The sequence below is a fragment of the Stenotrophomonas sp. STM01 genome, from assembly GCF_014852135.1.
Taxonomy (GTDB): Bacteria; Pseudomonadota; Gammaproteobacteria; order Xanthomonadales; family Xanthomonadaceae; genus Stenotrophomonas; species Stenotrophomonas capsici.
Window position 1 is genome coordinate 801,509 of record NZ_JACVBA010000001.1, and the last position, 55,998, is coordinate 857,506.

Genomic DNA, 55,998 nt, shown 5'->3' on the forward strand with positions numbered 1-55,998 from the left:
CCTGCATCCCGGTGGATGCGTACAAGGAAGACGTGGAAGCCTGATCGGCTTCTGCGGTGGCCTGATGTGACAAAGCCAGCCGGTGCAAACCGGCTGGCTTTTTGTTTGGGTGCTTGGGGCTGGAAGCTAGAAGCTAGAAGCTGCCCTCACCCCAACCCCTCTCCCGCACGCGGGAGAGGGGCTCAGTTCTCTGCAGGTTGAAGTACTGCTGGCAATTGCTGCTTTAAAGCCCCTCTCCCGCCTGCGGGAGAGGGGCTGGGGTGAGGGCAGCCTCTCCGAAGCGCCTCAGTACCCGTTCTTCCGCAACCAGGCATCCACCTGCGGCTTGCGCTCGGCGCGCAGCTTCACCCGCGTCTGGATACCGGCGATCACCGTCTCCGCATCGCGGCGCGAGGTGGCGGCGATGTACTTGTCGGCGAAGGCGTTGATCTTGTCGACCATCTGCAGGTTGTCGGCCGAGGCCCCCAGCTGCGGGAAGTAGCCTGCCCGCGAGGTACCGTCCACCAGCGTCTCCACCTTCTCGCGGTTGGCCACCGCGAAGTCGAAGGCCAGGTCCGGGTGCTCGCGCGACACGCCGCCGATCATGCCGGCACCGTTGGTCGCGCCCGGCTCTTCGGTCAAGGCCATGTCCAGCGCACGCTGCGCCAGCGTAACGTCCTTGCTCTGCGCCAGCAGGTGGTAGTACTGGTCGCGCACCATCGAGGACGTCTCCTTCTTCGCCAGGGCATGCAACTGCTCCCAGGTCGCGGCATCGGCGTGTCGTGCGACCACGCCCAGCACGGTGCGGCGCAACTCCGGCGACAGCGATTCGGGCTTGGCCAGGAAGGCGGCGAAGCGGCGGCGCGCTTCGGCGATCACCTGCGGGTCGTCCATCGCGCCGAGCATGGCGATCAGGCCGCCGCGCAGCTGGCGCGTCTGCGCCGATTCGCCGTCCCGGTCATCCCAGCCCAGCGAGGCCAGCACCGGCTCCAGACGGGCGTAGGCGTACTTGCGGAATGCCGCCTGGCGCGTGGCATCACCTTCGAACAGGTCGTCCAGCCCACCCAGCGTGCGCGACACGCGCTGCCACAGGTCCGGCGGCGCATCGCCGGCCACCTTGGCGGTGAGGTCCAGCGTATCGGCCTCCGGCTGCAGGCCGACGGCTGCCAGCGCGCTGGCATCCATCATCACCCCGAGCTGGTCGACCACCGGCAGGCGCTCGAAGCCGTCGCTCAATGCCTTGAACTGCTCCGGCGAGTACAGCGTGCGGTAGTAGCCCTTCTGCCCGGCGTTGACCAGTACCGGCCCGGCGCAGCCCGGCAGGTCGACGGTGGCGCTGCCGTCGACCAGGGTACGCACGTCCTTGCCGTCGGCGCCGCGCACGGTCACCGGCACGCGCCAGCGCAACGGCTGCTTGTCCTTGCGGTCGATGGTGTATTCGCCCTGCTGCAGCGTCACCCGGGTCTTGCCGTCGATGCAGGCGCTGGCGCTGCGGATCAGCGGGATGCCCGGCTGCAGGGTGAAATCGTGTGCCACTTCGATGAACTGCTTGTCCGGCGCCGCCTTGGCGATCTCGCGCCAGAGGTCATCGGTGACCGCATTGCCGTAGGCATGCGCGCGCACGTAGCTGCGCACGCCATCGCGCCATGCGTCGCTGCCCACGTAGTCCTCGAACATGCTGATCACCGCCGCGCCCTTGCCGTAGGTGATGCCGTCGAAGGCCTGGCTGGCCTGCTCCACGGTGGCCACGTGCTGCACGATCGGATGCGTGGTCGCCATCGCGTCGCGCCCCATCGCACCACGGCTGGTCATGGCCGCGTCGACGTTGTTCAGGTCCCACTCCGGGTGCAGCTTGCGGGTGGTGCGGCCTTCCATCCAGGTGGCGAAGCCTTCGTTGAGCCACAGGTCGTCCCACCACGCCATGGTCACCAGGTTGCCGAACCACTGGTGCGCGATCTCGTGCGCGGCGATGCTGAAGACCGCCTGCTTGTCCGAGACGCTGGAAACCGCCGGGTCCAGCAACAGCGCGTATTCGAAGGTGAAGATCGCGCCCCAGTTCTCCATCGCGCTGAAGAACTGGCTGCCGCCCGGCGCAGCCACGTTGTCGAGCTTGGGCAGCGGATAGGGCACGCCGAAGTAGTCGTTGTACTCGGCGATCACGTCACGGCTGGCGTCCAGCGCGAACTGCGCCTGCGACAGCTTGCCGGCCGGCACCACCACGCCGATCTCGGTGCCGTTGTCGGCGGTGACGGCGCTGCGCTCGAACTCGCCGGCCGACATGAAGAGCAGGTAGGTCGACATCTTCGGCGTGGTCTGGAAGACCACCTGCTTGAGCCCGTTGCCCAGCTCGCGGGTGCCGGTGGCCGGCATGTTGCTCACCGCCATCTGCGCGCTGGGCACGTTGAGGGTCAGGTCGAAGGTGGCCTTGAACCCCGGCTCGTCCCACGAGGGGATGAAGCGCCGCGCATCGGAGTTCTCGAACTGGGTGAACAGCGCGCGCTTCTTGCCCGAGTCGGTCGGGTAATCCAGCGCGAACAGCCCGTTGGCCTGGGTATTGATGGTGCCGCGGTACGCGGTGCTCAGCGTGTAGCGCCCCGGTGCCAACGGCTTGTCGAAGGCGAAGGTGGCGGTCTGGTTGTCGGCATCGACGCTGACCTTGGCGACCAGCGGCTGGCCCTTGCCGCCATCACTGAGACGGCTGTCGCCGAACTCCAGCGCAGCGGCCTGCAGCACGATGCGGTCGGTGGCCGACAACACCTCGATGTCGATGCTCACCTTGCCGTCGAAACGCATCTGCTCCGCATGCGGGGTGATCTCCACCCGGTAGTGCAGCGGCTTGGCCGTGCGCGGTAGCTGGGTGGTGATCTCGGCGACGCCCGGCGCCGAGGGAGCGACCTGCGCGAACGAAGGAACGGCAACAGTGGCCAACGCCACCGCAATGGCTGCAGCAAGGGAGCAACGCATCAAGTCTTCTCCTGGACGGAAGAAACAAAGGGATGAACGACAGTGCGCCGATCATCCGCTTCGCCCAGGGGTGCCGACAGCGCCGGAAGTCATACCGGCGCCGATGCACGCGTTGCCGGCGGCGCCGTGGATCTCAAATCATCACGGCGCGACGGCGATTACTTCCACTCCATCTCACCCTTGGCCACCTTGGCACTGAGCGCCAGCGAGTCGGCGCCCTTCAGGGACGGATAGCGCTTCTGCATGGCCTCGACCAATTGCGCGGCATCCTTCGCCTTGGCGGTTTCCTCGTCGAAGGCACGGATGTAGTCGGCGGTGAATGTCACCGCGGCCAGGTCCTGCGGCGCGCCTTCGGCGTAGTGGCCGGGGATCACGCGCGCCGGCTGCAACGCGGCGATGCGCTCCAGCGCGGCCAGCCAGTCCTGGTGCGACTGCGGCGTCTGCGTATCGGCCATGAACACATGTTGCCCGGCATCCACCAGCACGCCGCCCATCACCGTGCGGATCGACGGCACCCACAGTGCGGTGCGCTCCGGGCTGGGGCCCTCCAGGCCGATGACCTTCAGCTCCCGCCCTTCCAGCGTCAGCGTGTCGCCCTGCAGCGGCGTCGGCACCAGCAGCTCGGCCGGCGCGTTCGCGCCGAGTTGTGGCCCCCACACCTTCAGCTTGGCGTCCTTGGTCGCCTGGATGTGCGCCACCGTCTGCGGCGTGGCGACGATCCGCGCGTCCGGGAATGCGGCATGCAACGTGGACAGGCCGAAATAGAAGTCCGGGTCGCCGTGGCTGATGTAGATGGTGGTCAGCTGCTTGCCGGACGCCTTGATCTTCTCCACCAGTTGGGCGGCCTCGGCGGTGGAGAACTGCGCATCGACCAGGATGGCCTCGCGCGCGCCACTGACCAGTTCGGAGGACACCGCGAAGATGGCGCGCTCGCCCGGGTTGAACACCTCCACCGACAAGGGCGCCGGCGCAGGCGTCACCGCTTCCCCGGCGGCCACCGCCGGGACCTGCGGGGCATCCGCCGTGGCCGGCGCATTCCGGTCACAAGCCGCCAGCAGGGCCGTGGCCAGCAACAGGGCAACCGGCAGCAGGTGTTGGGGGTTCGTCTTGAGCTTCATGGAGTCTCCCGGGTTCGGATCGACACCGCCGCGATGGTGCGCGGCAGCGTGCAGTGGTGCGTGCAGGCCGGCAATGCTGGCAAGGCAACGGTTAGCGGGCCGTCAAACGGCCGGCGCGAGCCCTAATGCACGTCCATGGAAAAGCCCGCCAGCGAACTGGCGGGCCATCCGGCTTGCATCAACGCGTGGGGGAGAGCGTCGTGCCGACGAGGATCAGCCGAACACCTTGAAGCGGGCTTCGTCTTCCATGTAGGTCTTTTCGCCGTGCGGGGCCTCGTTGGAACCGAACGGCATCTGCGCGCGCAGGGTCCAATGGGCCGGCACGCCCCAGGCTTCACGCACGCCCTGGTCCACCAGCGGGTTGTAATGCTGCAGGCTGGCACCGATGTCGGCATCGGCCAGCGCGGTCCAGACCGCGAACTGCGCCATGCCGTTGGACTGCTCGGCCCAGACCGGGAAGTTGTCGGCATACAGGGCGAACTGCTCCTGCAGGCCCTTGACCACGTCGGTGTCGACGAAGAACAGCACGGTGCCGGCGCCGGCGGCGAAGCTGTTGAGCTTGCCTTCGGTGGCGGCGAACGCTTCGGCCGGGACGATCTTGCGCAGTTCGTCCTTGGCACGCTCCCAGAACTTCTGGCTCTCGGCACCGAACAGGATCACCGCACGCGAGGACTGCGCGTTGAAGGCCGACGGCGCCTCGCGCACGGCCTGCTTGATCAGGTGGGTGACGTCGTTCTGGCTCACCGGCAGGCTCTTGCCCAGGGCGTACTGCGAACGGCGCTTCTTGAACAGGGAAATGGCTTGGCTGGACACGGTCGAATCCTCTTGGAGATGGAAGCAGACCGGCGGGCTGCCGATCCGTGCTTGACGGGGCCCATTTTATTTGCCGACAAATTCAGAACAATTACCCATTGACCAATAAATCGTTTCATTTTCAGAACAAATATCGCAGCCACCTGCGATCCAAGGCCCAGCCAGCGGCGGCAGGCCCTGGCGCGGCCCGCTGATAACCCCCCGTTTCCAGCACAGAACCGCTGGTCATCAGCGCGCATGCGCCGCGCTAACGGTTACTGGCGATACTTTCCTGATCCCTGCAACGCGCTGTACCCATGACGCTCAACGACTTCCCCTACCTGCACGGCTTCTCCGCCACCGAGCAGGCCCGGCTGCGCAAACAGGCGCGGCTGTTCGAACCGTCCATCTTCCAGGACATCGACTTCGGCAACTCCCGCCACGTGCTCGAAGTGGGCAGCGGGGTGGGCGCGCAGACCGAGATCCTGCTGCGCCGCTTCCCGGACCTGCAGGTCACCGGCATCGACCTCAACGAGCGCCAGCTGGCCGCCGCCAACGAACACATGGCGCAGATGCCGTGGCTACGCGAGCGCTGCAGCTTCCAGCGTGCCGATGCCACCGACCTGCCGTTCGAGCCACGCAGCTTCGACGGTGCGTTCCTGTGCTGGGTGCTCGAACACGTCCCCTCCCCGGCCCGTGCGCTGGCCGAAGTACGGCGCGTGCTCAGCCCCGGCGCGCCGGTGTACGTGACCGAGGTGATGAACGCCTCGTTCCTGCTGGACCCGTACTCGCCCAACCTGTGGCGCTACTGGATGGCCTTCAACGACTTCCAGATCGACAGCGGCGGCGACCCGTTCGTCGGCGCCAAGCTGGGCAACCTGCTGCTGGCCGGTGGCTTCCGCGACGTGCAGACCCGCACCAAGACCGTGCACCTGGACAACCGCGAGCCGGCCCGGCGCAAGGTGATGTTCGCGCTGTGGGAGGAGCTGCTGCTGTCGGCGGCCGACCAGTTGCTGGAAGCCGGCAAGGTCGACGCGGCCACGGTCGACGGCATGCGCCGCGAGTTCGGCCAGGTGCAGAACGACCCGAATGCGGTGTTCTTCTATTCCTACGTGCAGGCCCAGGCCACGGTCTACTGAACGCCGGCGGCAGCCGGCCGGTCCTGCGGGGCCTGCCAGATCCGCTGCCACACCTGTCCCAGCCGCTGCCGCAGCACGCCGCGGTTGCCGGCTTGCCGGTAGGCCGGCAGCACCTGGCGCGGGGCGATGCCCCGCCAGCCATCACCGTCGGCCGCGGCCACGGCGAAGTTGAAGTTGTAGTCCGGCTCCAGCCCCATGCGCAGGTCACTGAGCACCAGCTCGCCGTCCTGCACCTGGGCGCGCATGAAACCGTGGTTGAACCAGGCCAGCCGCGCGACCGCGGGCAGGTCCGCGGCCTGGCGCAGGGCCTGCACGTTCGACGGATGGCCGCTGAACTGCATCGGGCCGTGGTCGGCCCACAGCGAGCGGTCGCCGACGACATAGCCCTGCGGGGTCATCGCCACCACCCGCCACAGGACGGTATTGAAGGGCATCGGCACCGAGAAGCGCGGCGCGTCGGCCAGCCCCATGCGGGCCAGCGCCTGGTCGGCGGCGCGATCGACCTGCGTCTTGGCCAGCAGCGACCAACCCAGGTAGCCCGTGCTCAGTACCAACCCCAGCACCAGTGCCCGCTGCGCCAGCGGCCTGGCCCGCGCGAACCACGCCACCGTACAGCCAAGCAGCAACCACACGGTGTACAGCGGGTCGATGATGAAGACGCTGGACCACATCGTCGGTGGCGGTGCCAGCGGCCACCACAGCTGCGTGCCGTAGACGGTGAAGGCATCCAGCAGCGGATGGGTGACCAGCGCCAGCACGATCGCCCACCACCAGCGCGCCGGCGCGGCGGCCACCCGGCCCTTGCCGTAGCGGCGGAACAGCCACCAGATCAGCGTGCCCAGCAACGGCAGCACGAACAGCGAGTGGCTGAAGCTGCGGTGGATGGTCATCAGGCTCACCGGGTTGTCGGTGAAGGCCCAGATCAGCGCCCCATCCAAGTCTGGCAACGTGGCCAGCGCCGCACCTGCCAGCAGGGCGGCACGACGGTGGGCGGCAGGCGTGATGGCGGCGGCGATGGCACCGCCAAGGACGATCTGGCTGAGGGAATCCATGCGCCGATGCTAGCAGCCGTCCGGCCGCCGCTTCACCCCCGCGGGGTGCCGCGCAGCCGCCAGCAGGCCAGCGCACCGTAGAGCAGCGCCAGCAGCCCCAGGTTGAGCAGCTCCCCGCCCACCTCCGGCAGCCGCGCGCCCATCTGCTGGGCCCGGACGATGGCATTGATGCCGGGGGTGGTCGGCAGCAACTTGGCCAGGGCCACCAGCAGCGGCGGCGAGGCCAGCGCCGGCCAGGACAGGTTGGACAGGAAGAACAGCGGGATCGACACCCCGGTGACGTACTGGAAGGCGCGTTCGCGGGTGCTGAAGAAGCTGCCGACGAACAACCCGAACGGCACCGTCGCCAGTGCGAACAACAGCACCGACAGCATCAGCACCGGCACGTTGCCGCCGCGCGGGTAGTCCTGCACCCAGGCGGTAAAGCCCACGTAGTACAGCAACCCGCACACGCCCACCAGCACGAACGCCGCGCCCATCCCGAGCAGTGAGGGCGCGTCGAACCGCAGGCGACGGCCCAGCTGCGCGCGCCGGCTGCCCAGCAGCACGCCGATACCGAGCAGCAGCGTCTGGTGCACGATCAGCTCCGACACGCCCGGCACCACGCTGCTGCCATAACCTTCGCGGGTGTTGTAGAGCGGGCGTTGCACCAGCACCAGCGGCGCCGCCTGCGGCGCCCCCATGAACGCGGCCTGGTGCACCGCCTGCTGGCGCGCGAACGCGGTGACGCCTTCGGCCAGCCCACTGAGGATCGCGCTGGCCCGGCTCAGATAGGCACCGTTGCCCAGCAGCACCAGTTCACCGCTGCCACCGCGCAGGATGTCGCGTTCCAACCGCGCCGGAATCAACACGATGCCGTCCACCTGCCCGGCCTCCAGCTGCGCCCTGGCCTGGGCCAGGTCCGCCGGTTGCGATACCACCTGCACCGCGCGCAACGCATCGACATGGCGGACCAGCGCGCGGCTGGTCGCGCTGCGGTCGGCATCGACCACTGCGATCGGCAGCGCGCTGGCCACCTGGTGCCGGTACGCGGCCGGGTAGAAGAACGAGTACAGCAGCACCGCGCCGACCATCACCGTCACCGCTGCCTGGTCGGCGAACACCGCCAACAGCGTGGTGCGGAAGGCGGCCAGCACGCGCCTCATGCCGGCACCGGCGCACGCGCGGCACGCAGCAGGCGCAGCCCGCCCAGGCCACCGCTGACCAGCGCCATCAGCAACAGCACCGCCAGCGGCTTCAGCGATACCTGCCATGGCGAACCCATGAACATCTGCTGCATCTGCACCTGCACATAGGCGGTCAGCGGCAGCAGGGCGTTCCATACCCGGGTGAACAGCGGTGCCTCGATCACCGGGAACGTCGCCCCGGAGAACGCCAGTGCCGTGCCGATGGTCAGGCCCACCAGCGACAGGCCGCTGCCCATGTCGCGCGCCACCGCGACGAACAGCAACCCGAAACAGCAGCAGGCCAGGTAGAACAAGGGCTGGGCCAGCAGCAACAGGCCCAGGCTGCCGTTGATGCCGTCGCCGCGCAGGTAACCCAGGTACAGCACGCCCAGCCCGCCGTACAGCGAGAACAGCGCCACGTAGGGAAACAGCTTGCCGGCGATCGCCGCCCATGGCCGTTGCCCCAGCCAGTCCGCCAACAGGCCGTCGCGACGCTCGCGGCCGAACGCACCGCCGGCCGCCAGCGCGGCCAGCAGCGACAACACCGCCGGGAAGACCAGCGGCAGCAGGAACAATTCATAGCTGCGCGCCGGGTTGTGCAGCACCGTGGCCTGCACGCTGACCGGTGCCGCGCGCAGCCTGGCCGGCCCGGTCTGGCGGGCGATCTGCTCCTTCAGCAGGCGTACGTTGTAGGCTGCGACCGCATCGGCGATGTCACGCCCGGCCGATTGCCCGGTGGCCATGTAGGTGGCGTTGTAGAACGCATAGACCGGTGCCTCCTCGCCCCGCAGTGCACGCCGGCTCATGTCGCGCGGCACCAGCACCACGGCGAATACCTCCAGCGCGCGCAGCTGTGCCTGCGCCTCCTGCAGCGAGGCCGGCTGGCTGACGATCGCCAGCCCGGGGCTGGCATCGAGCGTGCGCGCCAGCCCGCGGCTGGCCGGGCTGGCGTCCAGGTCCACCAACGCCACCGGCACCTCACGCAGCACGGCGCCGGAAAACAACCACATCATCAGCGCCATCAACAGCCACGGCAGCAGCGTGACCAGGCCCAGCTCCCAGCGGTCGCCGCGCCAATGGCGCAGCTCGCGCCGTACCGAGGCGATGAACGCGCTGCCCGGGCTCAGCCCTGTGGCCATGCGAACAGCACGCTCATGCCGGGGCGGAAACCCTCGATGGGCTGGCGCGGCCGCACCCGCACCTCGAAGCTGCGCACGTCATAACCGGACGACTGGCGGGTGCTGCGCCAGGTCGCGTAGTCACCGGCCGGGTTGATGAAATACACCTCGAAGGCGGCCTGGCGACCGCCCAGCGCCGGAATGCTGCCCTCCACCACCGCACCGGGCTTGAGGCCATGCAACTGGTCCTCGCGCAGATGCATGGCCACCCACATCCGGTCGATGTCCACCAGCGTGAACACCGGGTAGCCGGCCGGCACCAGTTCGCCGATATCGGACATGCGCTTGCCCACCTCGCCGGCCTGCGGCGCGCGGCCCAGGGTTTCCTGCCGCGCGGCATCCACCTCGGCCTTGGCCCCTTCGGCCTGGCGTACCTGCGCCAGCGCGGCCTGCTTGTCCTGTGTGCGGGCACCGGCCAGGGCCAGGTCGTACTGCGCGCGCGCGGCACGGGCCAGCTCCTCCGAACTGCGTGCCTGCGCCTGCGCCTCGTCGCGTTTCTGCCGGGTCATCACGCCTTCGCGGTACAGGTTGTCCAGCCGCCGGAAAGTGCTGGTGGCCAGCTCGGCGCCGGCCAGCGCGCGCCGCCAGTTGGCCTCGGCGGCACGGATGTCCTCGCTGCGTGCGCCCTCCTCCGCCTTGGCCGCCATCGCCTGCGCCGCGGCCACCACCGCCTCGGCCTGGCGCTCCTTGGCCGCCACCTCCGGGCTGTCCAGCTCGAACAGCACCTGGCCGGCGCTCACCCGGTCGCCCTCGCGCACCCGCAGGCGCTCCAGCCGCGCGGTGACCTTGGCCGAGACATTGATGTTGTCGGCGTCGGCCATGCCCTGCACCTGGTCACGCGGCGTGCGCAGTCCCAGCCACAGGCCGATCACGACCAGCAGCAGCAACAGCACGCCACCGATGGCGAAGAGGCGGCGTTGCCGCGGGTTGGCTTCCGCCTGCAGGGAGTCGCTCATTCCAGCACCTTGTCCGCACGCCGGCGGAAGTCGTCATACCGTTGCAGTTGCCCGCTCACTTCCAGCAGCTGGGCCAGCGCCACGTCGAACTGGTAGGCGGCCTGGGCGCGCTCCACCCGCGCCCCGCCCAGTGCCAGCCGCGCGTCGATCACGTCCAGCGAGGTGGCCTGCCCTTCGCGGAAGGACAGCTCCTGCAGGCGCAGGTTCTCCTCGGCCTGGGCGATGCTGCTGTCGAGCAGGCGGAACTGCGCGCGTGCGGTGTCCAGTTCGTTCCAGGCCTTGCCGACGCCGAGCTGCAGCTGGTTCTCCACTTCGCTGATGCCGGACTGCGCCTGCTCCAGCTGCGCGCGCGCGGCGCTGACCTGCAGTGGCCGCGCGTTGGGCGAGAGGAAGGTGTAGCGCAGGCCGATCCCGAACGCCCAGTCGGCGTCGGTCAGCAGTGCATCGCGGCGGCGCAGGTCGTACTGGCCGAACAGGTACAGCTGCGGCTTGAGCTTGGCCTGTTGCACGCGCACGCCCTGCTCGGCCTGCGCCGCCAGCGCGCGCATGCGGTCGACCTGCGGATGCCGCTGCAGCGCGCTGCGCTCGAATTCCTCGCGCGTGCCGAGCGGCGCACTGATGACGAACAGCGGCGAGCTCGTGCCCACCGTGCCGCCGCTGCGCAGCAGGGTTGCCAGCGCCTGCTGCAGCGTGGCCAGGTCGTTGACCGCCTTCTGGTACTCGCGCTCGGCCTTGTCGCGCGCGACGTTGGCCTGCAGACGTTGCGCCTTGGTGGCGAAGCCCTCGCGCTCGAGCTTCTGCGCGTCCTGCAGGTGGCGCTCCAGGCCATCGCGCACCTCGCGCCGCACCTGCACCGCCTGCTCCGCCAGCTGCTGGCCGAAGTAGGCCTGCACCAGTTGCAGCGACAACGATTGCCGCTGCGCCTCGCGCTCGGCCTGCGCCATCGTGGTGGCGGCCTGCGCGGCCTGCTGGGCGGCGGGAATCAGCCCGCCGCTGTACAGCGGCAGCGTCGCGGTGATGATCGGCCGGGTGCGCCAGTCCCGCTCCACGAACTCCAGCGGGGACTCGATGCCGAATGCCTCGGCCACCGGCGCCAGCGAGCCCAGCGGCAGGTTGAGGGTCTTCTGGAACTGCATGCGACGCACGTCACCGGTGATCTCCGGCAAGCGCAGGTAATGGGTGGCGTCCTGCAGGTCCTGCTTGTTGCGCACCCCAGCCTGGGCCGCGGCCAGGGCATCGGAAACCTGCTCCAGCCGCTCGCGGGCCTGCTCGAAGCTCAGCGCCGGCACGTCCGCTGCCAGGGCGGCCGGTGCCAGCCACGCACAGGCCATCGCCAGGCAGATCCTTATCGTTACCGGCTGTTTCGCTGCCACCCGGACACTCCCTGTTTCCACAGCTGGCGCCAGCATAGCTGGCTGTCCAGTCATGAAAAAGGCAAGACGGGCGGTTCAGGCCACCCGCGCCAGCCTGGCCGCCCCCGGCAGGCAGGCCAGGCTGTTGCCGGCATGGTCGAGCAGGCGCAGGCTGCCGTCATGGTCCTCGGCCAGCGCGGTCAGGCTCTCGACCCAGTCGCCATCGTTGGCGTAGACCAGCCCGTCACGCTCGACCAGCGCGGCGCGGTGGATGTGCCCGCAGACGATGCCGTCCAGGCCGCGCCGCCGCACGTCCTCCAACCCGGCCTGCACGAACCGCTCGATGTAGCGCTCGGCCGCGCCGCTCTGCCGCTTCAGGAACTCCGACAGCGACCAATACCGCAGCCCCAGCCGCTGCCGCAGCTGGTTGAGCAGGCGGTTGCCGGTGAGGATGCGGTAGTACAGCCAGTCGCCGAAGCGCTCCTGCAGGCCCCCGAAATGGGTGACCCCGTCGTAGTCGTCGCCGTGCACCACCAGCAGGCGGCGACCATCGGCGGTGACATGGATGGCGCGGCGGCGCACCTGCATGGCCGGCAGCATCAGCCCGCAGGTACGGCGCAGCGGCGCGTCATGGTTGCCGGGGATGTAGATGATCTCGGTGCCGGCCCGGCGCAGCGCGTGCAGCGCCTCGATCACGTCATTGTGGGCAGGTCGCCAGCTGGCGCGCTTGTGCGACAACCACCACAGGTCGACGATGTCGCCGACCAGGTACAACCGTTCGCAGCGCAGCGCGCCGAGGAAACGGGCCAGCTCGGCGGCATGGCAATGCCGTGCACCCAGGTGGGTATCGGAGATGAACACGGTGCGGCGGTGCGGTTGCAGCACCCGCGGCGCGTTCACGCCACCGCCCCGGCGTCGCGCAGGTAGCGCTTGCGCTTGTTGGGGCGGATCGCCTGCAGGTCGACCTCGATCAGGCCGTCGATGGAGTCGCTGAAGTCCGGGTCCACCCCGAATGCCAGGAACCGCGCCCCGCCCGGTTCGCACAGGTCGATGTACTGGCGGTACAGGGTCGGCACGCTGGTGCCCAGCGCCGCCAGGTTGGCCTTGAGCACCTCGAACGCCGCCGTGGCATCCATCTCGCCGAAGCTCGGCGGCGCGGCGAAGTACTGGAACGGCCGGTTGGATTCGACCAGGCCCGCGCCGGCGCCGTAATAGCGCTGGTAGTAGGCCACCAGCTGCTCGCGCGCGGCCAGCGGCAGCGCGGCGCTGATCGACACCGCGCCAAACAGGTAACGGATGCCCGGCTGACGCTGCAGGTAGGCGCCGATGCCCTGCCACAGGTAGTCCAGGCTGCGGCTGCCCCAGTAGTCGGGCACCACGAAGCTGCGGCCCAGCTCCATGCCTTCGGCGATGCGCGGGATGGCATCGTCGGAGTAACGGAACAGGCTGGCCGTGTACAGGCCCGGCAGGCCGTTGCGGGCCAGCGCGGTGGCACCGCGCATGATCCGGTAGGCCCCGGCGATGCGCTGCACCGCCGCGTCCCAGACCACGATGTGCGGGTAATGCGGGTCGTAGTCATCCAGGTCACGGCTGCGTCCTGTGCCCTCACCGACCTGGCGGAAAGTCAGCTCGCGCAGCCGGCCCAGCTCCAGCAGCAGCGGCGAACCGGCCGCGCAACGCGCCAGCCGGATCTGCTTGCCGTCGCTGGTCTGGCCGAGCAGTTCGGCCGCTTCCAGGGCCTGCGCCACCACGTCGGCATCGATGGCGTCGGCCAGTGGCTCGGGGCCGGCCTCCGCCATGCGGGGAGCCAGCGGCGCCTCGCCCAGGGCGTACAGCGCGCGGCGGACCTGTTCCAGTTGCTGCGCCGGGTCGCCGTCGCTGCCCAGCAGCATCGGCTGTCCCACCTGCAGGCGCAGCGGCCGGCCACGGCGGGCGAACATCTCCCGCGCCAGCAGCGCGGTGCCGGCCGGCTTGAACACGGCCGAGGCGCCGTAGAACAGCGCCGAGTTGCGCGCCTGTACCCGTACCGGCAGCACCGGCGCCTGGCAGGCCCGGGCGAAACGGACGAACCCCCGGTTCCAGCGACCATCGCGGATGCCCTGCAGCGACAACCGCGACACCTCGCCGGCCGGGAACACGATCACGCACTGTTCTGCCTCCAGTGCCTGCTCGATGGCCTGCAGGCTGGCGCGCTGCGCCCGTCCGCCCAGGATCCGCACCGGCAGCAGCAGCTCGCGCAGCGGCTCCAGCGCCAGCAGCATGTCGTTGGCGATGATCCGCACGTCGCGGCGAACCTTGCCCACCGCGTCCAGCAGCGCCAGCGCATCCAGCGCGCCGGAGGGGTGGTTGGCCACGATCAGCAGCCGCCCGCTAGTCGGGATCCGGGCCAGTGCGGCGGCGTCGACCGTGTAGCCGGCCTGCAGGAACGCCAGCGCGGCGCTGACGAAGTCGAAGCCGTGCTGATCGGCGCTGCGCGCCAGGAAGGCGTCCATCCGGTCAAACCCCGACCAGCGCCCCATCGTGCGCAGCAACGGCCGCGCCAGGTGGCCGCGCCGGCCACGGAACCAATCGGGATAGCGCTGCTGCAGGCGGTGCTCGATCTGTTGCATGGGGATACCCCGACGGCCCTGTTGGCCGGCAGCCTGCGCCCGCAAGAAGGCAGGCCGGTTGCGGTTTTGCGGCAGTTCGATGACCCCGGCTTAACCGTATGGCAACGGCGCCCCCTGCACTATTCCCCCCCGGCCCCGAGCGTGTATCATTCGCGGCTATCTTTTCATCCGCATACAGGGATACAAGCTCATGTCCAGCTATCTCTTCACCTCCGAGTCGGTCTCCGAAGGCCATCCGGACAAGATCGCCGACCAGATCTCCGATGCCGTGCTTGACGCTATCCTGGCCCAGGACAAGCGCGCCCGCGTCGCCTGCGAGACGCTGGTCAAGACCGGTGCCGCCATCGTCGCCGGCGAAGTCACCACCTCGGCCTGGGTCGACATCGAGGAGCTGACCCGCAACGTCATCAACTCGATCGGCTATGACAACTCCAACGTCGGCTTCGACGGTCATACCTGCGCCATCATCAACATGCTCGGCAAGCAGTCCCCGGACATCGCCGCCGGCGTGGACGGCACCGACAAGAAGAGCAAGAAGCCGGAAGAACAGGGCGCTGGCGACCAGGGCTTGATGTTCGGCTACGCCTGCAACGAAGCCCCGGAGTTCATGCCGGCGCCGATCTACTACTCGCACCGCCTGGTCGAGCAGCAGGCCAAGGTCCGCAAGAAGAAGAACTCGCCGCTGCCGTGGCTGCGCCCGGACGCCAAGAGCCAGGTCACCCTGCGCTACGGCCAGGACGGCAAGATCGAAGGCCTGGACGCCGTGGTGCTGTCGACCCAGCACGACCCGGGCGTGAAGCAGAAGGACCTGATCGAGGCCGTGCGCGAGCACATCCTCAAGCCGGTCCTGCCGAAGGCATGGCTGGACAAGCTGCCGAAGAACAAGGTGCACATCAACCCGACCGGCATCTTCGTGATCGGCGGCCCGGTGGGCGACTGCGGCCTGACCGGCCGCAAGATCATCGTCGACACCTACGGCGGCATGGCCCGTCACGGTGGTGGCGCGTTCTCCGGCAAGGACCCGTCCAAGGTTGACCGTTCGGCCGCCTACGCCGCCCGCTACGTCGCCAAGAACGTGGTTGCCGCCGGCCTGGCCGACAAGTGCGAAGTGCAGGTCTCCTACGCCATCGGCGTGGCCGAGCCGACCTCGATCTCGGTCACCACCTTCGGCACCGGCAAGATCCCGGACGCTCAGATCGAGAAGCTGATCCGTGCGCACTTCGACCTGCGCCCGTACGGCATCATCAAGATGCTCGACCTGATCCACCCGATGTACCAGCAGACCGCCGCCTACGGCCACTTCGGCCGCAAGCCGAAGGAATTCTCGTACGTCGACGGCGATGGCAAGACCCAGAACGCGACCGCCTTCTCCTGGGAGAAGACCGACCGCGCCGAGGCCCTGCGCAAGGCTGCCAAGCTGAAGTAAGCGCGACCGGCATCGCCCGTTGCACCCCGACGGGCCGCGCAAGCGGCCCGTCGTCGTTTGCGCAGTTGCCCTTGCAATGCCGCCATCACCGCGCCCACGATGGCTGGCATTCACAAGGAGCGTTGGCATGTTGCAGGCATTGATCGGCAAGCTGTTCAAGGACAAACCCGACCCGGACCGCTTCGCCGGGAAATTCATGGATGCCGTCCGCGCCAACGGCTACCCGCATCCGCTGGAGTACGAGTCGGATACCTTCCGCATCCGCCACGCCAACGGCTCCTACTTCAATCTTCACAATGCCTACCAGGCGTACCTCAATGCCCCGCGCGGCCAGCAGCGCAAGGCCCTGCTGGCCTTCAGCGGCCTGCTCGGCCTCCATGAGGACGACGAGGAAATGACGCTGGAGCAGGCGCGCCCGCTGCTGCGCCCGCTGATCCGCAGCATCACCCAGCTGGAGGAGATCACCCTGCACCATGCCGAGCAGGAGGGCTGGAATGCACCGCCGCAGCGCCTGCAGTACCGCCGCCTGAGCGAGGAATGCGTGGAACTGCTGGCCGTCGACCACCCCGACCATACCGCCACCCTCACCCAGGGCCCGCCGGAGGAGTGGGGCATCAGCTTCGACGAGGCGTTGGTCATCGCCCGCACCAACCTGCGCCAGAGCCCGGACGAACCCTTCGTCGAGGTGGCCCCCGGCCTCTATCAGGCCGCCTGGGGCGACGCCTACGACAGCAGCCGCGCCCTGCTGCCGGACCTGCTGCACCGCGTGCCGGTCGCCGGCCTGCCGGTGTTCATGCTCGCCACCCGCGACATGCTGCTGGTCGCTGGCGAAGGTGACCTGCGCGCGCAGGCGGCGATGCTGGAACTGGCCGGCCAGGCGTTCGCCGACGGCCGCGTGATCTCCTGGGAAGTGCTGCGCTATGACGATGGCCAGTTGCATCCGCACGTGCTGGCCGACCCTGCGTTGCGCGAGCGGCAACGGCAGCTGCGGCTGGAACTGGACGGCGATGCCTACGCCATGCAGAAGCAACTGCTCGACCGCGTGCACCAGGCCCACGACGAGGATGTGTTCGTGGCCAATTTCATGGTCCACAGCGAGGAGCGGCATTCGCTGTGCGCCTGGACCGAAGGGGTGGCCAGCTCGCTGCCGCGCACCGACCGCATCGTGCTGGTGATGCCGGTCAACGAGGACGATGCGCAAACGCTGGTCGTGGACTGGGAGCAGGCCCAGCCGCTGATCGGCCACCTGCTGCAGCAGGACAGCCGCCACCTGCACCCGCCCCGCTACCTCACCCTGGGCTTCCCGGACGCCGAAACGCGCGCCCGCTTGCAGCCGCTCTGATTCGCTCACCGGATGCTCCTGCCACCCCGGCGATGCACTACCATCGCCGCCATGGGGAAAGAAGACCGCAGACCAATCGCCGCCCGTTCCACCGGCTGGGCCCAGGCCCTGAGCGCCGCGTTGGCACGCTCCTCCGTCACGCCGAACCAGATTTCGGTACTGAGCATCTTCTTCGCCGTGATCGGCGCGGTGGGATTGCTGGCCGCGCCCAGCCTGCTCGGCCTGGTCGCCTGCATCATCGGCGTGCAGCTGCGCCTGGTCTGCAACCTGCTCGATGGCATGGTCGCCATGGAAGGCGGCAAACAGACGCCGACCGGGGCGCTGTACAACGAATACCCGGACCGGATCGCCGATTCGCTGCTGATCGTCGCGCTCGGCTACGCCGCCGGCATGCCCTGGCTGGGCTGGCTGGGCGCACTGCTCGCCGCGCTTACCGCCTACGTGCGGCTGTCCGGGGCCAGCCTTGGCCTGCCGCAGGACTTCCGTGGCCCGATGGCCAAGCAGCACCGCATGTTCGTGCTGACCTTGGCCTGCGTGGCGGCGATCATCGAGCAATGGGTCAGCCACACCGGCTACGCCCTGCAGGTGGCCGCCGTGGTGATCGTCGCCGGCGCGCTGCTGACCTGCATCACCCGCACCCGCGCGATCGCCGCGCAACTGAAGGCAAGGTCCTGATGCTCTCCAGCCTGCTGGTCGCCGCCGTCAAGGTCTTCATCGGTGCCTACCCGCGTTGGGTCGGCAGCCGCCCCAACGACACCCAGCGCATCTACTTCGCCAACCATTCCAGCCACCTGGACACGGTGGCGCTGTGGTCGGCGCTGCCGCCAGCCCAGCGCGAGCACACCCGCCCGGTCGCCGCCCGCGACTACTGGAGCAAGGGCATCCGCAAGGTCATCGCCGACAGGGGCTTCAACGCCGTGCTGATCGAGCGCGACCGCAACAAGGTCGAGGGCGACCCGCTGCAACCGCTGTACGACGCGCTGGACGGCGGGGCTTCGCTGATCATCTTCCCGGAAGGCACCCGCAACCACGAACCCATGCCGCAGCCGTTCAAGGCCGGCCTGTTCCACCTGGCCCAGCACTACCCGCACGTGGAACTGGTGCCGGTGTACCTGGACAACGCACGCCGCGCCCTGCCCAAGGGCAGCCTGGTGCCGGTGCCGCTGGTATGCACGGCGCGCTTCGGCCCGTCGCTCAACCGCATTCCCGATGAAGACAAGGCGCAGTTCCTGCAACGCGCCCGGCAGGCCGTGGTGGATCTGGCATGAACAACGTATTCCAGCAATTGCCCCTGGGCAGCTTCCTGCAGCAGGCCATCGAGCGTGCACCGCCCAAGTTCTGGTGGATGATCGGCGGCGTGTTCGGGGTGCTGGTGCTGGCCAGCCTGATCGGCTTCATCATCGGCCGCTTCAAGTCCGGCTCGGTGGTGGACAACCTCAACGCCCGCATCCGTGCCTGGTGGGTGATGGCCGCGGTGCTGCTGTTCTGCTTCGTGCTGGGCAAGATCGCCACGCTGGTGTTCTTCGGCCTGCTCTCGTTCTTCGCGCTGCGCGAGTTCATCTCGCTCACCCCGACCCGACGCGGCGACCACCTGGCGCTGTGCCTGTGTTTCTACATCGCCATCCCGCTGCAGTACTGGTTGATCGGCATCGACTGGTACGGCCTGTTCGTGATGTGCATCCCGGTGTACGGCTTCCTGACCCTGCCGGCGGTATCGGCGCTGTCCGGCGACACCGAGAACTTCCTGGAGCGCAACACCAAGATCCAGTGGGGCGTGATGCTCACCGTGTTCTGCCTGAGCCATGCGCCGGCGCTGATGCTGCTGCGCATCCCCGGCTACGAAGGGCAGAACCTGATGCTGCTGTTCTACCTGCTGCTGGTGGTCCAGCTCAGCGACGTGCTGCAGTACGTGTTCGGCAAACTGTTCGGCAAACACCTGCTGGCCCCGCAGGTCAGCCCGTCCAAGACCGTCGAAGGCCTGGTCGGGGGCGGCCTGGCGGCCACCGGCGTGGGCGCGGCGCTGTACTGGATCACCCCGTTCTCGCCGCTGCAGTCCGCGGCGCTGTCGCTGCTGATCGTGGTCTGCGGCTTCCTCGGCGGCCTGGCGCTGTCGGCGGTCAAGCGCAGCCTCGGCGCCAAGGACTGGGGCGAGATGATCGAGGGCCACGGCGGCATCCTGGACCGGCTGGATTCGGTGGTGTTCTCCGCACCGGTGTTCTTCCACGTGGTGCGCTACAACTTCCAGTAAGCGGCGGCCACGCCATCACCCCTGCCGCACCGGCACGGGGTACGGCCCCTACCCCCTTCACCCGCAAGGGAGTAGCCTGCGGCTCCCGCCGTCGCAGCCAGCGCCATGATGTCCGAACACAAATCCCACCAGCTCTCGATGACCGTGCTGATGTCCCCGGAGATGGCCAACTTCTCCGGCAAGGTGCACGGCGGCGCGGTCCTGCGCCTGCTCGACCAGGTCGCCTACGCCTGCGCCAGCCGCTACGCCGGCAACTACGTGGTGACGCTGTCGGTGGACCAGGTGACGTTCCGCCAGCCCATCGCGGTCGGCGAGCTGGTCAGCTTCCTGGCATCGGTCAACTACACCGGCACCTCGTCGATGGAAGTAGGCATCAAGGTGGTGGCCGAGGACATCCGCAAGGGCAGCGTGCGCCACGCCAACAGCTGCTTCTTCACCATGGTGGCCGTTGACGACGACGGCAAGCCGACCCCGGTGCCGCCGCTGCAGCCGGAGACGTCCGACGAGAAGCGTCGCTTCGCCGCCGCGCAGATCCGCCGCCAGCTGCGCCAGGAGATGGAACAGCGGCATCTGGAGCTGCTCAAGAGCAACCCTTCGCCCGACGCCTGAGCCCCCCCCTGCGCCCGCAAGCCGGGATGCACTCCCAGCCCGGTGGCGCGCACCGATCATCGCGACGCCGGGATCAGGCCTCGCTGCATCCCGGCCCATGGCCGGACCCTCAACCGGTGTTCTGCACGCCCTGCGAGACACCGTTGACGCAGGCCACCAGGGCGCGCAGCAACGCCTCATCCTGGCGGTCGCTCGCCCGCCAACGCTGCAGCAGGTCCACCTGCAGCGTGCTGATCGGGTCGATGTACGGGTTGCGCAGGCGGATGGACAGCGCCAGCCGCGGGTCATGCTCCAGCAGCTCCTGCTGCCCGCTCAGGCGCATCACCCAGCGCTTGGTCAACGCCAGCTCCTCGCCGATGCGCGGGAAGAACTGGTCATGCAACGGCCCGGCCAGGCGCGAGAACTGCTCGGCGATGTGGATGTCGCCCTTGCTCAGCACCATCGACATGTCGTCCAGGAAGGTCTCGAAGAACGGCCAGTCGTGCGCCATCTCGCGCAGCAGATCTTCCTGCCCGGCATCGGCGGCCGCCTGCAGGCCGCTGCCCACGCCGAACCAGCCCGGGATCGCCGCACGCGCCTGGCTCCAGGCGAACACCCACGGGATCGCACGCAGGTTGCCCAGCGCCGCATCCTGGCCCAATCGCCGCGACGGGCGCGAGCCCAGGGTCATGCGCTCGATCACGTCGATCGGCGTGGCCTGGCGGAAATAGTTCATGAACTGCGGGTCACCCACGAACGCCCGGTAGGCCTGCGAGCTCTGCTCGGCGACCCGCGCCATCACCGGCTTCCACAGCGCCTCGCGCGGCTCGGCCGCACGCGGGCGCAGGCTGGCGCGCAGCACCGCACCGGCGGACTGCTCCAGCGAGCGCAGCGCCAGTGCACGGATGCCGTACTTGCGATGGATCACCTCGCCCTGCTCGGTCACGCGCAGGCGCCCGTCGATGCTGCCGCGCGGCGAGGCGTTCACTGCATGCGTGGTCTTGGTGCCGCCACGGCTGATCGAGCCGCCGCGGCCATGGAAGAAGGTCAGGTGCACGCCGTGCGCGCTGGCCACCTCCAGCAATTCGACCTGCGCCTGCTGCAGGCCCCAGCGCGAGGCGGCGATACCGCCGTCCTTGCCGCTGTCCGAATAGCCCAGCATCACCATCTGCACATCGCCGCGTGCGGACAGATGGGCGCGGTAGACCGGGTCGGCCAGCAGGTCGCGCAGGGTGTCGGTGCCACGCCCCAGGTCGTCGACGGTCTCGAACAGCGGCGCGATATCCAGCGGCACCGCACCGTTGTCATCGCGCAGGCCGCCGCGGCGTGCCAATGCCAGCACCGCCAGCACGTCGCCACGGTCATGCGCCATCGAGATGATGTAGCTGCCCAGCGCATCGGCACCGTGCCGGCGGCGCGCATCGGCCAACGCCGCGAACACCTTGTCCAACCGCTGCCCCCCTTCGTCGGCCCCCGCCGGCAACGCGGCGTCGCCGACCGCATACGACGCCAGCGTCCGCGCACGCGCCGCGCCGTCCAGCGCATCGAATGCCTCCTGCCCGTCCAGCACCTCGGCCAATGCACGCGAATGCACGCTCGACTCCTGGCGCACGTCCAGCCGCGCCAGGTGGAAACCGAAGGTGCGCACGCGCCACAGCAGGCGACGCACCGAGAACCAGCCGGCGTGCTTGCCCTTGTTGGCCTCCAGGCTGTCCAGGATCAGCTGGATATCGTGGATGAGTTCTTCCGGCGCGGCATACGCACCGGGCGCATCCTGCAGCGTCGCCTGCAGGCGCGCACGCATGCGGTCGTTGAGCAGCCGGTAAGGCATGTCGGCATGGCGCGGGCGCGACTGCACGTCGGGCAGCAGTTCGCGGTATTCCTGCACGCGTGCCTGCACCGCGTCACTGACACCGATCAGCTCGGTGGACTGGCTGAGCAGGCTGGCCAGCTTCAACAGGTCCTGGATGTACAGCTCCAGCACCGCGCGCCGTTGTGCATTGAGCGTGGCGGCGACCGTGCTGGCGTCCACGTTGGGATTGCCGTCCATGTCACCGCCCACCCAGGTGCCGAAGCGCAGCAGCCGCGGCAACGGCAGGCTGCGTCCCCAGGTATCGAGCAACGCCTGCTCCAGCGATTCATAGAACACCGGGATCACCCGGTACAGCACGCGGGTCAGGTAGAAACCCACGTGCTCACGCTCGTCATCCACCGTCGGGCGTACCGGCGAGGAATCGGCGGTCTGCCACGAGGCGGTGAGCGCCATGCGGAACCGCGCGGCATCGGCGGCCTGCTCGCCGGGGGTGCGCTGGCCGTCGAGGTTGTCGACCAGCGCGGCGACCATCAACTGTTCCTTCTCCAGCAGCGCGCGGCGCACCGCTTCGGTTGGATGTGCGGTGAACACCGGCTCGATGTCGATGCGCGGCAGCCACTGCGCCAGCTCCTCCAGCGTCACGCCCTGGGCCTTGAGCTGGATCAGCGCGTCATGCAGGCCATCGGGTTGCGGACGCTTGGTGCCGGCGCGCTGGTAGTCACGGCGACGACGGATGCGGTGCACGCGCTCGGCGATGTTCACCACCTGGAAGTAGGTACTGAACGCACGCACCAAAGCCTCGGCTTCGCGTGGCGAACGCCCGGCCAACTGCGCGCTGAGACCAGCCAAGGGCCCCTGTGTTTCGCGACGGGCGATGGCGGCGGTGCGCACCTCTTCCACTTCGTCCAGGAAGCCCGGCGACGCCTGCTCGGCAAGAAGGTCACCCACCAGCGTGCCCAGCCGGCGCACATCGTCGCGCAGGGGCAGATCGGGAGTGGCGAAGACAACGCTGCTACGGTACTCGTTCATCCAGGACGCACAAGCCTTGAGAGCGGGAATCCCCCAAGCCTAACCGAAAAAATGTCCGGTTTTTGCAGTGCATCAAAGGTGAAACAGTTGCATGTGAACCTTGTCCAGACGCTGTCTTTGTAGACAGGAAACGACGCAGTTTCGGCGTCTTGGCGGACATTCGTTGGCATGTGAACGGGACGCACCTACGTCCGAAGCGCCCCCTCCCCAGCCCTCCCCCGCGCTTCGCACGAGGGCGGGAGTAGAGCGCTGCGTCGCTCGGCGAGGGAGCTCAGCGACAAGCTGCACGGAACTGCCGCAGCAACAAGCTGAACTGCCCCTCCCCTTGCCTGCGCAGCAGGCAGGGGGAGGTTGGGAGGGGGTGCATTTCACGACCCACGTCAGAAGCGCCCCTCCCCAACCCTCCCGCGCGCTTCGCGCGAAGGAGGGAGTAGAGCGTTGCGTCGCGCACTGACACATTGCGCAGAGCCGCCCTCCCCTGCGCTTCACGCAAGGGAGGGCGCTCGTCCTCAGCGCTTCTTGCCAGCCTTGCCGTCGGCCGCGCCCAACCACTGGTCCAGCCAGCTTTCACTCTCGGCCAGCATCGTCATGATCGACTCGCGTGCGCGATAGGCGTGCGATTCATTCGGCAGCATCACCAGCCGCGCCGTGCCACCCAGCCCCTTCACCGCGGCGAACATGCGCTCGCTCTGGATCGGGAACGTGCCGGAGTTGTTGTCGTTCTCGCCATGGATGAACAGGATCGGGTCCTTGATCCTGTCGGCGCTGTTGAACGGCGACATCTTCAGGTACACGTCCTGCGCCTGCCAGAAGTTGCGTTCCTCGGCCTGGAAGCCGAACGGCGTCAGCGTGCGGTTGTAGGCGCCCGAACGCGCGATGCCGGCCTTGAACAGGCGCGTATGCGCCAGCAGGTTGGCGGTCATGAACGCACCGTACGAATGCCCGCCCACGGCGATGCGCTCGCGATCACCCACGCCACGCTTGACCACTTCGTCCACCGCCGCCTGCGCACTGGCCACCAGCTGCTGCACGTAGGTGTCGTTCGGCTCGGCATCGCCTTCGCCGATGATCGGCATGGTCGGGTTGTTGAGCACCACGTAGCCCTTGGCCAGGAACGCCTGTGGGCCCCAGTAGCTGATCGCGTTGAAGCGGTGCGGCGAGCCGGTGACCTGGCTGGCGTCCTGCGCGGATTTGAACTCGGCCGGATAGGCCCACATCAGCACCGGGCGCGGGCCATCCTTCTTCGGGTCATAACCCGGTGGCAGCAGCAGGTCGGCGGTCAGTTCGACGCCATCATTGCGCGTGTAGCGGATCTGCTCCTTCTTCACCCCACGCAACGCCGGCAGCGGATGCGCGAAATGGGTCAGCTCCACCGGTGCCGCGTCGGCTGCCAGGCCACGCGCGAACAGGTTGCCCGGCACATCGTTGGACTCGCGGTAGGTGAGGATGCGTGCATCCCCGCCTTCGATGATGGCCAGCGGCTGCTCGTAGTACGGCGCCTGCGAATGGAACAGGCGCTCGCTCTTGCCCGAGGCCAGGTCCACGCGGTCCAGGAACGGGCGGTCGCCCTCGGCCGACGCACCGGTGCCGATGCGGAAGAAACTCTTGCCATCGGTGCCCAGCTGCAGCCGCTCGCGCCCGCTCTCATCGGACTGCAGCAGCGGATCGCCCGGATCAGCGTAGCGGTCATCCTCCGACCGCTCGACCAGCAGCACCGGTGCCTGGTCCGGGCTGCCCGGGTTGATCTTCCACTGCTTCATCTGGCGGCTCTTCCACCAGTACTCGTCCAGCAACGCGACATCGTCCTTGCCCCAGGTGATGCCGGCGTAGCGCGACCCCAGCTGCATCAGCGTGGCCGGCGGCTTGTCGAACGGCGCCGACTGCACCAGCACCGCATCGCGGATGGCCGCCTGTCGTGACGGGTCACCGCCGTCCTGCGCTTCGGCCCAGACCAGCGTGGCCGGCGCATCGGCGCGCCAGCTGATCGAACGCACGCCGGTCGGCACGGCATCGTTGCCGGTCGGCAGCCCGTCGACCAGCGGCAGGCGGGCAACCGTATGCACCTGCATGCCCTGCGCATCGAGCACGTCGATGCGGCGCGGGAAGCTGCTCACCGGCACCGAATACGAGAACGGCCGCTCGACGCGACGGCTGAGCAGGTACTTGCCGTCCGGCGACGGCGACAGCCCCATGAACAGGCCTGGCAGGCCCACCGGACTGGCCTGGCCGGTGATCGACACCCGCACCGGCTGTGCCTGCAGGTAGTACTCGAACAGGCGCGCATCGTCCTCGTTGCGCAGCAGGTCCTGGTAGGTCCGCACCGAACGCACGCCCTGCCCGGCCACGGTCTCCTGCACGGCGGGGCCGGTCGGCACGCCATCCCCCTTCGGCGGCGCGCCCTGCCCGGCCGGGCGCTGCAGCACCAGCAGCCCGTCGCTGCCCGGCAACCACGAGTACCCCCGGCCGACGATGCTGTTCAGGCGCTCGGCGATGCGACGGGCGCTGCCCGCCTCCACATCCACCAACCACAGCTCGTTGCTGCCGCTGGCCGGGTCCACCTGGTTGAAGGCCAGGTACTTCTGGTCGGGCGACCAGCCCAGCGAGGCCACCGACAATGGCTGCGGCAGGCCGCTGATCTGGCGCTCCCTGCCGTCCAGCGTGGACACCAGCGACAACTTGTTGCCGAACGAGAAACGGCTGTCGGAGAAGGTCTTCGGGTTGATGCGCAGGCCGGCCAGCTTCAGCTCCGGCTGCGCCACCTGGGCGATGGACGGCAGCGACGGGGTCTGCAGCATCGCCGCCAGGTCGCGCCGGGGCGACAGCGACAGGCTGGGCGCACGCGGGGCGTCGACGATGGCCTGCAACGCGGCCGAGGGCAGGCGGTAGCCCTGCGCCTGTTCGGCCGCCTGCGGCGGGGCCAGCGCCAGCACCGGCGGCACCGCCAGCAGCAGGCCGGCGCACAGGACCAGGGCCGCGGAAGTACGGCGGCGGCGGGCGGGGGACAGGTTCATGGCGCTCCTTGGCAGGGGGATAAACCCCCAACTTAACAATCTCTGTCGCCCCCCTCCCCTGCCGTTGGTTGGGCTGGCCGCCGCGATATAATCACCGGCCCCGCTCCGAGGGGCGCTGCGACTGTCCGGGAACCCCCGCCACAGCCAGGCTCGGGGCGGCATCCATGCAACAACGGCGCCCGGCGAACGCGAGCCTGCTCGCACCACACCGGAGCTCTACATGAATGCTGTTGCCAGGACCTTCTCCCAGGAAGGTGACTACAAGATCGCCGATATCTCGCTGGCCGATTGGGGCCGCAAGGAACTGGACATCGCCGAGCACGAGATGCCGGGCCTGATGTCCATCCGCCGCAAGTACGCCGCACAGAAGCCGCTGGCCGGCGTGCGCGTGACCGGCTCGCTGCACATGACCATCCAGACCGCCGTGCTGATCGAGACGCTGAAGGACATCGGCGGCGACGTGCGCTGGGCCTCGTGCAACATCTTCTCCACCCAGGACCAGGCCGCCGCCGCCATCGCCGCCACCGGCACCCCGGTGTTCGCCTGGAAGGGTGAAACGCTGGAGGAGTACTGGGACTGCACCCTGGAAGCGCTGACCTTCAAGGCCGCCGACGGCACCCTGCTGGGCCCGGAACTGGTGGTCGACGACGGCGGTGACGTCACCCTGCTCATCCACAAGGGCTATGAGCTGGAAAACGGCAGCGACTGGGTCAATACCGCGTCCGGCTCGCACGAAGAGCAGGTCATCAAGAACCTGCTCAAGCGCGTGGCCACCGAGCGCCCGGGCTACTGGACCCGCGTGGTCAAGGACTGGAAGGGCGTCTCCGAGGAGACCACCACCGGCGTGCACCGCCTGTACCAGCTGGCCGAAGCCGGCACGCTGCTGGTCCCGGCCATCAACGTCAACGACTCGGTCACCAAGAGCAAGTTCGACAACCTGTACGGCTGCCGCGAGTCGCTGGCCGACGGCCTGAAGCGCGCGATGGACGTGATGCTGGCCGGCAAGGTGGCCGTGGTCTGCGGCTACGGTGACGTCGGCAAGGGCTCGGCCCACTCGCTGCGCGCCTACGGCGCACGCGTCATCGTCACCGAGATCGACCCGATCTGCGCCCTGCAGGCGGCGATGGAAGGCTTCGAGGTCAACACCATCGAATCCACCCTGGGCCGCGGCGACATCTACGTCACCACCACCGGCAACAAGGACATCATCCGCATCGAGCACCTGAGCGCGATGAAGGACCAGGCCATCGTCTGCAACATCGGCCACTTCGACAACGAGATCCAGGTCGATGCACTGGTGAAGTTCCCGGGCGTGCAGCACATCAACATCAAGCCGCAGGTGGACAAGTACGTGTTCCCGAACGGCAACGCGATCTTCCTGCTGGCCGAAGGCCGCCTGGTGAACCTGGGCTGCGCCACCGGCCACCCGAGCTTCGTGATGTCCAACAGCTTCGCCAACCAGACCCTGGCGCAGATCGACCTGTGGGCCAACAAGGACAGCTACAAGGCCGACGTCTACCGCCTGCCGAAGAAGCTGGACGAGGAAGTGGCGCGTCTGCACCTGGAAAAGATCGGCGTGAAGCTGACCACCCTGACCCAGGAACAGGCCGACTACCTCGGCGTGCCGGTGGAAGGCCCGTTCAAGCCGGAACACTACCGCTACTGATCGGCGAAAGCCTGCAGGCAGCCCACCCCCTCTCCCGCACGCGGCAGAGGGGGTGGAGTGAGGGCCACTGCCCCGTGCAAGCCCCCACTCCCGCCGCGTCACCAAGCGCTGGAATGTCTCAGCATTGTTCCCGACAGAACGAGCACCGAAAGGTGCTCGTTCTGTTTTCAGGGCCGATGGATCGGAGATGCCACCAGGGAAGTCCCTTCAAGCCAACACCGCCTCGGGTCAACTCCCGCACCAGCCCCCATCCACCGGGTCGCTTCGCCGCTCGGCATGGCTCGCACGATTCGTGTCCTGTCCCGCATCCGCGATGCGCGCCACGCCCTGCCTGACTCCACGCACGGTTTCGCCGCGGTCCATTTCCGTGCAGCATTGCGGACAGGACCACTACCGCCTCATGGCACCCAACGGATACCTCCATGCATCCCAGCGACGAGCGAAAGGTACTCGAGCAGCTCCTGAAAGAGATCGACTCCCCCGGCAAGGCGTCATCGGGGTGGAGTGATGTACCGGTCTGGATCTCGATCGCGGTGATCACGGCGTCCTGCTTCCATTTCTTCGGCCGCCCCAGCCTTCCCCATGCCCTCCTGATGGCAGGCTTTTTCCTGGCCGGGTTGGTGTATGCGCAGATGCGCCTCCGGCGAAAGTCGGCCAGGAACTGGCCAACGCTGCGTCCCTTCCTCGACCGGGCGCGGGTCGAGGCACGGCTGCGCGAAATCCTGCTGACGGGCCACTGACGCCCCCTGCGCCCTGCCCTTCCTCGAATCGAACCCGGCATCCCCTCGAATGCACCCCATCGTTTCCCTCTGGCATGTCACCCATGGCGGCCCACAACATGGCCAGATGCTGCGCAAGCTGGAGCGCCTGGCGGGTTTCACCGCCGTTTCACCGATGGTGGAGCGGCTCGTGTGGGAGGGCCGCAAGGAGGCGCATGTGACGTTCGAAGTCCACCACGCCACCGGATCCCATGAAGCGACCGAAGCGGCCCTGCTCGCGCTTGCGTGGCAACTCGCACCGACGTGGCGGATCACCCGTGCTTCCGGCGACCTGGAGGGCGAATGGTCCCAATCGGCGGTCGGCCCCGATCATCCCTTCGAGGCGATCATCGCCGGTTGCGCGCGCATCCGCTGGCAGTTGCATGCATCACAGCAGTACACGCGGCCGAACTTCCTGGCGGGCGGCGACAACCACTGGTAGGCGTCTGGCGTCACTGCCGTGCTGCGCAAGCTCCGCCAGAGCGCGGCCATTGCCCTGTGGCATCATCCGCAGCACATGCCGGGGCCTTGCATCTACCCGGCCATTTCAGACAGGACAGCAGGACGCATGCCCGTGGAAACCCTGGAAGCGCAGATCACCCGTACGTTGTTGCCCGGCATGCATCTGCCGCCGGCGCTGAAGGCACTGTTTGGCTGGATCGAGGACAACGGCCTTTACATCGACCGGCCGGACAGCACCCGCATCGGTTTCCTGTTCCCCGAGGAAGCCCTGCGCGAGAGCTGGACGGACGACGAGCGTCAGGGCGGAACCAACATCACCTTCTTCGCCGAGGGCAATGCCAACCTGAAGTACTGGTTCGGCCACGCGCGTGCCGAGGTACTCGACCGGCTCTGCGTGTTCGCCAAGACCGGCGCGGAAGGATCGATGGCAGCACTCTGGCTCGCGCCCGACGGCACGCAGAAGATCGTCCATCTGGGCTCGGGCTCCGGCTCGGTCACCGTCTGCGTGCTGGCCGATGATGCGCTCGACTTCCTGCGACTGCTGGCCATCGGCTACGACGAAATCTGCTGGGGTGGTGAACTGGGATCGCCGCCGCCACGCGAGGGCGAATTCGTCGTTCATCCCAATGTGGCCTACCAGCAGTGGGTCCGCAGCCGGTTCGCCACGACCATCCCGGAGATCGGCACCGAGATCGTCAGGCATCCCGAAGACATGCACATCGAAGACGCGGCAGACCCGTTCAACCGCTGGGTCAGCGCGAACTGCGCCTGACCCGGGCCGTTCCACCCGCAGTCGATAGTTTCGCGCAGTAGGCGGCGCGGCACGCACCGCGTCTGCGCATGCGGTAGCAATACCCTGTTGAGCCCCGCGCTCGCCCCTTCCAACAAGGCCTTCCGATGATCCGCGCCCTGCTCCTGGCATCACTGCTCGCCACCTCCACGAACGCGGCGGCCATCGTCATCCGCCACGATGTCGATGATGCGCAGTACCGGGTACCGGCATCCGAATTGCCGGCGCTGGTCGACATGCCCGGCGAGGGACACGGCGTGCTGATCGCGCCGCAATGGGCGGTGACCGCCGCACACACGCTCCCCCGCCAGGGTCGGCTCGAACAGGTGGTCATCAACGGGGTGGCACGGGACGTGGAGCGGGTCGTCACCCACCCGGGGTACCGCACCCCGCCGCAGGCGCTGATCGACCAGGCGATGGCCAGCGGTGAAGCGATGCTGCTGGTGGTCTTCCTTGGCGGCACGGACGACATCGCGCTGATCCGCTTGCGCCAACCCATCACCGACATCCCGCCGATCCGCCTGTATGCCGGCAGCGACGAGCCCGGCAAACGCGTCACGCTGCTGGGAAAAGGGGCCACCGGCACCGGCGCCGATGGGCATGATCCGCGAGGGCCCAACCGTACCGGGTTGCGGCGTGCGTTCAACACCGTCACCAGTGCGTATGACCGCTGGCTCTGCTACGTCTTCGACGCACCACCGGATGGCCTTCCGCTTGAGGGCATGCTCGGCAATGGCGACAGCGGCGGCCCGGTACTGCTCCAGTCCGGCGCGCAATGGCAGCTGGCAGGGCTGGCCTCCTGGAAGGTCGTGCAGGGCAACGTGATGACCGCCCGTCCCGGCCGCTACGGGCAGACCGCCTGCAACGTCCGCCTGAGCCACTACCATGACTGGATCGAACAGGTGATCTCCGCAACACCGCAGGCAAGCGGCCAGGATGGATCCCACGCAGGCCCCTGACTGATTCCCCTCCCACCCGCCGCACCGGAACACGCATGAGAGACCCCGCCCGCATCGACACCGTCCTGGCCACGCTTCGCGCGCTTTGGGAAACCTCGCCCGACCTGCGGCTGGGCCAGCTGATCGTCATCGCCGCCGCGCCGCGCGAGCCGGTTCCGGAAATCTTCCATATCGAAGACGACGTGTTGCTGGAAAACCTCGAGCAGCACCTGCGCCGCGCGCAGCCGTCGCGGCCCTGAGCCCGCCGGAACCGTCGAGGCCCCTGCTCGATGCCCCTGGATGACCTGGCCGGCGAAGCCCTGCGTGGCGCATTGCGCGTCGTCGGCCGCATGCTGGTCGAGCTGGTCTTCGAGATCCTGCTCAAGGGTACCGGCCACGTGGTGATCCGTCTGTTCCGCCCCGGCAAGGAACCCGGCGATGCGGCGTGCGCTCTGGTCGGCCTGCTGGTCTGGGCCGGTGTCGCTGCCGGCGCCTTCCTGCTCCATCGGCAGATGACCGGCTGATACCGCGGGAGTGGGTTCTGGATAGAATCCACCGCTGTACGGAACCAGGACGGCAGGGATCGCACGCCCGCATCCAGCCGCGTCCCTCAATCCCAGGAACTCCGATGGCCGACCCCTACAACTCCCCCGCGATCCCCGCCGCAACCCCTCACCTCACCGATGCCATGGTCACCACCGCCATGGAACTGCCCGGCCTGCGCGTCACCCGCAGCCTGGGCCTGGTGCGCGGCATCACCGTGCGTTCGCGCTCGGTCGTGGGCAACTTCATCGGCGGCCTGCAGACCCTGTTCGGCGGCAACATCACCATCTACACCGAGCTGTGCGAGCAGGCCCGCAACGAGACCTACCGCGACATGGTGCAGCACGCGCGCATGCTCGGCGCCAATGCCATCATCGCGGTCCGCTACGACGCCACTGAACTGATGACCGGCCTGACCGAAGTGCTGTGCTATGGCACCGCCGTGGTGGTCGAGCCGCAGCGCTGAGGCCCCTCTCGCACGACACCCGCGATCACATCATTGGGCAGGAAGCCGAATTCCATGGGTATTTTCAGCAGGTTCTTCAAAGGTCCGCCGGCGCCCGAGCCGGCCTTGCCACTTCGGCTGCTGCTCGAAGCGACCAGGGCATCGGACCCGCATGCCCGCCTCGTCGATGGGCAGGTACACCTGTCCAGCGGCATCACGCTGGGCGTCGAACATATCGAGACGTTCCGCTTCGACAACGGCAACGTACGCACTGCGACGGTCACCACGGCCAGGCACCCGACGTTCTTCACCGAAGGGCTGGTCGAGTTCCAGCATGCCATGGGTGCCAATGCGCAGGCCTCGATGTCGAGCGGCTTCCGCAGCTGGGCGCAGATGGATCTGGCAACCCTGTCCGATGCCGTCCAAGCCGATCCACGGCATTGCGCGGTGATGGAAATCACCCTGCCGGCCTCGGAACAGGCGCCGGAGGCGGTGCGCCAGATCGTGCTGGGCCCGGTCGCGCACTACGCCTCCGAGCCCGTGGATGCCGACGAGGAGCACCCGTTCTGCCCGTGCTGCCTGCTCACCCGGAGCCTGGAGGCCTTCATGCCGGTCCTGCGCGCGGAACAGTTCCTCGGCGTGCGCCTGTTCGCCAGTCGTGCGGACGATGGCAGTTTCAGCGCCGATTGCCGCATCAACGGGCAGGATCATCCCGATGCACTGCCCGCCCTGGTCGAGTACGCCCGGCAATGGGCAGGTACCGGCACGGAGTTCCGCAAGCAGTACGTGATCATTCGCCCGCGGCCATGAGCGTCGGCGCGAGCGCCGGTTTTCCCGCACTTACCTCCCACGCAGACAGGCGCATCGCATGCCTTCCAACGCCGAACTCGAACGTCGCAAAGCCCTGCTGCGCGGGCTCGCCGAGCAGCATCACGCCCAGGCCATCGCGGCGCTGCCCCTGCCGCGGGAAGCACTGACGGCCCTGTTCGACCACCTTGACCAGGCACTGGGGGCCGGCTGCGACCATTCGCTGCGGTTCACCCGCCAGTTCCTGCAACAGCAGGCGCTCGATGAAGCCACGGTGGTGCCGTGGCTGCAGGCCAACGGCGGCTACTGTGACTGCGAGGTGCTGGCCAACGTCGAGGACGCTTGGCAATGATGTTCCTGATCGGCCAGGGCGAGCGCGTGGTCGCGCTTGGCGAACCCGAACAACGTCACTGCCCGAAATGCGGCCAGCTCACCGCATTCCAGAAGCAGCTGCGCTACAAGTACGGCAGCTTCGACATGCTGTTCGGCTTCGCCTACGACAAGCGTTACCAACTGGCCTGCCTGCAGTGCAACCATGGCTGGATCCTGGATGCGCGCACCACCGAACGCGAGCTCGGCCGCGTGCCGATCCCGTTCCACCTGCGCTATGGCCTGTGCGTGCTGGCGGTGCTGGCCGCCCTGCTGGGCGCGTCGGCCATGGCCGTGAACGGCCTGCTCTGAACCCGGCGCTACAGAGGGCAACCCGTCGCTGCCGGATGCCCCGCCATGACCCTGAAACAGCTGATCCCGATGCAGCCGGTGACGCACCTGCCGGCCAGCATCGCCTTCTACCGCAAGCTCGGCTTCGAGGTCGAGGACCACAATGACGCCTGGGGTTGGGCGATGCTGCGCTGCGGCCCCTGCCAGGTCATGCTCGATCAGTCCATCAATCCACCGGCCGGCAGTGCGCGCAGCGCCGTGCTCTATCTCTATCCCGATGACCTGCGTGCCTTCCATGCGCATGCGCGCCAGAACGGCCTGGAGGTACCACCTCTGGAAACCACGTTCTATGAGATGAGCGAGTTCCGGCTGCAGGACCCGGACGGCAATCGGCTCTGGATCGGCCAACCCGGTGACTGAGCGACGCCGGCCCGGCCACGATGGACGACGCCAACCGGCCGAATCCGCGCTATAAAGCGCGTGTTTCCCCAGGAGCCACTGTCATGAGCAAGTCCGGATTCAGCGCCGAAGAACGTGCCGCCATGAAGGAGCGCGCCCGCGAACTGGCGGCCGAGGCCAAGGCCGGCCGCAGGAAAGCCGAGGGCGAGGCCGAGGTGTTGGCCCGCATTGCCGAGATGCCAGCGGCCGAGCGCGACATGGCCGGACGGCTGCACGGGATCATCACCGCCACCGCGCCGGCACTGTCACCCAAGACCTGGTATGGGATGCCGGCCTATGCCAATGCCGACGGCAAGGTCGTGGTGTTCTTCCAGGGCGCGAGCAAGTTCGGCGCGCGCTATTCCACGCTGGGGTTCAACGACAGTGCCGCACTCGACGACGGCGACATGTGGCCCACCTCGTTCGCGCTCACCGCGCTCACCCTTGCAGTGGAAAAGAAGGTCACCACGCTGGTGAAGAAGGCCGCACGCGCCGCCGGCACCACCCGCCGATAGCCATGCGCGGGGGTGGGCAGCTATCGTGTCCTGCCACGCACCGACCGAAACGCATGCCTTTCTGGACCTGGTTGTTCCCCCGTACGCCTGCCGTGTTCCCCAGCCCGCTGCCGCGCGCGCAGGCCGTGCAGAACCTGCGCGCGGCCACCGCACGCGGCAACATCACCGCAACCGGCACCATCGTCGGTTCGGTGGAGGCCGCACGGGTGAACCTGTATCACCGCAGCGCGTTGCGCAACTCGTTCAAGCCGCATTTCCGTGGCCACTTCGTGGACACCGCGCAGGGCTGCGCGCTGCACGGCCGCTTCGCGCCGCCCGTGCTCGTGCATGCCTTCATGGTGTTCTGGCTGGGCTTCTGCGTGCTGGGGACGACGATCAGCGTCGTGCAGCTTGGCAGGATGGACCCGATGCTGATCCCGGCCGCCCTGCCCGGCGTGTTGATGGCCGCCTTCGGCATTGGCCTGGTGCGGCTTGGGCAACACCTGTCCGCCAACGACCCTGCCATCCTGTCGCGCGTGATCCGTCAGGCGTTGCAGTCACGCCACACCGAGCCATGAGATCGCGCCAGGCCCGCATGCCCGATCACGACCCGATCGTTGAACTGCACAGACTGCAGACCGAGACGATGCAGCAACTTGAACGCATCGCCGAGGACATCAAGGCCGGTCGTGTTCCGGCAGAGGAAGGCGGGCAACGCGCCCGCGCCCTGGTGGCCGCCAGCGACGCACGCCGCAGCGCATTGTTTGCCGCCGGCGCTGCGGCGGCGGACCGGCGTACACGCCGTGCCTGGCTGATGGCGCTGGCGGTCGTGGTGGCTGCCGCCGTCGCCGTGCTTGGGCGGGTGCTGCTCGGCTAGCCCGGCGCGTCTCTGCCCTCACCCCAACCCCTCTCCCGTTTTACGGGAGAGAGGCTCGCATTGTTTCGATTCGCCGTCTACTGGCCCCTCTCCCGCAGCGCGGGAGAGGGGTCGGGATGAGGGCCGTCCCGGGCTCAGGCATCGGCCGCCACGAACCCACCGGTCTGGCGCGCCCACAAGCGCGCGTACAGGCCACCGGCGGCGACCAGCTCGGCATGGGTGCCGGTCTCCACGATCCTGCCCTGGTCCATCACCACCAGCCGGTCCATCCGCGCGATGGTCGACAACCGGTGCGCGATCGCGATCACCGTCTTGTTGCCCATCAGTTCGTCCAGGCTGTCCTGGATCGCCGCTTCCACTTCCGAATCCAATGCCGAGGTCGCCTCGTCCAGGATCAGGATCGGCGCATCCTTCAGCAGCACCCGCGCGATGGCGATGCGCTGGCGCTGGCCACCGGAGAGCTTCACGCCGCGCTCGCCGACATGCGCGTCGTAACCCTGCCGGCCCTGCCCGTCCACCAGCGCGTCGATGAAGCCTTCCGCACGCGCCTTGGCCACGGCCGCGCGCACCTGGTCTTCGGTCGCATCCGGGCGCCCGTACAGCAGGTTGTCGCGGATCGAACGGTGCAGCAGCGAGGTGTCCTGGGTCACCACGCCGATCTGCGCGCGCAGGCTGTCCTGGGTGACGCGGGCGATGTCCTGCCCGTCGATCAGGATGCGTCCGCTCTCCAGGTCGTACAGGCGCAGCAACACGTTCACCAGGGTGGACTTGCCGGCACCGGACGGGCCGACCAGGCCGATCTTCTCGCCCGGCTTCACCGACAGGTTCAGTCCGGCCATCACGCCGCCGCGCTTTCCGTAGTGGAAGTGCACGTCCTTGAAATCCACCGCGCCGGCATGCACCTGCAGTGGCACGGCATCGGCCTGGTCCTGCACGGCGATTGGCTGGGCGATGGTTTCCATGCCGTCCTGCACCGTGCCGATGTCCTCGAAGATGCCGTTCACCGTCCACATGATCCAGCCGGACATGTTGTGGATGCGGATCACCAGGCCGGTGGCCAGGGTGATCGCGCCAACGCTGATCAGGCGATCGTTCCACAACCACAGCGCCAGCCCGCAGGTACCGACGATCAGGAAGCCGTTGAGGATGGCGATCACCAGTTCCAGCCCGGTGGTGATGCGGGTCTGCGCGCGGTGCTTCTCGGCCAGCTCCTGGATCGACTCGGCCACGTAGGCCTGCTCGTGCCCGCTGTGCGCGAACAACTTGAGCGTGGAGATGTTGGTGTAGCCGTCGACGATGCGGCCCATGGCCCGTGACCGTGCATCCGAGGCGATCCATGCCCGCTGCTTCATGCGCGGCACGAAGTACACGCCGATGGCCACGTACGCCACCAACCACACGGCCAGCGGCACCATCAAGCGCCAGTCCACCTGCGCGAACAGGTACAGCGCGGTGCCGGTGTAGACCACGATGTACCAGAGCGAATCCACCATCTGCACGGCGGATTCGCGCAGCGAGGTACCGGTCTGCATCACCCGGTTGGCGACGCTGCCGGCGAAGTCGTTCTGGAAGAAGGTCAGGCTCTGCCGCACCACGTAGTTGTGCATCAGCCAGCGCGAGCGGTTGCTCAACCCCGGCACGATGGCCTGGTTGACCAGCAGGTTGTGCAGGGCCACGAGCACCGGGCGCGCCAGCAGCGTGATGCCGGCCATCCACAGCAGCTCCGTTGCGTGCCGCCGGAAGAACCCCGGGCCCGCGTTGTCCGAGAGCATGTCCACGATGCGCCCGAGGAAGTCGAACATCGCCACTTCCACCAGCGCCAGCAGCAGGCCGGCCACCAGCGTGGCCAGCAGCACCGGCCACACCGGGCGCAGGTAATGCAGGTAGAAACGCACCACGCCGCGCGGTGGCATGCGGGCATCCACCGGCGGGAACACGGGAATCAACGACTCGAACCAGCGCAACATCGCCACGGCCTGCAGAAACAGAACAGGCCGCGATTGTCCCATCGCGGCCTGTGTTGTGTCTGTCTACGGCAGGCGCTTGCCCGCCAGCGGGAACGGTTCCGGCCGCGACGCCCTTGCCTCCCGTCCACGATCCTCCGAAGCGCCGCGGGCAATGCCACGGCGGGAATGCCATCCCCGCCATGGCCGCGGGACCGTGGTGCCCTGCTTACTCCGTCTTGGGCTTGAGCAGCAGGTCCTGGAAGTCGAAGCTGAAGTCAGTCAGCGACGACACTGCTTCCATCCGTACCTCGCGCACCTTGCCGTCCGGGGTCAGGCTGAAGTTGACGAAGGCATCGGCGTTGAGCGAGCGGTTGTCCCAGCGCACGATGAAGGTGTCGTGCTGCCAGTGCTCCATCGTGCCGACCAGATCGGCGGTGGCACCGAAGCGCAGGCGCAGCTTGCCGCCCTTCTGCTCGATGACCACATCGCCATACCACGCATCGCGGTACGTGCCGGCATAACCACCCAGCGGCAGCGAGGGCGTGCTCCTGGCGTCACGCGCGGCCACGTGCCGGGCCCAGCCTTCGTCCGCGTTGTCCTGCGCCTTGGCGACGCTGGCCGCATACGCCGCCACCCAGTCATGCGACGGTGCCCCGAGCATCGCGTCGAGCACGCTCATGGTGATGGCGTTGAAGGCCGCACCCGATTCCTGGTTGGTCAGCACCACCACGCCCAGGTCCTGCCCGGGCACCAGCGTCAGCCGCGACACCTGCCCCGGCCAGCCGCCGGTGTGCCACACCAGCTTCTGCCCGCGGTAGTCGCTCAGGCTCCAGCCTTCACCGTAACCGGCGAAGTTCGGGCGCGCGGCTTCCAGCTCCGGCACCGACGGCTTGGGCACCACCTGCGGGATCTGCATCTGCCACATCTGCTGCTGGGTCTTTTCACTGAACAGCGGCGTGCCGTCGGCCAGCTTGCCCTCGGCCAGCTGCACGTTCATCCACCTGGCCAGGTCATGCACGCTGGAGTAGATGCCACCGGCGCCGGCGTTGTTGGACCAGGTCAGCGGCGCCACCGGGCGCAGGTCGGTGAAGTCGAACTTGGCGTGGCCGACGGCGGCCTTGTCGCCGGGCTTGAGATGATCGGCGTTGTAGCGGGTGCCGGCCATGCCGACCTTGTCGAAGATGCGCTGCTGCAGGAACGCGGCGAACGGCTGCCCGGACACCTTCTCGATCACCTGCTGGGCAACCGCGTACAGGATGTTGTCGTAGGCGTAACGGTCGCGGAAACCGTTCTTCAACGGTACCTGGCCCAGTCGCGCCACCACCTCGGCGTTGCTGTAGCTGGTGGTCGGCCAGAACAGCAGGTCGCCGGCGCCCAGGCTCAGCCCGCTGCGGTGCGAGAGCAGGTCGCGGATGCGCATCTCGCCGGTGACGTAGGGATCGGACATGCGGAACGACGGCAGGTGGTCGATCACCCGGTCATCCATCTTCAGCTTGCCTTCCTCGGCCAGCAGGTTCAGCGAGGTGGCGGTGAATGCCTTGGTGTTGGAGGCGATGGCGAACAGCGTGTCGGCCTGCACCGGCTCGGGCTTGCCCAGCTCGCGCAGGCCCCAGCCGCGCTCCAGCACCACCTTGCCGTCCTTGACCACCGCCACCGCCACGCCCGGCACGTCGAACTGCTGGCGCACGCGCTCCACCGTGGCATCGAGTTGCTGCAGCTCCGCCGGCACCGCCGCCTCCTGTGCATCGGCCACCTGGGCCACCACGCTCATCGCGAGCACCAGCCCGCCCCCAAACCATTTATTCAATGCGCTCTCCCTCTGGATCGATGCCGGCCCATGGCCGGGCCGGCCTTCTCGCGATGGTAACGCGAGCGCGCCCACGCTCGCCTTTCCGTTCCTGCCCTGAGGCCGCCATGGACCTCGCCGCCACGACCACCGCCACCATCATTCCCTGCCTGCGCTACCGCGATGCACCGGCCGCCATCGACTGGCTGTGCGACGCCTTCGGCTTCCAGCGGCACGCGGTCTACCAGGAGGGCAACGTCGTGCTGCATGCCCAACTGGTGTTCGGCAACGGCATGGTGATGCTCGGCTCGGTGCAGCCCAGCGAATGGGGCAGCAACATGATCCAGCCCGACGAAGTCGGTGGCATGGAAACCCAGAGCGCCTGCGTGATCGTCAGCGACGCCGACGCCCACTACGCCCGGGCCAAGGCAGCCGGCGCGGAGATCGTCATCGACATCGCCGACCAGCACTATGGCGGCCGCGGCTACGCCTGCCGTGACCCGGAAGGCCACCTGTGGTGGTTCGGCAGCTACGACCCCTGGAAAGCCGCGTAGGCGCGGCCTTGGCCGCCGAGCCGTTGAATCCCCGGACCAGGACCTTCCCGATGTCGCGGCCCAGGCCGCTCCCACCGGTTGGCTTGCAGGTACATTGACGGCTTCGCGGCCACGGCCGCTCCTGCCCCGGGGTGTGACTTGAACGACTTGTTTGCCGGTACGGCCAATACCCCCGGGGTCCATATCGGCATCGGCGGCTGGACCTATGTGCCGTGGCGCGGCGGCACCTTCTATCCGGTCGGGCTGGTGCAGCGCCGTGAGCTGGAGTTCGCCAGCCGCCAGCTGACCAGCATCGAGATCAACGGCACCTACTACGGCACCCAGAAGCCAGCCATCTACGCCGGCTGGCGCGATGCCACGCCGGAAGGTTTCGTGTTCTCGGCCAAGGCGCCCAAGCGCATCGTCAGCGCCCGCAAGCTGGCCGGGACCGGCGCGCAGATCGATGACTTCATCGATGGCATCGGCCACCTCGGTGACCGGCTCGGTCCACTGGTGTGGCAGTTCGATGCCGGTCGCACGCTGGACCCGGACGACTTCGCCGCGTTCCTGCAGCTGCTGCCGCGGCAGGTCAACGGTCGCCGCCAGCGCCACGCGCTGGAAGTGCGCGACCGTGCGTTCTTCGACGAACGGCTGGTTGGCCTGGCCCGCCAGCACGGCGTGGCACTGGTCTACACCGACTCACCGGACTACCCCAACGCGGCCGACCTCGGCGCGGACTTCGTCTATGCCCGGCTCATGCGCAGCCGCGATGCCTGCGATACCGGCTACCCGGCGGCGGAACTGGCGCAATGGGCCGAGCGCGTGATGGCGTGGCGGCGCGGACAGGACCCGCACGACCTGCCCCACCTCGCCGCGCCTGCGGGGCCTGCGCCGCAGGGGCGCGAGGTATACCTGTACTTCATCAGCGCCGCCAAGCACCGCAACCCGGCCGCGGCGCGCCAGCTGCAGCAACGCGTCGACCCAAACTGAAGCGATCGATGCGGCAATGCGTCGGCACATCGGCGACAATTCGCCGATGGCGACGAACGAACACCGCAAGGCCCTGCTGCAAATCCATTTCTGCGTCCTGCTGTGGGGCATTACCGCCATCCTCGGCAAGCTGATCACCCTGCCCGCCCTCCCGCTGGTGTGGTGGCGCATGCTGCTGGTGGTGGCCATGCTGGCCCTGCTGCCGCGCGTATGGCGCGGGCTGTCCACGCTCAGCCCGAAGGTGGCGCTGGGCTACGCCGGCATCGGCGCGCTGGTGGCGCTGCACTGGCTCACGTTCTATGGCTCGGTGAAGCTGGCCAATGCTTCGGTCGCGGCCACCTGCATCGCGCTGGCCCCGGTGTTCACCTCGGTGATCGAGCCCTGGATCGCGCGTCGGCCGTTCCAGATGAAGGAACTGGCGCTGGGCATCGTGGTGCTGCCGGGCGTGGCGCTGGTGGTGGGCGGCGTTCCCGACGGCATGCGCCTGGGCGTGGCGGTCGGCGCGTTGTCGGCCCTGCTGGTGGCGGTGTTCGGCTCGTTCAACAAGCGCATGGTCGGCCACGCCGACCCATTGACCGTCACCGGCCTGGAACTGGGTGCCGGCGTACTCACACTGACCCTGCTGGCCCCGGCCATGCCGGTGCTGCTGCCGGCCCTGGCCAGCGACCTGTGGGTGCTGCCCAACCTGCACGACGGGCTGTTGCTGCTGGCGCTTTCGGGCCTGTGCACGCTGTTGCCGTTCGCCTTGGCGCTGGTCGCCCTGCGCCACCTCAGCGCCTACACGGTGCAGTTGGTGACCAACCTGGAACCGGTCTACGCCATCGTGCTGGCCATGCTGTTCCTGCGCGAACAGCATGAGCTGACCCCGCAGTTCTACCTGGGCGTGGCGATCATCCTCGGCGGCGTGTTCCTGCACCCGCTGCTGAACCGGCTGCGCCCGGCCGCCGCCGCGTAGGCGCGGTCAGGTGGCCACGACCACCCGGTCGCGGCCGTCCTGCTTGGCCTGGTAGAGCGCGCTGTCGGCGCGGTGCAGGGTGTCCAGCGGGCTTTCGCCGGCACGATGCGCGGCCAGGCCGATGCTGACCGTGACCGGCAGCCCGATCGGCAGCAGGCCCACCGACTCACGCAGGTACTGGCATTGCAGCTCGGCCTGCTGCAGCGGCGTGTCCGGCATCAGGATCACGAACTCCTCGCCACCGTAACGGGCGGCCATGCCGCGCCCGGCAAACTGCGCGCGCAGCACGCCAGCCATCTCGGTCAGCACCCGGTCGCCCTCGGCGTGGCCGTGGATATCGTTGACCAGCTTGAAATGGTCGATGTCGACGATGGCCACCGCCGGCGGCACCTCGCCGGCACGCTCGATGGCCTCGCTCAATGCGGTGGCCAGCGCACGGCGGTTGGACAGACCGGTCAGCGGATCGGTGCGGGTCTGCTCGGACAGCTCGCTGTTCACCTGCTCCAGCTGCAGGTAGTACTCGCCCAGGCGGGCCTCGTACCAGTCATGTTCCTGCTGGTGATGTTCCAGCTCGTGGCGCAGCTTGCGCATCTCCATCATCCGCCCGACCTGGCGTGACAGCGCGCGCAGCGCGTCGGCCTGGCGCTGGCCCAGTACGCCGGGCACCGAGTCGAACACGCACAGCGAGCCCAGTGCGTAGCCGTCGCTGCTCAGCAGCGGTGCACCGGCATAGAAACGGATGTGCGGGTCGCCCACCACCGACGGATTGCCACTGAAGCGCGCGTCCAGCCGCGCGTCCTCGACCACGGTGAGCTCCTGCGGGCGCAGGATGGTATGCGCGCAGAAGGCATCCTCGCGCGGGGTCTGCTCGCCTTCGAGCCCCTGCATCGACTTGAACCATTGCCGCTCGCGGTCGATCAGCGTCACCGCCCCGCAGGCGGTGCCGCAGATGGTGCGGGCGATGGTCACCAGGTCTTCGTACTCCTGCTCGCGCGGCGTATCCAGTATCCGGTAGCGCTGCAGGGCAGCCAGGCGCTGGGATTCATTGGCAGGGATCGCAGGCTTGATCATGCGCGGTTCCGTATCGTGCGGTGGTCAAGGTAAGGCTGCGGCAAGTCTAGCGGCGGGGCGGCATCACCGCGTCAAGGCAGTCACACTTCACCACTCCCGCTGTTGCGGCAGCAGGCCACGCAGCTCCTGTTCGGTGAGGTTGCGCCACTGGCCGGGCTTGAGTGCGCCGATCTTGATGTTGTCGATGCGCACGCGGCGCAACTGGGTGACGCGGTAGCCGAACTCGGCCGCCATCAGGCGGATCTGCCGGTTCAGGCCCTGCTCCAGGATGATGCGGAAACCGAACTTGGCGATGCGCGAGGTACGGCACGGCAGCGTCATCTGGTTGTGGATGCGCACGCCGCGGGCCATGCCGCGCAGGAACTCGTCGGTGACCGGCTTGTTCACCGCCACCAGGTATTCCTTCTGGTGGCCGTTCTCGGCGCGCAGGATCTGGTTGACGATGTCGCCGTTGCTGGTCATCAGGATCAGCCCTTCGGATTCCTTGTCCAGGCGGCCGATCGGGAAGATGCGCTGCTCATGGCCGACGAAGTCGACGATGTTGCCCTTCACCGCGCTTTCGGTGGTGCAGGTCACGCCCACCGGCTTGTTCAGCGCGATGTAGACATGCTTGCGCCCGGTGCTTTTCTGCACGGTGCGTGCGCCCAGCGGCTGGCCGTCGACGCGGACCTCGTCCCCCTCGCCCACCTCGGCGCCGGTGCCGGCGACGATGCCGTTGACGGTGACGCGGCGGGCGCTGATCAGGCGGTCGGCCTCGCGGCGGGAACAGAAGCCGGTTTCGGCAATGTGCTTGTTGAGTCGGTTGGTCATCGGCGGATTATCCGCCATCGCCCCGTCCCGGGACAGCGTGGCTCAGGCGATCTGCTGCTCGTCGCGCGCATCCACCACCTGGTTGCGCCCGCCCCGCTTGGCCCGGTACATCGCGTTGTCGGCACGGCGCAGCAGCGCCGCCATGTCCTGGTCGTCGGGCTCCAGCTCGGCCAGGCCGATGCTGGCGGTGACCGACAGCCCCGCGTGCTGCAGCGCCTGGCTGTTCTGGGTCACCCGTTCGCGCAGCTGCTCCAGCCGTGGCAGCGCATGGTCGGCGCTGTTGCCGGGCAGCAGGATCAGGAATTCCTCACCGCCCATGCGGATCACGTCGTTGCGGCTGCGCACGCCGGCCTCCAGCGTGCGGGCGACCGACACCAGCACCTCGTCGCCGACATCGTGGCCGTAGCGGTCGTTGATCTGCTTGAACAGGTCGATGTCCAGGAAGCCGATCGACAGCGGCTGCTGGCTGGCCTTGGCATCGCGCAGGTAGCGCTCCAGCTGGCGCAGGCCGGCACGCCGGTTGGGCAGCCCGGTCAGCGTGTCGGTGTCGGCCAGCTGGCGCATCTCGTCACGCTGCTGGCGCAGCTGGCCCAGGCCGCGGTTGAGCGAATAGGCCGACATCATCAGGAACCAGGTAACGGCCACCTGGATCACCTCCACCCGGTACTCCACCAGCAGGCGGCTGCCGAGCAGGTCGGCCAGGTTCATCAGCAGCAGCGGCACCACCGCGACGATGCCGTCCACCGCGGTGTAGCGCCCGGTCCGCACCGATACCGCCGCCAGCAGCAGGATCACCAGGCAGATCACCGTGAACAGGTCATCCAGCGCCGCCGCCGTCCAGCCCAGCACCTGCCAGGACATCAACGGGGTCGCCAGCGCCACCACCAGCAGGGCCAGCATCATCCCCAGCACCCAGCGCCGCGATGCCGGCAGCAGGCGACGACCGCCACTCATCCGCCACAGCACCCAGCCCATCACCGCATAGCTGAGTGCGCTGACCGCCACCATCCACACCGGCGCTGCGCGGCCCAGCGGCAACCACGGCTCGGGATAGCCGCTGAGCCCGCTGAGGATCGCCTGCCAGGTCACCAGCAGCGCGCAGACCAGCACGTACATCAGGAAGTTGCGGCTACGCGTGGTGAAGAACCCCATCAGCGCGGACAGCGCCAGGGCCAGGGCCACCGCCAGGCAGGCGGTGCGCACCAACAGGCGCGCGGTGTCGATCTGCTGCACCGGGCTGGGCGCGCCCAGCCGCACGGTGGGAATCCAGCGCGACTTGAGCGGGGTTTCCCAGGCGACCAGGATCGGGTCGGTGTCGCCCTTGCGCGGCACCACCACCATGCCGATGCCGGCACGGAATCGGGAATCACGGGTGCGCGCGTCCTGCATGTGGCCGCATACCTCGCGGTCGCCATGGCTGATCATCACTTCGCCGCCGTAGATGTTGAACACATCCACCGCCTGCGGGGCACCGGACCACCCGCCCGCCGGCGCGTCGATCTCCACCGGCTCCTGCAGCCGCGCCATGATCTCCGGCGTGCAGGCGCGCACCGGCGCCTGCTGGTCGGTGGCCGCCCCTACCTGCAGCAGGTCGCGGCCCACCTGGGGCGTCTGGGCCGGGGACAGCGCCGGCAACCACAGGACAAGCAGCACGAACAGCCAACGCACTGTCCAGCCCCACCTGTTGTGCCCCGCAACCGCGCCCCCGTCCTCCGCCATGACCATCCTTTCGCGTTCCCCGACGCGCTTGGGCGGATTATCGCAACAACCCACTGACAGCAGCACGTGAAATCTGTCGCGTGTTCAGCTTGTCGTCTGCGTGCAGCGTGCCGGCATGAAACAGAACAGCCCCGGTTTCCCGGGGCTGTTCAGGCAGGCAGGTGCCGGCGTGGGGCTCAGAACTTGCGCGGGCCACGCGGCGGCTTGTTGAAGCCACCGTCACGGCGCGGACGCTCGCCTGGGCCACCCGGACGCGGACCGGGACGGCCGCCCGGCTTGCTGTCCTTGTTGAAGCGCGGCTTGAACGACGGGCCGGCGTTGACGTCCTCGCCCGGCTCGACCTTGCGCATCTGCAACTGCTGGCCGGACACCCACACCTTCTTCAGGTGCTGCAGCACGTCGCTGGGCATGTCGGCCGGCAGGTCCAGCACCGAGTGGCCGTCATGGATGTCGATGCGGCCGATGTAGCGGCTTTCCAGGCCAGCCTCGTTGGCGATGGCGCCGACGATGTTGGCCGGCTTCACGCCGTGCTGGTGGCCCACTTCGATGCGGTAGGTTTCCATGCCGAATTCCGGGGCGCTGCGCGGCGGCATCTCGCGGCGCGGACGCTCGCCGAACTCACCTTCGCCACGCGGCGGGCGCGGGCCGCGCTCGTCGTCCTGGCGCGGGCCACGCTCGAAGCGCGGTTCGAAGCGGGCCGGACGCTCGCCACGCTCCTCGCGCTGGCGCGGGAAGCCGCCATCACGCTGCGGACGCTCGGAACGCTCCGGGCGATCGCTGCGCGGCTCGCGGCGCTCGCGCACCGGCGGGGTCAGCAGGAACGGCGCATCACCCTGCAGCAGCTTGGCCAGCGCGGCGGCGATGTCGATGGCCGGCACGTTGTGCTCGCCTTCGTAACGCTGCAGCAGGTCGCGGTAGAAATCCATGTCGCCGCCGGCCAGGGTCTGGCTGATACGGTCCATGAACTTGCTCACGCGGTGGTCGTTGACCGCGTCCACGCTCGGCAGCTGCATCTCTTCGATCGGCTGGCGGGTGGCACGCTCGATCTGGCGCAGCATGCCCTTCTCGCGCGGGGTGACGAACAGGATCGCCTCGCCGCTGCGGCCGGCACGGCCGGTACGGCCGATGCGGTGCACGTAGCTTTCGGTGTCGTACGGGATGTCGTAGTTCAGCACGTGGCTGATGCGCTCCACGTCCAGGCCGCGCGCGGCCACGTCGGTGGCGACCAGGATGTCGAGCTTGCCTTCCTTCAGCTGGCCGATGGTGCGCTCGCGCTGGGCCTGCTGCATGTCGCCGTTGATGGCGGCCGCGGCCAGGCCACGCGCCTGCAGCTTGCCCGCCAGTTCCTCGGTGCCGGCCTTGGTGCGCGCGAAGATGATCATCGCATCGAAGGTTTCCACCTCCAGGATGCGGGTCAGCGCGTCCAGCTTGTGCATGCCCGCCACCCACCAGTAGCGCTGGCGGATGTTGGCCGAGGTGGTGGTCTTGGACGCAATGGTCACTTCCACCGGGTCGCGCAGGTAGGTCTGGGCGATACGACGGATCTGCTGCGGCATGGTGGCCGAGAACAGGGCAACCTGGCGGGTCTCCGGCAGCTTCTTGAGCACGGCCTCGACGTCGTCGATGAAGCCCATGCGCAGCATTTCGTCGGCTTCGTCCAGCACCAGCGTCTTCAGCTCGGACAGATCCAGGGTGCCGCGGTCCAGGTGGTCGATGACGCGGCCGGGGGTGCCGACCACGACGTGCACGCCGCGGCGCAGCGCGGACAGCTGCTGGCCGTACGGCTGGCCGCCGTACACCGGTAGCACGCGGAAGCCCGGCATCGAGGCCGAATAGGTCTGGAACGCCTCGGCGACCTGGATGGCCAGTTCGCGGGTCGGGGCCAGCACCAGCACCTGCGGCTTGGTGGCGGAAAGGTCGATGTTGGACAGCACCGGCAGCGCGAAGGCACCGGTCTTGCCGGTACCGGTCTGCGCCTGGCCGAGCACGTCGCGGCCTTCCAGCATCGCCGGGATGGTGGCGGCCTGGATGGGCGACGGGGTCTCGTAACCGACGTCGGCGACCGCTTTCATCACAGGCTCTGAGAGGCCGAGATCTGCGAACAGCAGCGGCGCGGGGGATTCTTGGGACATGGGAACTCCGGGGGCACCGCCGCGAACGGGCGGGCGAAAAGACGCATATTGTGCGCCCAGAACCCCCTTGCTGTCGCGGGGTTTGCCGATGTCCGTTCAGCTTGCCACCACATGGCCAACGGGTTCAGCCCCCTGCCCGGCCGGCCTTGCCGCACAATAGCGCCCGTTTTTTTACCCGGGAACACCATGCAGACCATCGATTTCGAACTGGACCGCGAGTACGTGGAACTGAAGCAACTGCTCAAGCTCACCGACCTGGTGGCCAGCGGCGGCGAGGCCAAGATGATCATCGGCGAGGGCCAGGTGAGCGTGGATGGCCAGATCGAGCTGCGCAAGGCCTGCAAGATCCGCGCGGGCCAGCAGGTCGAGCTGGGCGACGTCCGCATCCGCGTCCTGGCCGCCGAATAGCACCGGCAGCAGCGGCCTGGGCCGCGAAACCGATGGCGCTGCCGCCCTGCCGGCGCCTTGCGATGACGTGCATCAGGGCAACGGACGGGACGCCGGCCTCGCGGCCCGGGGGCTCCTACCGGTGGATCAGGCCAGGCGCTGGGTCAGGTGCCCGGCGATCATTTTCCTGAACGGAACCAGCCCATGCGCGGCCCGCAAGGCGGCCCCGCGCAGCAGCCGGGCCGGCAGGCGGCTGTCGTTGTAGAGGGTGGCGATGGCATTGGTGGCCTCGTACAGCGGCCGGGTCGCCAGCCGGTGGCTGCGCTCGTAGCGGCCCAGCAGGTCCGCCTCGCCGATGTCCCCGCCCCGCTGCGCCACCGCAGTGACCAGGTCCGCCAGCCGCTGCTGGCTCTGCAGGCCGAAGTTGAAACCGTGCGCGGTGACCGGATGCATGCCCACCGCCGCGTCACCGACCAGCGCATGGCGCGGGCCGACGAAACGGCGCGCATACACGCCGACCAGCGGGTACACATGGCGGGTGCCGGCCGGCACCATCTCCCCCAGCCGGCGTTCGAAGAAGCCGGTGACGGCGGCACCGAGCTGTGCCGTATCCATCGCCATCAATGCCTGGACCTGCTGCGGCGGCAGCGTGATCACCGCCGAGGCCTGGTTGCGCGGCAGTGGCAGCATCGCCAACGTGCGGCCGTAGCCGAACCATTCCCAGGCTTCATGGTGATGCGGCCGTTCGCATTGCATGCGGCAGACCAGCATCGACTTGCCGAAGTCACGCATCTGCGCGCCGATCCCCATCATCCGCCGCGTGCTGGAGAAGCGGCTGTCGGCCGAGACCACCAGCCGGGCCTGCAGGCGGCGCCCATCGCCCAGGGTGACGGTGTTGCCGGCGGTGCCGGTTTCGATCGCGGTGACCGAGGTGCCATCGAGCAGCTCCAGCCCCTGCTGCCCCTGCACCACCTCCCAGGCGGCCTTGCGGATCAGGTGGTTGGGCACCAGCCAGCCCAGTTCATCGACGTTCTCGCGCTCGGCGGCAAAGCCCAGCGCGAACGGCGAGCTGCCGTTCATGACACGGGCACTGCGCAGCGGGGAGATCTCGGCCGGGTCGATGCATTGCCACATGCCCATGGCCTGCAGGATCTGCCGCGAGGCGTGGGTCAGCGCGATCTCGCGCCCGTCGAACGCCGGCTCGGCCAGCGCGGCCGCGCTCTGGGGCTCGACCAATGCCAACGACAGGCCGCTGCCGGCCAGGCTCCGGACCAGGCTCAATCCCGCCGGCCCGGCACCGACCACCAGTACATCCACCTTGCGCATATCCAGCTCCGCTTTCGCACCGGGACGCAGGGTAGGCCGCGCGATGTAAGGATTCATTGATCTGGATCAGCCACCCGTGGGAGCGGCTCCGGCCGCGAGGCCGGAAACGCCGGGCCACCGCGACCACGTCCGCCACCACGGGAAGGCCAGTCGTCGCGCCGGGGGATAGCTCAGCCAGCGTCGCGGCCGAGGCCGCTCCCACCGGTCAGTTGGTCGCCGCGCGCACGCTGTAGCCCGAGGTGCGCCAGACCTTGTCCTCGTCCAGGCGGAAGGACACCAGTTCGCGCACCGGCTGTGCGTTGTTGGCGAAGCGGGTCGGGAAGCTCACGTTGATGTAGATGCCTTCCGGCACCGCCGCGCCTGCCGGGTACTGCACGCGGGTGATCGAGGGCTTGCCGCGCGACACCAGCGCACCCAGCTTGGTGCGGTCGGCACTGATGTTGCTGGCGAACTGGTCCCGCGTCACCGCCTTGCGGGCCACCCCGGAGGCCCCGTCCCAGACTTCGGCGGCCTTGTTGCCATCGACCAGCTGCGCCACGCGCTGCGCGGCCTGCGTCATCTGCGCGTCCTGCTGGGCCACCTGCGCCTGCTGTGCGGCACTCAATGCCGGGCCCGGTGCCCGCGTGGCCTGCGTTGCGGCGGCGGCCGGGGCAGCGGCCGGCGCGGGGGCCGCCTGCTGCGCCAGGGCATTTCCACCGACCAGGGACAGCAGCACCAACAAATGACTGGGACGCATGATTGGCTCCATGACGCGTTCGCTTGAAGGGACGCTCATCCAATCATGAAAGCGCGACCGGCGTTGTAAATTTCAGGTCAATGCTGGCCGGCCGGCGCATTCAGCTGGGCGGCGGCAGCCGGCGCGGTGGCCGGCACCTGCGGGTCAGGCGTGGCCTCCGGCCGCGGCACCAGCAAGGCGGTGTCGATTTCCGACAACGGGCTTTCGGCCGGGCACACCTCGTCCGGGAAGCCGAACTGCTCCTTCAGCGTCTGCCCGCAGTTGTTCACCGCTTCCAGGTCGGCGCCTTCAACCTTGCACTCGCGGTCGAAGGCGATCAGGAAGGCGTCCTTGCGGCGCACGAAGTCGTCGCCGCACTTGCGCATCTGCTTGATGCGCTCCAGGTCGTCCTGCACCGCATTGGTGCCATCCAGGCCGTACTGCTTGAGCTCGTCGCTGGTCAGCAGGCGCAGGCTGCGGTTGGGCACGGTCATCATCAGGTCGGCCACGCCCACCGCCACGCCGTTGCGCTGCAGGTAGTCCTTCACGTTGTCGTAGACCTCGTGCAGCTCCTTGTTCAATTCCGCACGCGAGGTGGCGGTGGAACTGATGCGCATCATCCGATGGATGCCCACCTTGCCGGAGATCAGCCGGTTGTCGCCGGCGGCCAGCACGAACACGCAGGCACTGTGGCAGATCGAGCCTTCGCGTACCCAGATGGTCCAGCCGGACTCCCCGATGCTGTCACCGGCCACGATCGCCGCTTCCACCTGCCCGCCGCTGGAGTCCAGATCCAGGATGCGCTTGCCGATCTTCATCGCATCGGCCACCACCGCCAGCCGCGACACCAGCCCGGCGAAGGAAGGGTTGATCTTGCCTGCATAGCGCACGCGCACCAGCCCGCGCTCCTTGCACGGCTCCAGCGCGGCGTCCAGGCTCTTGCGGTCCAGCGCCTCGAGCGCGGCGCCATCACCGTTCTCGCCGCTGTAATCGGTGTCGCAGCTCACCCATGCCTTGCCGTTCTCCAGCACCAGCTCCGGCCATTCACGGTCCTTGGCCGGCACCACCACCGGCGGCGGCGGCGGCGCGTCGGCGGCGTTGATCGAGACCATGTGGTCGCCATCGGCCGCCAACGCCGTGGCCGGGTCGGCCACCGGCTTCTTCTCCTGCTCCTGCCCATTGCAGGCCAGCAGCCCGACACACAACAACGGCGACCACCAGAATCTGGGCAACATAGGAATGCAATCAGGTCCATGCAGGGCGCAGGCGCGCCGGAAAGTGCACACAGTCTAGTGCCCCTTGGCGCGATGTCCTCAATTGAACCTAAACAACGGTTCGTCATGAGCATTGATGTCCGGAAATGGCCAGTCAGCACGGTCCGATCGGCCTAGACTGGCCGCATGCACAATCCAGCCCTGCCCAGCTACGAGCAATGCGAACAGGCGCGCCTGGCGCGGGACGCCCGCTTCGACGGGCTGTTCTTCACCGCCGTGCGCAGCACCGGCATCTACTGCCGGCCAGTCTGCCCCGCCCCGCCGCCACAGCGGCGCAACGTCAGCTACTACCCCAGCGCGGCAGCGGCCACGGCCGCGGGCTACCGCCCGTGCCTGCGCTGTCGCCCGGAGCTGTCCCCGGACGACGCCAGCCTGGTGCAGGACCACACCCTGCACCGCGCCCTGGCACTGCTCAACGAAGGCATCCTGCAGGACCAGCCGGTCGATGCGCTGGCCCAGGCCATGGAACTGAGCCCGCGCCAGCTGCAGCGGCTGTTCGTGGCCCGGCTTGGCGCGACCCCGGCGCAGCTGCATTCCACCCGCCGCCTGCTGCTGGCCAAGCAGTTGCTGACCGAGACCGCGCTGCCGGTGACGCAGGTGGCCCTCGCCGCCGGCTTCAACAGCCTGCGCCGCTTCAACAGTGCCTTCCTCGCCGGCTGCGGCATGCCGCCCAGTGCACTGCGCAAGCAGCATGGCGCGGTGCCCGGCGGCGAGCCGGTGCTGCGGCTGGCCTACCGCCCGCCGCTGGACTTCCCGTTGATGCTGGCCTTCCTGCGCAAGCGCTCGCTGCCGGGCATCGAGTGCATCGGCCAGGACAGTTACCAGCGCGTGATCGTCAGCAACGGCAGCGCCAGCCTGATCCGGGTCACCGCCGATCCCCGCCGGCCGGAGCTGCGGCTGCAACTGGGCACGACCGACCCCCGCGCGATCCCGGCCATCGTCGCGCGGGTGCGCCGGGTGTTCGACCTGGATGCCGACCTGGGCACCGTGCATGCCACGCTGGCGCAGGAGCCGCTGCTCGCCCGCGGCATCGCCCGGCGTCCGGGGTTGCGTATTCCCGGTGGCTGGGACGGCTTCGAGGTCGCCGCGCGCGCGGTGCTCGGCCAGCAGGTCAGCGTGGCCGCCGCAACGACCCTGGCGCGACGCCTGGTGGACCGCTTCGGCGCGCATCTGGACGGCATGCCGGAAGGGCTGGACCGCCAGTTCCCGACGCCGGAGGTGCTGCTGGACGCACCGCTGGAATCGATCGGCCTGCCGCGCACGCGTGCAGCCACCCTGCGCGCCATTGCCCGCGCCTGCGCCGAAGGCCACCTGGACTTCAGCCGCGCGCAGACGCTGGAGCATTTCGTCCAGCAGGCGGTCGCCCTGCCCGGCATCGGGCCGTGGACCGCGCATTACATGGCATTGCGGGCGATGGGCATGCCCGATGCGTTCCCGGCCGGCGACCTGATCCTGCAACAGGTGCTGGGCGAAGGCCAACGCCTGAGCGAACGCGACACCGAACGCCGCTCGCAGCCGTGGCGGCCGTGGCGTGCCTACGCCGTGCTGCACCTGTGGCACCTGGCCGCGGAAACGAACAAGGAGACCTGACCATGACGATCTACTACGACCGCTTCGACAGCCCGATCGGCCCGCTCACCATCGCCGCCGACGACAACGGCGTGCGCCACATCCTGTTCGCCGAGAACCGGCACGACGCCAAGGGACGCGAGCAATGGCAGCGTGACCCGGACGCGGTGGCCGAGCCGCGGCGCCAGTTGCTGGAATACCTGCAGGGCAAACGCCGCCGGTTCGACCTGATCCTGGCCCCGGCCGGCACCGACTTCCAGCTCGATGTCTGGCAGATGCTGGCGCAGATCCCGTTCGGCGCGACCTGGAGCTACAAGGAACTGGCCGAGCGTCTGGGCAAACCCACCGCCACCCGCGCGGTCGGTGCCGCCAACGGCCGCAACCCCTTGCCGATCGTGCTGCCCTGCCACCGGGTGATCGGCAACAACGGCGCGCTGACCGGCTTCGGTGGCGGCCTGCCGACCAAGGTCGCGCTGCTGAAACTGGAAGGCGTGCCGGTGGAAGAGGAGCGGGGGCCGGATCTGTTTGGTTGAGGCCTGCCGGCCGGGGCAGGCAGCGCCATTGGCCCTCCCCGGCCCTCCCTTCGGCGCCGCCAGGGACAGGGCCAGGGAGGCCGGCCTCCCAACCTGGCGTTTCGCCCTGCCCATCGCCATCACGCCAACCACCCAACCCGGCAAGCTCCCGCCCCCAAAGTCGTATTCGTCGCGTCATGCGCGCGAACTATCATGCGCAGATGACTTCGTACCGCCTTCCGCTCCTGTTGCTGGGCACCAGTCTGCTGGTTGCCTGTGCCTCCTCCCCGCATCGCGCCCCGGCCGATTCCACTCCGCCCGCCACTGTCATCCTGCTGTCCATCGACGGACTGCGCGCGGACATGCTCGACAGCGGCAACAGCCCCAACCTGTCGCGCCTGGCGCGCGAAGGCGTGCGCTCGGTGGGCATGCGCCCGTCGTACCCGTCGCTGACCTTCCCCAACCACTACACCCTGGTCACCGGGCTGCGCCCGGATCACCACGGCCTGATCCACAACAGCATGTGGAGCGACGCGCTCGGCCAGTTCCGCGTGGGCGATTCGCAGTCGGTCCGCAACGCGACCTGGTGGGAGGGGGGCGAGCCGATCTGGGTCTCCGTCGAGAAGGCCGGCTACACCAGCGCGACCTGGTCCTGGCCCGGCAGCGAAGCCCCCATCCACGGCATCCAGGCCAGCCTGCGCCACCCCTACGATGAAAGCGTGGCGCTGCCCGAGCGCATGCGCACGGTGCTGTCCTGGCTGCATGGCGCGCCCGGCGTGCACAAGCCGCGCTTCATCGGCGCCTACATGGAGCAGGTGGACAAGGCCGGGCATGCACACGGCCCGGACTCCCCCGAGTACGCCGCCGCGCTGCGCCAGGTCGATGCCGCCATCGGCGTGCTGATCGACGGCCTGGCCCGCGAGGGACAACTCGACCGCACCAACCTGATCGTGGTCTCCGACCATGGCATGGCCAACGTGGCCGCCGACCACGTCGTGGCCACCGAAACGATGGTGCCGCCGGAGGTGGCGCGCGTGGTCTCCGAAGGCCAGTCGGTCGGCTTTGCACCGCTGCCGGGCCAGCAGGCGGCGGCGGAACAGGCCCTGCTCGGCCGCCACGCCCACCACGAATGCTGGAACAAGGCCGACCTGCCCACCCGCTGGCATTACGGCAGCAATCCGCGCGTGCCGGCCATCGTCTGCCAGATGGACGAAGGCTGGGATGCGTTGACCCCGGCCTCGCGCGGCAAGCGCTCCCCCGGGATGCGCGGCTCGCACGGCTATGACCCGGCGCTGCCGTCGATGCAGGCGGTCTTCATCGCCCGTGGCCCGGCATTCGCGCAGGGCAAACAGCTCACCGCTTTCGACAACGTCGACGTCTACCCGCTGCTGGCGCGCCTGATCGGTATTCCCGCGCAACCCAATGACGGCGACCCGCAGGCACTGCAACAGGCGCTGCGCGCTCCCGCCCACTGAACGCCGGGCACAAAAAAAGCGGCGCAAGCGCCGCTTTTTTCTTGCCACGCCAGGCCGGATCAGCCGGCCTTGGCCACCGTCTTCTTGGCGACGGCCTTCTTGGCCGGGGCCTTGGCGACAGTCTTCTTGGCGACCGGCGCAGCTGCGCCCACGGCCACCTTGTTCACGTGCGAGCGCGAATTGCCGTAGCTGGCGTTGTAGCGCTTGCCCTTGGCGGTCTTACGGTCACCCTTACCCATGTCGTCAACTCCTTCAAGTATGAAATCCAAAAAAACCCGTCCGGGACGGGTTCGGCAGGCTCGCAACCGGCTCACCTGCGCCTGAGATGAGAGCCTAGCATGCGTGATTCAATGTGCGCAGCTGGCATCGTGCACGTGGTGATGGTTCAAGCGCAGGTTCAGCAGGTGCGCCAGGGCCACCAGGACGCCGCCAAGCGTCATCACGATGGCATGCGGCACCTGCGAATGATGCAGCTCGGCATGCAGCAGCCCGGCCCACAGCAGCGCCAGCCCGGGGACCAGCACCGCCAGCGCGCGCAGCGCGCGGTGCCGGTAATAGCCCCACAACAGGCTGGCCAGGCCCAGCACGGTGACGAAGATCACCACGGTCAGCTCGACGCTGTCGCTCAGCCAGAACGACAGCCCCAGCGACGGCGCGATCGCCAGCAGGGCCGGCAACACCGCGCAATGCACTGCGCACAACAGCGAACCAGTGGCTCCGAAGCGGTCCAGGTACTGACGTAACGCGGCAGGCAGGGGCATGACTTTCAGCAGGGTCGGCGAATCGTTATGGAATAATATAACATAATCGTCAGTCCGCCAGTCCAAGCCTTCGATCACCTCCCCCTTCGCCGTGGGTTTCCCACGCCCCTCAGTTGATACACAGTAACAAAAGAGACATCACCACCATGCCTACCTCCCAACGCCCCCTCCGCCGCCACCTGCTCAGCCTGGCTCTGGCCAGCCTGCTGCCTTCGGCCGCCTACGCCGCCGACAATGACGCCGGCCCCCAAAGCCACAACCTGACCGAGTTGTCGGCGGTCAAGGTCACCGCATCGCCGTTGCAGGGTTCGGCCGACTCGCTGGCGCGCCCGGTCGACGTGCTGGCCGGTGAACGCCTGGACGAGCAGAAGTCCGGCACGCTCGGCGATACCGTCGGCAAGCTGCCCGGCGTGCAGAGCACCTTCTTCGGCCCCGGCGTGGGCCGCCCGATCATCCGCGGCCAGGAAGGCCCGCGCGTGCAGGTGCTGTCCAATGGCGTCGGCAACATGGATGCCTCCACCGTCAGCGCCGACCACGCCACCAGTATCGAACCGTTCCTGGCCGACCAGATCGAGGTGCTCAAGGGCCCGGCCACGCTGCTGTTCGGCAGCGGCGCGATCGGTGGCGCGGTGAACGTGGTCGATGGCCGCATCGCCAGCGAACTGCCGGACCGCCCGCTCAGCGGTCGCGCCGAGCTGCGCGGCAATTCGGTCAATGACGAGCGCAGCGGCATGTTCCGGCTCGATGGCGTGAACGGCAACTGGGTGCTGCATGTCGACGGTTTGGTCCGCAACGGCGACGACTACCGGATCCCGGGCTATGCCGTCATCGATGGCCTGGAGGAACACGACGGGCACGACCACGACGAAGCCGATGCGCCACGCCGCGGCACCCTGGACAACAGTTCCATCCGCACCCGCGCCGGTGGCGTCGGCGCAACCTGGCTGGGCGAAGGCGGCTACTTCGGCGTGTCGGCCGGCACCTACCGCACCAACTACGGCATCCCCAACGGCGCGCACGTGCACGCCGACGATGACCATGGCCATGACCACGACGACCATGACCACGACCACGAGGAAGAAGGCGGCGAGCACGATGTCCGCATCGACATGGTGCAGAACCGCTTCGATACCAAGGCCGGCATCTACGACCCGACCGCGTTCCTGAAGAACATCAACCTGCGCATCGGTTACACCGACTACGAGCACACCGAGCTGGAAGCCGGCACGCCGTCCACCCGCTTCACCAACCGCGGCATCGAAGGCCGACTGGAAGCGGTGCAGCAGCCCATCGCCGGCTGGGACGGCGCCTTCGGCCTGCAGTTCAGCAACGGCGACTTCGGCGCCAAGGGCGAGGAAGCCTTCGTGCCGGACACCGGCACCCGCAGCCTCGGCCTG

54 protein-coding genes and 1 riboswitch (2 of these 55 only partly in view) are annotated in these 55,998 nt (G+C 68.4%); of the genes, 31 read left to right on the top strand and 23 right to left on the bottom strand.

Annotated features, from left to right (window positions below; translation table 11 throughout):
• Positions 1–44: the final stretch of an aminomethyl-transferring glycine dehydrogenase gene (gene gcvP / locus IB227_RS03675; protein WP_192286342.1), read on the top strand. 2,821 nt of this gene lie to the left of the window's left edge; 44 of the gene's 2,865 nt are visible here — the last part of the coding sequence; its start codon lies off the left edge, out of view; the stop codon is at positions 42–44.
• A gap of 241 nt (positions 45–285) precedes the next feature.
• Here gcvP and IB227_RS03680 read toward each other — a convergent pair whose 3' ends face one another.
• The 3 genes from IB227_RS03680 to IB227_RS03690 all read right to left on the bottom strand — a co-directional run bounded on the left by IB227_RS03680 (position 286) and on the right by IB227_RS03690 (position 4,874).
• Positions 286–2,943 (bottom strand): M1 family metallopeptidase, encoded by a 2,658-nt coding sequence (locus IB227_RS03680; RefSeq protein ID WP_192286343.1) that lies wholly within the window; start codon positions 2,941–2,943, stop codon positions 286–288.
• A 158-nt stretch (positions 2,944–3,101) separates the two neighbouring features.
• Positions 3,102–4,061, bottom strand: a complete 960-nt coding sequence (locus tag IB227_RS03685; protein ID WP_192286344.1) for an MBL fold metallo-hydrolase — start codon at positions 4,059–4,061, stop codon at positions 3,102–3,104.
• Positions 4,062–4,274: 213 nt separating this feature from the next.
• On the bottom strand, positions 4,275–4,874 hold the full coding sequence (locus tag IB227_RS03690; protein ID WP_132864558.1) for a nitroreductase family protein: 600 nt from the start codon (positions 4,872–4,874) through the stop codon (positions 4,275–4,277).
• A gap of 296 nt (positions 4,875–5,170) precedes the next feature.
• On the opposite strand from IB227_RS03690, the gene IB227_RS03695 reads away from it, so the two are divergent.
• Positions 5,171–5,992 (top strand): methyltransferase domain-containing protein, encoded by an 822-nt coding sequence (locus IB227_RS03695; RefSeq protein WP_192286345.1) that lies wholly within the window; start codon positions 5,171–5,173, stop codon positions 5,990–5,992.
• On the opposite strand, the gene IB227_RS03700 is transcribed toward IB227_RS03695, so the two are convergent.
• From IB227_RS03700 to IB227_RS03730, 7 genes are all read right to left on the bottom strand, one after another.
• Positions 5,986–7,044: a metal-dependent hydrolase gene (locus IB227_RS03700; RefSeq protein WP_192286346.1), complete on the bottom strand. Its 1,059-nt coding sequence runs from the start codon at positions 7,042–7,044 to the stop codon at positions 5,986–5,988. The genes IB227_RS03695 and IB227_RS03700 overlap by 7 nt on opposite strands.
• Positions 7,045–7,076: 32 nt before the next feature.
• Positions 7,077–8,189 carry an ABC transporter permease gene (locus IB227_RS03705; RefSeq protein ID WP_132864561.1) on the bottom strand — a complete coding sequence of 371 codons (1,113 nt, stop codon included), beginning with the start codon at positions 8,187–8,189 and terminating at the stop codon, positions 7,077–7,079.
• Positions 8,186–9,349, bottom strand: coding sequence for an ABC transporter permease (locus tag IB227_RS03710; protein ID WP_192286347.1), 1,164 nt, complete (start codon positions 9,347–9,349; stop codon positions 8,186–8,188). The genes IB227_RS03705 and IB227_RS03710 overlap by 4 nt, the downstream gene beginning before the upstream one ends.
• The gene (locus tag IB227_RS03715) at positions 9,334–10,344 is read right to left on the bottom strand and encodes an efflux RND transporter periplasmic adaptor subunit (protein ID WP_192286348.1); all 1,011 of its coding nucleotides are present in this window, start codon (positions 10,342–10,344) and stop codon (positions 9,334–9,336) included. Before IB227_RS03715 ends, IB227_RS03710 begins: the two co-directional genes overlap by 16 nt.
• On the bottom strand, positions 10,341–11,675 hold the full coding sequence (locus tag IB227_RS03720; protein ID WP_192287262.1) for a TolC family protein: 1,335 nt from the start codon (positions 11,673–11,675) through the stop codon (positions 10,341–10,343). Before IB227_RS03720 ends, IB227_RS03715 begins: the two co-directional genes overlap by 4 nt.
• 117 nt (positions 11,676–11,792) lie before the next feature.
• On the bottom strand, positions 11,793–12,596 hold the full coding sequence (locus tag IB227_RS03725; RefSeq protein ID WP_192286349.1) for a UDP-2,3-diacylglucosamine diphosphatase: 804 nt from the start codon (positions 12,594–12,596) through the stop codon (positions 11,793–11,795).
• Positions 12,593–14,305, bottom strand: a complete 1,713-nt coding sequence (locus tag IB227_RS03730; protein WP_192286350.1) for a GNAT family N-acyltransferase — start codon at positions 14,303–14,305, stop codon at positions 12,593–12,595. Before IB227_RS03730 ends, IB227_RS03725 begins: the two co-directional genes overlap by 4 nt.
• 190 nt (positions 14,306–14,495) lie before the next feature.
• Here IB227_RS03730 and metK point away from each other — a divergent pair, with 190 nt between their 5' ends.
• The 6 genes from metK to IB227_RS03760 all read left to right on the top strand — a co-directional run bounded on the left by metK (position 14,496) and on the right by IB227_RS03760 (position 19,930).
• Positions 14,496–15,731 carry a methionine adenosyltransferase gene (gene metK, locus IB227_RS03735; protein WP_132864565.1) on the top strand — a complete coding sequence of 412 codons (1,236 nt, stop codon included), beginning with the start codon at positions 14,496–14,498 and terminating at the stop codon, positions 15,729–15,731.
• 127 nt (positions 15,732–15,858) lie between these two features.
• Positions 15,859–17,073 carry a hypothetical protein gene (locus IB227_RS03740; RefSeq protein ID WP_192286351.1) on the top strand — a complete coding sequence of 405 codons (1,215 nt, stop codon included), beginning with the start codon at positions 15,859–15,861 and terminating at the stop codon, positions 17,071–17,073.
• A 51-nt stretch (positions 17,074–17,124) separates the two neighbouring features.
• The gene (locus IB227_RS03745) at positions 17,125–17,748 is read left to right on the top strand and encodes a CDP-alcohol phosphatidyltransferase family protein (RefSeq protein ID WP_192286352.1); all 624 of its coding nucleotides are present in this window, start codon (positions 17,125–17,127) and stop codon (positions 17,746–17,748) included.
• The gene (locus IB227_RS03750; RefSeq protein WP_192286353.1) at positions 17,748–18,341 is read left to right on the top strand and encodes a lysophospholipid acyltransferase family protein; all 594 of its coding nucleotides are present in this window, start codon (positions 17,748–17,750) and stop codon (positions 18,339–18,341) included. The genes IB227_RS03745 and IB227_RS03750 overlap by 1 nt, the downstream gene beginning before the upstream one ends.
• Before the next feature lie 77 nt (positions 18,342–18,418).
• A complete protein-coding gene (locus IB227_RS03755; protein WP_165931240.1) occupies positions 18,419–19,321 on the top strand; it encodes a phosphatidate cytidylyltransferase in 903 nt (300 codons plus the stop codon).
• 105 nt (positions 19,322–19,426) lie between these two features.
• Positions 19,427–19,930, top strand: coding sequence for an acyl-CoA thioesterase (locus tag IB227_RS03760; RefSeq protein ID WP_132864568.1), 504 nt, complete (start codon positions 19,427–19,429; stop codon positions 19,928–19,930).
• A gap of 109 nt (positions 19,931–20,039) precedes the next feature.
• Here the strand turns inward: IB227_RS03760 and ppc are convergent, their stop codons facing one another.
• Both ppc and IB227_RS03770 read right to left on the bottom strand, forming a co-directional pair.
• On the bottom strand, positions 20,040–22,751 hold the full coding sequence (ppc, locus tag IB227_RS03765; protein ID WP_192286354.1) for a phosphoenolpyruvate carboxylase: 2,712 nt from the start codon (positions 22,749–22,751) through the stop codon (positions 20,040–20,042).
• 509 nt (positions 22,752–23,260) lie between these two features.
• Positions 23,261–25,762 (bottom strand): prolyl oligopeptidase family serine peptidase, encoded by a 2,502-nt coding sequence (locus IB227_RS03770; protein ID WP_192286355.1) that lies wholly within the window; start codon positions 25,760–25,762, stop codon positions 23,261–23,263.
• A gap of 101 nt (positions 25,763–25,863) precedes the next feature.
• A riboswitch (S-adenosyl-L-homocysteine riboswitch) is annotated at positions 25,864–25,950 on the top strand.
• Between the two features lie 32 nt (positions 25,951–25,982).
• On the opposite strand from IB227_RS03770, the gene ahcY reads away from it, so the two are divergent.
• The 15 genes from ahcY (at position 25,983) to IB227_RS03845 (ending at position 34,640) form a co-directional block, all read left to right on the top strand.
• Positions 25,983–27,428, top strand: a complete 1,446-nt coding sequence (ahcY, locus tag IB227_RS03775) for an adenosylhomocysteinase (RefSeq protein WP_132864571.1) — start codon at positions 25,983–25,985, stop codon at positions 27,426–27,428.
• A 422-nt stretch (positions 27,429–27,850) separates the two neighbouring features.
• A complete protein-coding gene (locus IB227_RS03780; protein ID WP_192286356.1) occupies positions 27,851–28,168 on the top strand; it encodes a hypothetical protein in 318 nt (105 codons plus the stop codon).
• Positions 28,169–28,274: 106 nt separating this feature from the next.
• A complete protein-coding gene (locus IB227_RS03785) occupies positions 28,275–28,628 on the top strand; it encodes a hypothetical protein (RefSeq protein WP_192286357.1) in 354 nt (117 codons plus the stop codon).
• An 18-nt stretch (positions 28,629–28,646) separates the two neighbouring features.
• A complete protein-coding gene (locus tag IB227_RS03790) occupies positions 28,647–29,420 on the top strand; it encodes a hypothetical protein (RefSeq protein ID WP_225591580.1) in 774 nt (257 codons plus the stop codon).
• Between the two features lie 125 nt (positions 29,421–29,545).
• Positions 29,546–30,397, top strand: a complete 852-nt coding sequence (locus tag IB227_RS03795) for a trypsin-like serine protease (protein ID WP_192286358.1) — start codon at positions 29,546–29,548, stop codon at positions 30,395–30,397.
• A 35-nt stretch (positions 30,398–30,432) separates the two neighbouring features.
• Positions 30,433–30,636: a hypothetical protein gene (locus IB227_RS03800; protein WP_192286359.1), complete on the top strand. Its 204-nt coding sequence runs from the start codon at positions 30,433–30,435 to the stop codon at positions 30,634–30,636.
• Between the two features lie 30 nt (positions 30,637–30,666).
• On the top strand, positions 30,667–30,900 hold the full coding sequence (locus IB227_RS03805; RefSeq protein WP_132864575.1) for a hypothetical protein: 234 nt from the start codon (positions 30,667–30,669) through the stop codon (positions 30,898–30,900).
• A 104-nt stretch (positions 30,901–31,004) separates the two neighbouring features.
• Complete coding sequence (locus IB227_RS03810; RefSeq protein ID WP_192286360.1) at positions 31,005–31,385, top strand: YbjQ family protein; 381 nt, start codon at positions 31,005–31,007, stop codon at positions 31,383–31,385.
• Positions 31,386–31,439: 54 nt separating this feature from the next.
• Positions 31,440–32,174: a DUF6348 family protein gene (locus IB227_RS03815; RefSeq protein WP_192286361.1), complete on the top strand. Its 735-nt coding sequence runs from the start codon at positions 31,440–31,442 to the stop codon at positions 32,172–32,174.
• Positions 32,175–32,232: 58 nt separating this feature from the next.
• Positions 32,233–32,523 (top strand): DUF2695 domain-containing protein, encoded by a 291-nt coding sequence (locus IB227_RS03820; protein ID WP_192286362.1) that lies wholly within the window; start codon positions 32,233–32,235, stop codon positions 32,521–32,523.
• Positions 32,520–32,852 carry a hypothetical protein gene (locus IB227_RS03825; RefSeq protein WP_225591581.1) on the top strand — a complete coding sequence of 111 codons (333 nt, stop codon included), beginning with the start codon at positions 32,520–32,522 and terminating at the stop codon, positions 32,850–32,852. Before IB227_RS03820 ends, IB227_RS03825 begins: the two co-directional genes overlap by 4 nt.
• A gap of 45 nt (positions 32,853–32,897) precedes the next feature.
• Complete coding sequence (locus IB227_RS03830; protein WP_192286363.1) at positions 32,898–33,251, top strand: VOC family protein; 354 nt, start codon at positions 32,898–32,900, stop codon at positions 33,249–33,251.
• An 83-nt stretch (positions 33,252–33,334) separates the two neighbouring features.
• Complete coding sequence (locus IB227_RS03835; protein ID WP_192286364.1) at positions 33,335–33,784, top strand: DUF1801 domain-containing protein; 450 nt, start codon at positions 33,335–33,337, stop codon at positions 33,782–33,784.
• A gap of 53 nt (positions 33,785–33,837) precedes the next feature.
• The gene (locus tag IB227_RS03840) at positions 33,838–34,341 is read left to right on the top strand and encodes a hypothetical protein (RefSeq protein WP_192286365.1); all 504 of its coding nucleotides are present in this window, start codon (positions 33,838–33,840) and stop codon (positions 34,339–34,341) included.
• Between the two features lie 17 nt (positions 34,342–34,358).
• A complete protein-coding gene (locus IB227_RS03845; RefSeq protein WP_192286366.1) occupies positions 34,359–34,640 on the top strand; it encodes a hypothetical protein in 282 nt (93 codons plus the stop codon).
• Positions 34,641–34,774: 134 nt separating this feature from the next.
• Here IB227_RS03845 and IB227_RS03850 read toward each other — a convergent pair whose 3' ends face one another.
• Both IB227_RS03850 and IB227_RS03855 read right to left on the bottom strand, forming a co-directional pair.
• Positions 34,775–36,607, bottom strand: a complete 1,833-nt coding sequence (locus IB227_RS03850; protein ID WP_192286367.1) for an ABC transporter ATP-binding protein — start codon at positions 36,605–36,607, stop codon at positions 34,775–34,777.
• 205 nt (positions 36,608–36,812) lie between these two features.
• On the bottom strand, positions 36,813–38,357 hold the full coding sequence (locus IB227_RS03855) for a serine hydrolase (RefSeq protein WP_192287264.1): 1,545 nt from the start codon (positions 38,355–38,357) through the stop codon (positions 36,813–36,815).
• A 143-nt stretch (positions 38,358–38,500) separates the two neighbouring features.
• On the opposite strand from IB227_RS03855, the gene IB227_RS03860 reads away from it, so the two are divergent.
• From IB227_RS03860 to IB227_RS03870, 3 genes are all read left to right on the top strand, one after another.
• Positions 38,501–38,926, top strand: coding sequence for a VOC family protein (locus IB227_RS03860; protein ID WP_192286368.1), 426 nt, complete (start codon positions 38,501–38,503; stop codon positions 38,924–38,926).
• A 138-nt stretch (positions 38,927–39,064) separates the two neighbouring features.
• The gene (locus tag IB227_RS03865) at positions 39,065–39,895 is read left to right on the top strand and encodes a DUF72 domain-containing protein (protein WP_192286369.1); all 831 of its coding nucleotides are present in this window, start codon (positions 39,065–39,067) and stop codon (positions 39,893–39,895) included.
• A gap of 46 nt (positions 39,896–39,941) precedes the next feature.
• A complete protein-coding gene (locus IB227_RS03870) occupies positions 39,942–40,850 on the top strand; it encodes a DMT family transporter (protein ID WP_192287265.1) in 909 nt (302 codons plus the stop codon).
• A 6-nt stretch (positions 40,851–40,856) separates the two neighbouring features.
• Here IB227_RS03870 and IB227_RS03875 read toward each other — a convergent pair whose 3' ends face one another.
• The 4 genes from IB227_RS03875 to IB227_RS03890 form a co-directional block, all read right to left on the bottom strand.
• Positions 40,857–41,921, bottom strand: coding sequence for a sensor domain-containing diguanylate cyclase (locus tag IB227_RS03875; RefSeq protein ID WP_192286370.1), 1,065 nt, complete (start codon positions 41,919–41,921; stop codon positions 40,857–40,859).
• Between the two features lie 87 nt (positions 41,922–42,008).
• A complete protein-coding gene (locus IB227_RS03880) occupies positions 42,009–42,731 on the bottom strand; it encodes a pseudouridine synthase (RefSeq protein WP_192286371.1) in 723 nt (240 codons plus the stop codon).
• A gap of 42 nt (positions 42,732–42,773) precedes the next feature.
• Positions 42,774–44,399, bottom strand: a complete 1,626-nt coding sequence (locus tag IB227_RS03885) for a diguanylate cyclase (RefSeq protein WP_313255420.1) — start codon at positions 44,397–44,399, stop codon at positions 42,774–42,776.
• 227 nt (positions 44,400–44,626) lie between these two features.
• Positions 44,627–46,582, bottom strand: coding sequence for a DEAD/DEAH box helicase (locus tag IB227_RS03890; RefSeq protein ID WP_192286372.1), 1,956 nt, complete (start codon positions 46,580–46,582; stop codon positions 44,627–44,629).
• A gap of 186 nt (positions 46,583–46,768) precedes the next feature.
• On the opposite strand from IB227_RS03890, the gene IB227_RS03895 reads away from it, so the two are divergent.
• Entirely contained in the window at positions 46,769–46,990 is a 222-nt protein-coding gene (locus IB227_RS03895; protein WP_132864591.1) for an RNA-binding S4 domain-containing protein, read from the top strand.
• Positions 46,991–47,116: 126 nt separating this feature from the next.
• Here IB227_RS03895 and ubiM read toward each other — a convergent pair whose 3' ends face one another.
• From ubiM to IB227_RS03910, 3 genes are all read right to left on the bottom strand, one after another.
• Positions 47,117–48,295 (bottom strand): 5-demethoxyubiquinol-8 5-hydroxylase UbiM, encoded by a 1,179-nt coding sequence (ubiM, locus tag IB227_RS03900; protein ID WP_192286373.1) that lies wholly within the window; start codon positions 48,293–48,295, stop codon positions 47,117–47,119.
• Positions 48,296–48,500: 205 nt separating this feature from the next.
• Positions 48,501–49,031 (bottom strand): DUF4019 domain-containing protein, encoded by a 531-nt coding sequence (locus tag IB227_RS03905; RefSeq protein ID WP_132864593.1) that lies wholly within the window; start codon positions 49,029–49,031, stop codon positions 48,501–48,503.
• 77 nt (positions 49,032–49,108) lie between these two features.
• Positions 49,109–50,245 carry a hypothetical protein gene (locus IB227_RS03910; RefSeq protein ID WP_192286374.1) on the bottom strand — a complete coding sequence of 379 codons (1,137 nt, stop codon included), beginning with the start codon at positions 50,243–50,245 and terminating at the stop codon, positions 49,109–49,111.
• Between the two features lie 165 nt (positions 50,246–50,410).
• Between IB227_RS03910 and IB227_RS03915 the strand changes: the two genes are divergently transcribed.
• From IB227_RS03915 to IB227_RS03925, 3 genes are all read left to right on the top strand, one after another.
• Positions 50,411–51,874 carry a DNA-3-methyladenine glycosylase 2 gene (locus IB227_RS03915; protein ID WP_192286375.1) on the top strand — a complete coding sequence of 488 codons (1,464 nt, stop codon included), beginning with the start codon at positions 50,411–50,413 and terminating at the stop codon, positions 51,872–51,874.
• A gap of 2 nt (positions 51,875–51,876) precedes the next feature.
• On the top strand, positions 51,877–52,386 hold the full coding sequence (locus tag IB227_RS03920; protein WP_192286376.1) for a methylated-DNA--[protein]-cysteine S-methyltransferase: 510 nt from the start codon (positions 51,877–51,879) through the stop codon (positions 52,384–52,386).
• Between the two features lie 200 nt (positions 52,387–52,586).
• Positions 52,587–53,840, top strand: coding sequence for an ectonucleotide pyrophosphatase/phosphodiesterase (locus IB227_RS03925; protein ID WP_192286377.1), 1,254 nt, complete (start codon positions 52,587–52,589; stop codon positions 53,838–53,840).
• Between the two features lie 59 nt (positions 53,841–53,899).
• Here IB227_RS03925 and IB227_RS03930 read toward each other — a convergent pair whose 3' ends face one another.
• The gene (locus tag IB227_RS03930) at positions 53,900–54,079 is read right to left on the bottom strand and encodes a 30S ribosomal protein THX (RefSeq protein WP_132864598.1); all 180 of its coding nucleotides are present in this window, start codon (positions 54,077–54,079) and stop codon (positions 53,900–53,902) included.
• A gap of 108 nt (positions 54,080–54,187) precedes the next feature.
• Entirely contained in the window at positions 54,188–54,601 is a 414-nt protein-coding gene (locus IB227_RS03935; protein WP_192286378.1) for a MerC domain-containing protein, read from the bottom strand.
• Between the two features lie 146 nt (positions 54,602–54,747).
• On the opposite strand from IB227_RS03935, the gene IB227_RS03940 reads away from it, so the two are divergent.
• Positions 54,748–55,998, top strand: the 5' portion of a protein-coding gene (locus IB227_RS03940) for a TonB-dependent receptor (RefSeq protein WP_192286379.1). The gene runs 939 nt beyond the window's last position; 1,251 of the gene's 2,190 nt are visible here — the first part of the coding sequence; the start codon lies at positions 54,748–54,750; its stop codon lies beyond the right edge, outside the window.

Excerpts from the sequence above, each read along its gene's own strand:
- IB227_RS03680 (WP_192286343.1), bottom strand. The coding sequence starts at position 2,943 with ATGCGTTGCTCCCTTGCTGCAGCCATTGCGGTGGCGTTGGCCACTGTT.
- IB227_RS03685 (WP_192286344.1), bottom strand. The coding sequence starts at position 4,061 with ATGAAGCTCAAGACGAACCCCCAACACCTGCTGCCGGTTGCCCTGTTG.
- IB227_RS03695 (WP_192286345.1), top strand. The coding sequence starts at position 5,171 with ATGACGCTCAACGACTTCCCCTACCTGCACGGCTTCTCCGCCACCGAG.
- IB227_RS03700 (WP_192286346.1), bottom strand. The coding sequence starts at position 7,044 with ATGGATTCCCTCAGCCAGATCGTCCTTGGCGGTGCCATCGCCGCCGCC.
- IB227_RS03705 (WP_132864561.1), bottom strand. The coding sequence starts at position 8,189 with ATGAGGCGCGTGCTGGCCGCCTTCCGCACCACGCTGTTGGCGGTGTTC.
- IB227_RS03710 (WP_192286347.1), bottom strand. The coding sequence starts at position 9,349 with ATGGCCACAGGGCTGAGCCCGGGCAGCGCGTTCATCGCCTCGGTACGG.
- IB227_RS03715 (WP_192286348.1), bottom strand. The coding sequence starts at position 10,344 with ATGAGCGACTCCCTGCAGGCGGAAGCCAACCCGCGGCAACGCCGCCTC.
- IB227_RS03720 (WP_192287262.1), bottom strand. The coding sequence starts at position 11,675 with ATGGCCTGTGCGTGGCTGGCACCGGCCGCCCTGGCAGCGGACGTGCCG.
- IB227_RS03730 (WP_192286350.1), bottom strand. The coding sequence starts at position 14,305 with ATGCAACAGATCGAGCACCGCCTGCAGCAGCGCTATCCCGATTGGTTC.
- metK (WP_132864565.1), top strand. The coding sequence starts at position 14,496 with ATGTCCAGCTATCTCTTCACCTCCGAGTCGGTCTCCGAAGGCCATCCG.
- IB227_RS03740 (WP_192286351.1), top strand. The coding sequence starts at position 15,859 with ATGTTGCAGGCATTGATCGGCAAGCTGTTCAAGGACAAACCCGACCCG.
- IB227_RS03745 (WP_192286352.1), top strand. The coding sequence starts at position 17,125 with ATGGGGAAAGAAGACCGCAGACCAATCGCCGCCCGTTCCACCGGCTGG.
- IB227_RS03750 (WP_192286353.1), top strand. The coding sequence starts at position 17,748 with ATGCTCTCCAGCCTGCTGGTCGCCGCCGTCAAGGTCTTCATCGGTGCC.
- IB227_RS03755 (WP_165931240.1), top strand. The coding sequence starts at position 18,419 with ATGATCGGCGGCGTGTTCGGGGTGCTGGTGCTGGCCAGCCTGATCGGC.
- IB227_RS03760 (WP_132864568.1), top strand. The coding sequence starts at position 19,427 with ATGATGTCCGAACACAAATCCCACCAGCTCTCGATGACCGTGCTGATG.
- ppc (WP_192286354.1), bottom strand. The coding sequence starts at position 22,751 with ATGAACGAGTACCGTAGCAGCGTTGTCTTCGCCACTCCCGATCTGCCC.
- IB227_RS03770 (WP_192286355.1), bottom strand. The coding sequence starts at position 25,762 with ATGAACCTGTCCCCCGCCCGCCGCCGCCGTACTTCCGCGGCCCTGGTC.
- ahcY (WP_132864571.1), top strand. The coding sequence starts at position 25,983 with ATGAATGCTGTTGCCAGGACCTTCTCCCAGGAAGGTGACTACAAGATC.
- IB227_RS03780 (WP_192286356.1), top strand. The coding sequence starts at position 27,851 with ATGCATCCCAGCGACGAGCGAAAGGTACTCGAGCAGCTCCTGAAAGAG.
- IB227_RS03785 (WP_192286357.1), top strand. The coding sequence starts at position 28,275 with ATGCTGCGCAAGCTGGAGCGCCTGGCGGGTTTCACCGCCGTTTCACCG.
- IB227_RS03795 (WP_192286358.1), top strand. The coding sequence starts at position 29,546 with ATGATCCGCGCCCTGCTCCTGGCATCACTGCTCGCCACCTCCACGAAC.
- IB227_RS03800 (WP_192286359.1), top strand. The coding sequence starts at position 30,433 with ATGAGAGACCCCGCCCGCATCGACACCGTCCTGGCCACGCTTCGCGCG.
- IB227_RS03805 (WP_132864575.1), top strand. The coding sequence starts at position 30,667 with ATGCCCCTGGATGACCTGGCCGGCGAAGCCCTGCGTGGCGCATTGCGC.
- IB227_RS03810 (WP_192286360.1), top strand. The coding sequence starts at position 31,005 with ATGGCCGACCCCTACAACTCCCCCGCGATCCCCGCCGCAACCCCTCAC.
- IB227_RS03815 (WP_192286361.1), top strand. The coding sequence starts at position 31,440 with ATGGGTATTTTCAGCAGGTTCTTCAAAGGTCCGCCGGCGCCCGAGCCG.
- IB227_RS03820 (WP_192286362.1), top strand. The coding sequence starts at position 32,233 with ATGCCTTCCAACGCCGAACTCGAACGTCGCAAAGCCCTGCTGCGCGGG.
- IB227_RS03825 (WP_225591581.1), top strand. The coding sequence starts at position 32,520 with ATGATGTTCCTGATCGGCCAGGGCGAGCGCGTGGTCGCGCTTGGCGAA.
- IB227_RS03830 (WP_192286363.1), top strand. The coding sequence starts at position 32,898 with ATGACCCTGAAACAGCTGATCCCGATGCAGCCGGTGACGCACCTGCCG.
- IB227_RS03835 (WP_192286364.1), top strand. The coding sequence starts at position 33,335 with ATGAGCAAGTCCGGATTCAGCGCCGAAGAACGTGCCGCCATGAAGGAG.
- IB227_RS03840 (WP_192286365.1), top strand. The coding sequence starts at position 33,838 with ATGCCTTTCTGGACCTGGTTGTTCCCCCGTACGCCTGCCGTGTTCCCC.
- IB227_RS03845 (WP_192286366.1), top strand. The coding sequence starts at position 34,359 with ATGCCCGATCACGACCCGATCGTTGAACTGCACAGACTGCAGACCGAG.
- IB227_RS03850 (WP_192286367.1), bottom strand. The coding sequence starts at position 36,607 with ATGTTGCGCTGGTTCGAGTCGTTGATTCCCGTGTTCCCGCCGGTGGAT.
- IB227_RS03855 (WP_192287264.1), bottom strand. The coding sequence starts at position 38,357 with ATGAGCGTGGTGGCCCAGGTGGCCGATGCACAGGAGGCGGCGGTGCCG.
- IB227_RS03860 (WP_192286368.1), top strand. The coding sequence starts at position 38,501 with ATGGACCTCGCCGCCACGACCACCGCCACCATCATTCCCTGCCTGCGC.
- IB227_RS03870 (WP_192287265.1), top strand. The coding sequence starts at position 39,942 with ATGGCGACGAACGAACACCGCAAGGCCCTGCTGCAAATCCATTTCTGC.
- IB227_RS03875 (WP_192286370.1), bottom strand. The coding sequence starts at position 41,921 with ATGATCAAGCCTGCGATCCCTGCCAATGAATCCCAGCGCCTGGCTGCC.
- IB227_RS03880 (WP_192286371.1), bottom strand. The coding sequence starts at position 42,731 with ATGACCAACCGACTCAACAAGCACATTGCCGAAACCGGCTTCTGTTCC.
- IB227_RS03890 (WP_192286372.1), bottom strand. The coding sequence starts at position 46,582 with ATGTCCCAAGAATCCCCCGCGCCGCTGCTGTTCGCAGATCTCGGCCTC.
- IB227_RS03895 (WP_132864591.1), top strand. The coding sequence starts at position 46,769 with ATGCAGACCATCGATTTCGAACTGGACCGCGAGTACGTGGAACTGAAG.
- ubiM (WP_192286373.1), bottom strand. The coding sequence starts at position 48,295 with ATGCGCAAGGTGGATGTACTGGTGGTCGGTGCCGGGCCGGCGGGATTG.
- IB227_RS03905 (WP_132864593.1), bottom strand. The coding sequence starts at position 49,031 with ATGCGTCCCAGTCATTTGTTGGTGCTGCTGTCCCTGGTCGGTGGAAAT.
- IB227_RS03910 (WP_192286374.1), bottom strand. The coding sequence starts at position 50,245 with ATGTTGCCCAGATTCTGGTGGTCGCCGTTGTTGTGTGTCGGGCTGCTG.
- IB227_RS03915 (WP_192286375.1), top strand. The coding sequence starts at position 50,411 with ATGCACAATCCAGCCCTGCCCAGCTACGAGCAATGCGAACAGGCGCGC.
- IB227_RS03920 (WP_192286376.1), top strand. The coding sequence starts at position 51,877 with ATGACGATCTACTACGACCGCTTCGACAGCCCGATCGGCCCGCTCACC.
- IB227_RS03925 (WP_192286377.1), top strand. The coding sequence starts at position 52,587 with ATGACTTCGTACCGCCTTCCGCTCCTGTTGCTGGGCACCAGTCTGCTG.
- IB227_RS03930 (WP_132864598.1), bottom strand. The coding sequence starts at position 54,079 with ATGGGTAAGGGTGACCGTAAGACCGCCAAGGGCAAGCGCTACAACGCC.
- IB227_RS03935 (WP_192286378.1), bottom strand. The coding sequence starts at position 54,601 with ATGCCCCTGCCTGCCGCGTTACGTCAGTACCTGGACCGCTTCGGAGCC.